The sequence below is a fragment of the Macrococcus equipercicus genome (assembly GCF_024205945.1).
GTDB classification, from domain to species: domain Bacteria; phylum Bacillota; class Bacilli; order Staphylococcales; family Staphylococcaceae; genus Macrococcus; species Macrococcus equipercicus.
In genome coordinates, this window is record NZ_CP073809.1 from 1610466 (window position 1) to 1665151 (window position 54686).

Genomic DNA, 54686 nt, shown 5'->3' on the forward strand with positions numbered 1-54686 from the left:
AAGTCCGGCTGACGTTTTTCCTTGAATGCATCGCGGCCTTCTTTCGCCTCGTCAGATGTGTAATAAAGAAGTGTTGCATCTCCTGCGAACTGCTGCAGACCTGCAAGACCATCTGTATCTGCGTTCATCGCAGCTTTTAAGAAGCGCAGCGCTGTCGGTGAATGCTGAAGAATCTCTTTACACCATTTCACTGTCTCATCTTCAATGTCAGCGAGTGGTACAACTGTGTTGACGAGTCCCATGTCCAGTGCTTCCTGCGCATTATATTGACGGCATAAGTACCAGATTTCACGTGCTTTCTTATGACCGACAATACGTGCCAGGTAGCCTGAGCCGTAACCTGCATCGAATGAGCCGACTTTCGGACCTGTCTGTCCGAAGCGCGCGTTATCAGCAGCAATCGTCAAGTCACAGACGACGTGCAGGACGTGGCCGCCACCGATTGCATAGCCGCGGACCATCGCGATGACCGGCTTAGGAATGACACGGATTAAACGTTGAAGATCCAGCACGTTCAGACGTGGAATATTATCGTCACCGACATAACCGCCGTGACCGCGGACTTTCTGGTCGCCTCCTGAACAGAATGCCATATCGCCTTCGCCTGTTAAGATGATAGCACCGATACGCTGGTCGTCACGGGCACGTGAGAAGGCATCGATCATCTCCATCACCGTGTTCGGTGTGAATGCATTACGAACATGTGGACGGTTGATTGTGATCTTACCGATCCCTTCAAAATATTCGTATTTTATTTCTTTATATTCTTTGACTGTTTCCCATACTCTAGACATGGTTAGCCTCCTTAATGAATTCTATTACTATTGTATCAAAAATCTCTGGATGTTCCACATGAATTGTATGCCCTGCAGGCAATTTAATATGCCGGCTGCAGGGCAGCAGACGATGCATCCGGCTGTTCAGCTGCTCGAATTTACTGTCTTTTGTCCCCGTCAGCAGCAGCACCGGCTGCGTGTAATCAGCAAGACGATGCCAGACAGACGGCTGTGACCCTGTGCCGTAATCGGTCAGTGCCTTATTCAGACCTGCTGGATGCTGACGTCTTCTCATCGCATCAAGCTGTGCCGCCGCTTCATCCGATAGCGGTTTATCGGTCTCAAAGAGCGGCAGTGCTGCCCAGTATGTCACAAAGCTGTCGAAGTCGTGCCTGATGCGCTTCCCGCGTTCAGCATCGATGATTCGTCTTTCTGCGCGGCGAGCGGCATTGTCAAGCCCCGGTGAAGCACTCTCAAGTATAAGACCGTCAACATGATGATTGAGTGCATAATAAAGGGCGATTCTGCCGCCCATCGAATAGCCGTACATCAACACGCGCTCATAGTGCAGCGTATCAACGATTGCTTTAATCTCAGAGATGATCCAGTCAAACGTCCATTCCTGGTCATCTCTGAGACTGCTGCCATGGCCCGGCAGATCAATCGCCACAACGTCGACTTCACTCATTCTGTTCACTGCTTCATCAAACGCCTGATGGTCTCCCATAAAGCCGTGCAGCATAATGACCAGTATCTTACTGTGCCGTGTTGTTAAGTGATAGTTCAGCATAGACTGCTTCCCTTACTCTCTCTGTCAGTTCTTCGTGAGCGATGACGTTGTCCTGTCTGTTCGTCATCACTTCTATAATATGCGCACCAAATGACGGCAGCTGGATCTTATCGTATATTTCATGGCGCTGATAATTAAAGCCGTATAATTTCGCCGTATGCTCAAAATCAAGGTCGAGCGGCGTGCCGTACAGCCGTTCAAAGAGCAGCTCTTCTTCTTTCTGCGGCAAGTAGCTGAATATACCACCGCCGTTGTTGTTCATGACAATGATGCGGATATCAATGTCTTCCAGCTTCCTCATAATCAGCCCGTTCATATCATGGAAGAATGAAATATCTCCGATGACAAGCGTGACTTTCTTATGGACCGCCATACCCATCGCCGTAGAGACGACACCGTCAATACCGTTAGCTCCGCGGTTGCAGTATGGTCTCGCAGCCCCGTCGATAAAGAATGTGTCACAGTCTCTGATCGGCATGCTGTTGCCGAGGAAAATCACGTCATCTTCTTTCAGCTGGCGGGCCAGACGGGCAAAGATTGTCCCTTCATCGTTGACGGAATGAATATGCTGACCGATGACATTGACTACTACTGCATTCAGATGGGCAAACAGTTCAAACCAGCCGCAGTTGATGACCGGGCTTTCTTCCGCCAGCTGTCTGAAGCAGTCATTCGCTGTCATCTCAAGATGAATGTCAGGCACGACTGGAAATGTATCAGGCTGCAGCGTGTTCTGCACAAGAATCTGCGGCGACTTGACCGCAGCCAGCCATTGGTTGACCGCTTTCGAGACAACCGGCTTACCGACACGGATGATATAGCCGGGGTTAAAGTTCTTGTAAACTTTGAACAGTGTATCCCCGGTTGATAAAATGTACGGCGAATCCTGGTGACGCAGATGGCTCAGTGGATCAGCGAACACAGGCAGCTGATGTATCGCTGCAAATAACAGCAGCTGCGATAAATCCACGTTCTGACAGTCGCCGACGATAATCATTCCGCTGCCGCGCTTCATCAGTTGTCTGACCGGTTCGAGGTCGACCGTCTTCTGATAAGTCAACGGACTTTTCGGTTCGACGGTGAGAAGTTCTGTCGCTGATAAATCCGGAACGAGCGGCTCACGAAACGGCATATTGAAATGCACCGGGCCGGATTCAGGACCGGAGAAGAAACGCGACGCCTGCAGCAGCACAGCATCCACAAAATTATGCGGTGACTGGAAGTCATCCGCGAGCGGGAAATCCACTTCATAGTTGACGAAATTCGTGAACATCCGCACTTGATTAATAGCTTGAGGTGCACCGACATTGCGCAGTTCATGCGGTCTGTCACTTGTTATGACGACAAGCGGCAGCCTGCTGATGAAAGCTTCTGACACTGCCGGCATGTAATTGCTCGCTGCTGTACCCGACGTACAGATGACAGCGACAGGTCTTTTCGTCGCTTTGATCAGGCCGAGCGCAAAAAAAGCTGCACTGCGTTCATCCGGATGAATATAAGTCGTCATCTTTGGGTGCACTTCACACGCCATTGCAAGCGGTGTCGAACGAGAGCCCGGTGAGATAACGACTTCATGCACGCCGTAATCATAGAGTCCTTTTATTGTTTTGAAAACTTGTTTTGTAAGCTGTTCATTTTTCACACTGACACCCCTAACAGTTGCAGCATAGGCTTAAATTTAATTTCTGTTTCATGCAGTTCTTCTTCCGGCCGGCTGTCCTGTACAATGCCGCATCCTGCATACAGCACTGCCTCATCGCCGTGCAGCACCATCGAGCGGATCGCTACGATGAACTCACCGTCCATATTCGCATCGATATACCCGAGCGGTGCGCCGTAAAATCCTCTGTTCCCTTCAGCCTGCTGAATGAAAGCAGCAGCAGCAGCCTTTGGAAAGCCGCCGAGAGCAGGTGTCGGATGCATCGCTTGAGTGAGTGTCAGTACATCACTCTCATCGATAGTGCCTGTGATCGGTGTATACAGATGATAGAAATAACGGTTGGCAAGTATACCGGGAGCAGCAGGAATGTTCAGTTCAGAAGAATAAGGCTCAAGGTCCTCTTCAATGCTGCTGACGACGATTTGATGCTCTTTTAAGTTTTTCTCATCTTGCAGCAGCAGCGACTCAGCGTTTTCAAGTCGACTGCTCATCGTCCCCGCGATGGCATTCGTGCTGAGTTTCTGAGCGGTCACTTTGACGAGCTGTTCCGGTGTCTTTGAGACGTAAGTACGGTCGTTGTTCTCCAGCAGCACAAAGTAGCTGAACTCCTGGTCATGAAAGCCGCGTCTGATTAATGCACTGTTATCAATTGCAGCGGCCAATCTGACTTTTTTGCGTCGTGACAGCACAACTTTTGTCAGCTGCCCCGCTGCCATCGCGTCCACTGCCTGACTGACATTGGCAAGAAATAGTTCAGCGTCTACATTTCGCTGGTCAATGACTTCCGGCAGTTCAGCAGCAGGAACGCTGTCATCCAGTTTCGCCAGGAATGCTGCTATTTCGTCTTCATCCATATTAGTGAACGACAAATAATAGCAGCCGGACTTAAACAGCACTTGAATCTTCGGCCAGATGAAATGACTGTGACCGAATCCTGCAAAGTCCTCATTAGTCCCTTCATCAAACTGAAAGCCGCCGAACAGCCGGATCAAGTTCGGCGTGATGCCCGTCACTGTGCATGTGCTGAGCATCTTCAAAAACACCTGATTGACATAGCTCGGCGAACGGTGATTGACGTTGATCAGTTTCTCTGCACCGAGACCAAGCAGCCATTCATCTTTTTCTTTCGTCATAAAGAAATAGCGGGAGCCCGCATATTCTTGATATATATTGAATAACTGGTGCGGCAGAAGCTCTTTGTCCCACTGCACCTGATATATGTTTCTTCTGGATGTATAATCCTCCATCATTCCACTTTCAGCTTCTTTCACTTCACTTTTATAGTCCTATATAGTTTACCACTTTTTCCGTAAAAGTGGACATCCTGGCTCTCGTACATTGACTACTATTTCAAATAAGAATAAAATACAATCTGTAAATGAACGAATAGGAGATTATACATGTCAGAACATTTAGCAACGCACACTGGATTTAAAAAATATTATCATCTCATGCGCCCGCACACACTGACTGCAGCATTTGTCCCTGTGCTTGTCGGGACAGCTGCTGCCCGCTACTTCGGACCTGTCCGTTTCGATCTGCTCATCGTCATGCTGATTGCATGTCTATTGATTCAAGCAGCAACGAATATGTTCAATGAATATTTTGATTACAAACGTGGTCTTGATGACCATACGTCTGTCGGTATCGGCGGTGCCATTGTCAGAAACGGCATGTCGCCGCAGTCCGTCTATAACTTAGCGGTAGCTTTCTACATCGTCGCAGCTATTCTCGGCCTTTATATATGTGCCAGCTCATCATGGTGGATACTGCTGGTCGGCATGGTCTGCATGGCAGTCGGCTACCTTTATACCGGCGGCCCGTTCCCGATTTCATGGACGCCGTTCGGTGAACTATTCGCCGGCTTCTTCATGGGATTTGTCATCATTATGATCACATTCTACATTCATACAGGGCATACACACTGGTATCCTGCGCTGATGAGCATCCCAGTATCGATCAATATCGGCATGATCAATATGGCTAATAACATCCGCGACCGTGTCAAAGATAAAGCAAGCGGCCGTAAAACGTTTGTCATTCTCGTCGGGAAACGCATTGCTATTATTACGATGGCGATATTGTACTTCATCAGCTTCGCTGTCATTCTTTACATCACTTTCGCAAAACCATACGGCTCGCTCTTCCTGCTGCTTGTGCTGCTGAGTGCCAACCTGCCGGTCAAAGCAGTCAACAGGTTCTTCAAAGGAGACAAGCCGCTTGAACTGATGCCGGCGATGAAAGTGACCGGACAGTTCAACACATTGTTCGGCTTCCTGCTCGCTATCGGCTTATATATATCTGCAGTGCTGGCCATCTAAAATCAAAAGAGTGATGGATTCCAGTCTTCGTTTGAAGATCGGAATCCATCACTCTTTTTTGCTGCCTCTATTTATTTAGACGTATTTAAAATATTCCTGTACGCGCGCTGCCACTTCTTCAGCATCTTCCGGCGTCACTTCTCCCGCTACACCTGAGCGGTTCAAGTCCACTGTATAAGAATGTGCATCATATGAAATGATGACTTGAGTGCCTTCTGCACGCACAGAGTTAGGTTTAATTTCCGCCACTTTATCATCTTCGTAATTCTCGCGGTAATCAGAACCGAACTGTCCTGCTTTCAGTTCCGCGTACTGTACTAGTTTGTCAATGTTTGCCATGATGATACCCCTTTGTCATTATAGTTTGTGTGATGACGTTTTCATTTTAATAAATTCGACGATTTCAGGCAAGTCTTCACGTTTCAGGCTTCTGATTGTATAATTTTTCAGCGCTAAGTTTTTACGCTTAACTTTCAGGAATAATGCACCGTACTGTTCATCTTTATTGTTCTTATCCTGACGATTGAAGTCGATTGCAGCTATTCTGCTGTATTTAATTCGGTTGAAATGCACAAGCTTTGTCTTTACCTTGCCATGGGCAAGAATAAGACGGTCATCAAGCAGAATAATGACGCCGCGCTGGTTTAAGTTCAATTCACTATATGACGCATAGTGAACAAGCTCTTTATTCTGAATTTCGGCGCAGTATACTTTCAATAGTTTAATGAAAAAACGTCGGTCAGACTTCTTTACATTTTTAAACAATTTAGAAAACTTTTTATACTTCACTGGATAACTCATTTCTTCCAGCGCTGCTCTGAAAGATGGTTTCTTCTTTGCCATACTAACCTCTTTTATCCGTTTTATTGAATGCTGATGCATTATTACTGCAAGTAACAAAATCGTACAAATTTTCTGAGGACTTTTCAATCCTTAAATGCAAAAAAAGACTGACCCAAAGTTTTATTATCCCTTTGAAAACAGTCTTCTTGATTAACGGGCAAGGGATTCAACGAAATTAAAACTAACGGCGTCCTTATGCGATTTTCCCTCTTTAAAAACGTCGATTTGTGGATAATTGTGGACGTTTTTTTCAGCTCAAAAATTCGTTTAAATAGGAGAATTTATTATACTTCGATTATACAGACGAAAGTTGCTCTCTATTGAGCAATCTTCGTCTTTTTTTATTAATCATAATATCTCATATATTATAATCTAATGGTAGATTTATTTATAAATATGTTTAAGGAGATTAATATGAAGCTAGTGATTGATATTGATAATGATGTGCTGAAACATCTGAATGACTACTGCATTATTCACGACACTGACATATCGACTTACCTAACCGATAAAGTTATCGAAGAAATGATTGATCCATATCTCAATATGCAAGAAATCAAAAAGAGTCAAGCCGCTTACGATTCGTTTGTTAATCTGTTGAATCTGCATATCCATCGTGAACTGGCACGATTAAGTGACAAGTATATGAATCATCCGGCAGACACGCAGGAACAGCTGGTAAACAGGCGTATGCTCGAAGTAATCAGACACATCTACATTGATGCATCAAATACCAGGATAAAAACCATGAAACTATATAATATATTCCGCGCTAAAAAGAATGCTAGATATAAACAGGAGAAAGCCACCTGATTAGGTGGCCTTCTTTTTATTGAGCATCAAATTTATAAGTGCTATCGTTAAAGTTTTCTTCGAGCAATGTCAGAACTTCATCTGTGTCATTCGCTTGCTCAACGTCCAGAATCAGGTCCTCGAAGTCCAGGTCGTAGTCAGTCGACATGTTATTGAGTATTTCAACTGTCCATTCAATAATGTCCTCTTTGTAGCCTGTCTTCGTTTCCTTGACGTCTCCTTCTTCAACAAAAGCGACAGTCGCTTCTTCCTCAAAAGTCTGATAGTAGGCTTCTGATGTGCTTTCTTCAATCGCCTCTTTATATTGATCTTCTGTCCAATTGCTGCGATCCGCGTTTTCGTACTGCTCATCAATGATGTTGCCATAGCCGTATTTTTCTTCGATGTTACTAAATAAATTGTAATAACCTTTTCCCTCCGCTGAAAAGTGTTTGCGCCCGTCTGTCGTTTTACCTGTCCATCTGATGTTTTTCATGTTTAATTCCTCCCAGTATTTTTGTAGTTTTTTACAAGTGTCAAATGTTAAGTTGCCGAGTTTTCTTTCACCTAATCTAATGCGCTGTATTGCTGAGGCGCTAACTCCTGTTTCAGTTGCGATTTTATTTGCGGCTATGTCACTATTGATTAACTGCTGTAGATCCTGTTCTGATACTTTAGTCATAACTTATTCCCCCTGATGCTTTCAGTATGTCTTGCTGTTGAATATAATATATCATGCCATATGTCATGGTGTCAATAATAATTATGCCATATGTCATGATAATTTAAAAATTATTTTAAGAGCCTTTGTGTATCAGTGTTTTCGAGCAAATAAAAAAGACCTGCGCAACTGCAGGTCTAAATTTTCTCATTCATCTTTAGCATTTCAATCATCAGTTCTGTTACTTTGATAGTCTGCACGCGCTCCTGGTTAACGTCTTTCATCTGATCCACATCATCAGTGTCATAAAAGTAATCGATGACAGGTGCATAGGATTTACGACCGACGATAATCGTTTCGCCGCGTTCCACTTTAATCTGGCCATCCGCATTAACCAATTCCTCTTTCACATCAGCATGCAGCTCATGTATTAAATCATTGTAGTCATAACTCAGTTTCATCCCATCACCCCTTTTACTATCTTATATATGTAAATATTTGATAATAGGAAAAAGTTTATGTATATAGATTACGCTATACTTATGTTAACTATTTTAATTAGAAAGTCGCAAACTGGTAGGATTATTTTTCATTGATTCTTGGTGTATCTTAAAACTTGATCCATAAATATTTAACCCGGTTGCATTAACAAAGTCACCATCGTTAGTAAATATGCTATTAATATCATTTTCCCTAGCTATAGCTATGTGTTTAGCATCTGGTCCTGTTACACCATCTTGAAGGGCAATTTTGACTCCTTCAGAATCAACATATGAATTTGAATAACTTAGTTTATCACCAATATTATTAATCACAGATGATTCAAAGTTGGATATTTCTTTATAAGCCATTGTATTTATTCTTATCATTTCACTTTTGGGAATTTCTTTAATACTATTTAGCCCTTGTGAGCCCTTGTAATTGTCTTGCATTTTCTGTGTTAAAACACTGTTAAACTCTTCTATACCGTGATGAGAATAAAATAATAATTTATCAGATTTTATTACTTGATTAATGAATCTATTAATATCATTATAATAATGAATTTTATCTTGTCCTAATACATTATTTGGTGTCACTTTTTTGTAAAGAGTCAATAGTATATTGGTGTCGAGATATATATAATCATCTATTAAGTTAAGAGGTATTCGAGAACGAGTTGAAATGAAATTTGAACTACTTATAGTCATCTTTTTCACTCTCCGTTCCGTATATATCTTTATAATCTAATTGAATTTTTCCTTCAAACCTGTTTAATAACTCCTCTAAATTGAAGTTTTTGTTATTTCTCTTTTTCTTCTTGATTTCTTTTAAGTGCTCTTCTCTTGTTTTGGGTTGCACGAACATCTTATCACCCTCAAAATTGTTTTAAATTATCGTCCAGTTTTACAAGTGTATTTAAAGCTTCGCTTAATTTGTTAGCAATATTTGTAGTATCTAAATCATCTTTAGTGAAACGTAAGTTATATTTTGAGTAATTATTAAATGGTAATGTTTTAATGTAATTCGGTTCTTTTATAATATCAATTTCAAAATCACTATCGTTATACTTTATCTTTTTGCCGACGCCAACAATGTTCGGATTTTTTTGTTTGAATATACTTAAGTCACTACTCCATTTCAGTGTGTTAGAATCAAAGTTTTCAAATAAAATTTCAAAACTATTGATTTTCTCTATGAAAATTGAATCGAGTAACTCATGAATTAGAATGAATATTTTTTTGCTGTTATAATTCTTAACGTCATTTTTATCTTTTTTTGATTCTAGTTTTAAAAGTAAATTTAAAGGATTAATTTCAAGATTAATAAAAAATTCGCTTTCAATGTCTGCTAACGCCTTATTGAACACTTGGCTTAAAGCTTCGCTTTTCTTCTGTCCAATATCACCATTATTGCTTAGTACATTTATTATTAACGTCATTGCCATTCCTCCTAATAAAGATTCTATAATCTTTACTATAATATAATTTATTGAAATTTAACAGAAAACAAAAAGATGCCTACCTGTTAAGATAGACGGATTAAAATATGTGCGAAGATATTCCCTAGACAGCTGTATTAAACATTATGTACTTTTATTTTTACTTCTAATGATTAAATTTTTTTTAAATATAATATAATTAAACAGTCCTTATTCGAAATAAACTGAAAGGAGGTGAAACAAATTTATGAAACAAGATATTCTATTAAATTATTATCAAGAACTTTACGCTCTCTCGAAAGAAATAATTCGAATATATGATTCTTTTATACCTGAATTAATTAGCAAACATGAAAATTCAGAAGAAGGAAAAGAATTTTTAGAAGTAAATCCAGAAGCTTTTCTGAAATTATCAGCAATTTTTGTACATAGCCACAATATTCGTAAACTCCTAATCCCGACCGCCAGAGGGAAGAAAGAATCAAAAAGATTATATGACTTTAGATGTGAGAGAGCATTAAATCTTCAACGACATATCCCAATTGACAATTTAAATGAGTTGTTAAATTCCAAGATCCGTAACACAATAGAACATTATGATGAAAGGCTAGATTCTGTAAATCTTAAGATAGATAATAAAACTTTGAAATCTAAATATAGTGCTGTATTTAGCAATATGATTATATCAAGCGAAAAAGTACCCGAAATGCTTTTTGAAGGGGACGTTTATTATCTGAAAACATTTGTTATTGAGTCAAGAAATTACCGAAATCTAGACTTTAGTTCAAACGTTGAAAAGTTATATGAAGAAGTAAAAATAATTAAAGATATAATTGAAGAAAATTTCGATTTGCCAACACTTGAGGGTGGTGGTATTTACGTTCTTTAGTAAAAGAGCCCCCACTGCTGTGGAGGTGTTGTTGTTTACCTGATGTTTTTCCTCTTAGATAAATTATAACATAAAAAAGCCGCCTATCCATATTGGACAGACGGCTTTGACTTTTTATTAGATTATTATTTAAACACTTTACTTACTTGCAATCTGCCTAACCAGATCCAGTCGTTGCTGCCTTGGCCACTTAAGTCTCCTGTGTAAATTCTGCCCCATCCGTCGTGAATCTCAAAGATATACACGACGTCTCCAAGATTAAGTGAGTAGCCGGCCTTTGAATCCCAGTTAAATCCTGTTGCTCTGCTGCCTTTACGCTTGCGTACCTCTGCGCCTAGACTATCAATAGTACCCATGACATAAGCCTCGTTTGACCGCCCTCGATTGATATTGGGTTTAAAGGTCGGCGGCAGTACTTTAGCCTTAACTTTTTGAGCTGCCTTTTTAACAGTCGCTGCTGCCTTTTTAACAACTGATTGACTGTATGATGGCCTGATAAACCACTGCGGATTATGGTAGGTATGCACGCGCTTTGTCGCTGTCTCCCATCCAGTACCGCCGCGCTTCGGACCCTCTGTCCAGCCACCATTGAGCCAGTTTTGCTCGACGACGACGATCTGATTAAAGTCAGCGCTTGAAACAACTGCTACGTGACCAAAGCCGTTACCCAGTTGGCTGCCCCAAACCACGATGTCTCCAGGTTCGGCGACAAAGTCAGCGTCATTTTTATAGACCGTCGCAAGACCTGTAAAGTCATTACTGAACGGGATGTCTTTTGCACCATCGCCATGCAGCGTGCCACCTGTTACATAGTTATAATAAGCATTGGCATAATCAAAGCATTGAAATCCGTAATAACCGTCAAAATCATACTTGCGCCCGATTGATTGAGTGATCCAGTCTAAAGCCTCTTGTTTAGTTTTCATTATTTAAGTCCCTCCATTTTTTAAATTAAAAAGACGACCTACTGGCCGCCTTATTTCAATCCTTTTTGCTTAAGTGTTTCTTCCTGTTTCTTCGCTCGATGAGTGAGTAGGTACTGGTTTTTGTAGATGCCGTAGCCTGCCAAAACAAACGGGATAAGTGTCGTCATTACATTGAGCCAAGGATTTACCTTATCAGCTGCCAACCATTCTGCTTCAATGCCCGCTGATTTAAGGGCCAGATATAATGCACCGAGGAAACCTCCGATGAGTCCAATCCACTGCTTTAATTTGTCTGCTGTCATTTAATCTCCTCCATTAAAAGAGGACCGCTTCAATACGGCCCTCTCTCTTCGTTTTTTATAGTTTTAACTTCTTGTTTGATTTCTTCGTTCTGCTTAAACAACGTCTTCAGCTGCTCTTCAACACGGATTAAGATGGCATAGTTATTTTCAACATTCTGCAGTCTGGCACTTAACTCATCATCTTTTTTCTTCATATAAACTAGGTCAGTTTCCATCGTCGATAATCTCTTCTCATTTGCCTTGAACATCGAGAACAACACTAATGCTACCCCCGCTACCGGCACTGCTACCTTAATGATCCAATTTAATACAACGTCCTCCACTAAATCACTCCTCTTAATTTTTTATAATAAAAACCCTCACTGAGTGAGAGGCTAGATGTATAAGTTCTTTTTTAAATATTAATTACTGATCTGTATCCAGTCAGCTGCTGAACTTGTTCCGACGGCAATCGCGATCTTCGTTCCACTTTGTCCAATCTGCCCTTTAAATAATGGTGTTGTTGTCGTAGATGGATAGAGTCCTACTTGTCCCGACACCTCAAACTTTGCGTGTGGGGATATATATTCCCAGTTGACTAAGTTGTCCGCAATTGTGCCAGAAGTATGCGACGGAGCAACGGTGCCGCTAGACCCCGAATTAGCCGCTCTATAAACATTACCATTTGCATTAACGATTGTGTCGATGGTATAAGACTTTTGTGCCTGCCACGGGTTATTATTTGCTGTACCAGAAGCAACACATCGCCAGCGGTCAGGCTGCCCCTGTCCAACCGATTTAGATACATTATCTATGATATCCCCTCTATTGTAAGTTCCAGATGTCGGTTCTGCCTCTGACTGTGAAGTTTTAGGAAGATCCCCACCCACGTTACCGTACATAGATAACGCTTTTCCTTGCGGCGATAAGAGGACGCCTTTATCAGTATCGTTATCCCGAACATCAACATTTTCGCAGGTTGACTGCACGTAGATAGAAGCTGTACCATAACCGCTTTTAATCACGTTATCTTTAATCTTTGAATCTTTAACATAGTTTAAAATGACGGCAAATGTTAACGTAGATAAACTATTTTTTATGCGGTTATCTTTAAACAGGACATTGGCGATCGGTTTAGTAGCTGTGCCAGCCATATACACAACGTGATTGACTTTAGATGTGGTACTATGTGTCAGCGTATTGCTGACTATATTTAAGTCTGTGACGCCTGGATAAATTTTTATTTCATAACCCTCGTTATTAGATATTATATTATCCGAAATATCGCCAAAGCCTCCGCCTGTTATCTGTATGCCATGTGCGGGCTTTCCAACAAGTTCGCCGTTATTAGTATTTCCAGATAGTATATTACCGAATACCACATAGTTTGTGCCTGAGAAACTCATGCCTGTAAACTTGTTGTTTCTTGAAATATTACCTGACACTGTTAATATGTCAGTAGCTGATTCAAACCCCGAAGAACCGTTAGATATAGAATAGTTATTTAAAAATCTTGCGTCTCTTGTGCCACCCATATAGTTAAAGCCATTTTCAAGGCATTTATAGGCGGAGGAATTAATCACTGAAAAATTTTCAGACCATCTATAGAATCCATCGACTGTTGACTGAGACATCGTTACATTGACTACATTTCCTAGGATATATTCGCCGTGACAATCATCGACATGACAATCAGTGACCCCGATAAATCCTATTGCTTTAGCTCGTGGTGACGCAAACCTGAAATCTCCTATGCCATCCCACTCACCTTTGAAACGAATTCCTTTGATCGACGACTTTACTGACCCCAAAAAAGAGAACACAGTAAATAAATCACGACCACTTGAACTTACGTCATCAATACTGTCAATATAGCTTTTTGACATGCCTTTCATTAATATTAGCGGCAGCCCGACTCCCACAATTTCAATGTTGTTACCCACAAGTATTCGATATGGGTTTTTAACCGTCGTACCACTTGGCGCAATAATTTCATAAGGCACGTTTGGGTTAGGCACAACTAGTTTACCGCCGCCTAAACTTTCCAAATAGTCAGCTGCCCGCTGAAATCTATTCCTGTCGTCAACTTCGCCGTCTAGCCGAGGGAAGTCTTTAACCGTGACACCTATGCCACCTGCTAACACATTTAAGCGTGCCGATAAGGAGGGCTGCCCTTTTCTCGCCAGGATCACTTCTCCATCCACTTGTTTATCTGCGCTGAGCAAATCAAATTTCCTGTCAACTGTGTCACCGATAAACTCATTGGTGATTTTCTGATAGGCTTCATCTTTAGTCATACTATTGATGATGTTGATTTCTGCTTCATCAAGCGAATTTGTTACATGCACTGTAAAGTTACCATCTGACGGAAACTTACGTCCGCTGGCGGTAGTGACTTCTATATAATGGTCGTTAGCCTTTAAATCCGTCGCCACTACAAAGCTGAGTTCTCCATTTTTAATACCAGAATTTGATTTCTGCCTGATTTCTCCATCTATCTGATCCAACAAAGTAATGGTGCAGCTTTCATTCAGTGTTGAAAGCAGGCTGCCGTCTGGACCGCAGAGCAATAATTCAATAGGCGATGTATTGTCTGCCTGTTTTATGGTTACGTAGTTATGGTAATAACTTTTAGTCTTGATACTGTTAATGTCCATTCATACCCTCCTTCTTATTTCACTATTATTTCATTCAATGTTTCAAGAGGCGTCAATTCGACGCCGTCCTTGACTCTAATCTCGCCATTGACAATCTCCAGCTTGTCAATCTGTCTTGCATGCTGCTCATCTGTAATGATGGTCGCTGAGTAATTGTCATCCACCATCATGTTCAGGCCGCCTTTGACAATAACCGGCTGACCGTCAATCTCCTTGATCAATAATGCCCACATAGCAATCCTCCTATAGATTAGTATTAGTAGTGCCGACAAACATCTCGCGCGCATAGATTGTCGCTCCAGGTGTCGCAGAATTAAATCGCAGGTAGAAGTCCAGACGCTCGCTCGTAATCTGCTGAAGGTCGACTGTCAGTGTCACCTGCTGCTGATTGCCGGACCCAACTGACGTGATGGTCGCTGATTGATAAAACTTGGTCTCTGCCCCTCTAAAGTTGATAACTTCCACTATCCCAGTTGCACCCGGCGTATCTATATAGCACGATAGGATAATCTTTAAATAGCTTTGTTGCGGCACAATCTGATAGGCATCAAACACAGATGGTTCTGTGTTTTGCGTGTCGAAAAATACACTATCCTCCGGTTGATTGACCCCGGCCACTTTAAACTGCGGATGATACCGCCAGACTGCCAGATTAAACTGTGTTACACCATTTTTAATAGGTTGATAACCGTTGGCGTCAGTAACCGTCAGTACACCTCGGACTTTACCGGTAATAACTTCCTGATGGTAATTGACTTCTTTCTTAATATCGTTGGTTGTTGAGGTCAATCGTCTTTCCATCAGTCGACTCTTTTCCGCTGCTTGCTGTGCCTGTACTTCCGCAGACGTCAACGGCCGCTCACCTATCCGGATAGACTTGTTCTGCGGGTTCATGATGTCCTCTGTCGTAGCCACAATCCTTAACACTTCGCCGTTAATACCAAGCTCGTCCACATAGCACCTATGTTTGTTTCCACGCTGTATCTCGTCAGGCTCCAGGTCTATGGTCGAAAGGTCCAGAACATTGACGTCAATCTGAACATTAGCCACCTGCTTTTTAATCTCTGCGACCTTTGCTTGTCCGGCCTGCAGCACGAGTTCCGGCGAATCCTTATCATCAAATACTTCTGTGCCCGTCTGAATGCCATAGAGTTTAATGAGTGCCGGGATATCAATGTAGGATTTGCCGCCGTTGACTGAATCGATTGTTATACGTGCCTGCTGGTTATACTGATTCGTTTCTGCTGAGCCTAAAGGTATTAGTCTTGTGATGACCTCCAGTGGATCAATCGTCTTCTTAATGGATTTGATGTTACGTCCGATTCTAAAAGGTGTTGTCTTTACGACAGTCGTTTCATCGAGCCAGTCAATATACGTACCGTCCGATTCATATCGCGCATAAATCTCACCACCCCACCGATTAACGCCATCATCACGTATGTGATCCATCGTGGACTTTTCAGGTGTCGTATAGGCATAGCGCGTGGTGTCATATGACGGGTCCGACGACGTCTCCGCCTTTTTAGTGAACGTAACATTCCCCAGCTTGAGCTGCTTATAAGGCTCGACTGCCGCATTGTGCTTTAATAATAGCGCCGATAAATATTGCCTTGGCGTATAGTCGGTATACGTTGCATAAGATGGATAGCTGTCGTGCAGATAAGCCATCGCACCTTCAGCTGTGTAATCGGAGTCATACAGGCCATCCTCACTCATCTGGTTTGACGGCAATAAAATACGCCCGCGAAACACAATCTCGTTGTTTTTGAGATTCTGTATTTCAATGAGCGTTTTTAATGAGCCGATATATAAGTTGTGATGGATCATATCGAATTTAAATTCATCAATCGCATCCACTGCTTTCTCCAGGGTTCCAGACTTCAACAAATTATCGTTTGATAAATAATTGAAGATAGTGGAACGAGGTCCGCCATCTTCATAGATATCTACCTTATACAATTAGAGGACCTCGCTTCCATCAATAATATTCACCGCATAAGGCTTAGCCTCAAACTTAAAGTCAACGTTCAGATGTCCTTTTGCGATGTCATGTTCAAAGTTTAAACTAGTACATTTAGCGACGTAGTAGTAATCCTTCTCATAATCCAGCACAAGCTGCAGCCATCCTTTGTTCAGCAGCCACGCTGTCAGTTCCCGCTTCGTCTGAAACTGACTCGTGTTGCGTCCCATCTGGATATAACCTTTGACTGTTATCTCACGGTTGTTATACCGCTGTCGTCCGGATATTGCAGAGAAATCATAATCACCGTCCATGTGCGGCACTTTATCCCGTATCTCAATGGCCTCCGGATTAGGAGTGGCCAGCTCCGTAATCCTCAGCTCATAGGTCAGTGAATGCCGGCCATTATAAGTAAATCCTGTAGACCTTATTCTCATGATGACGTCTTCCTCCTTGCTGATGTCTTCGCGTTTGTAGCCTGATGTTTATCGACCTGCTTTGATACTTTGTAGCCGTCCATCAAGATGTTCGGATTCTTATCAAGGATCTTGGCCATCAAGTCAATAATTTTGTCGAAGTTCTTGCTCTGTTTGCCCAGTTCTTTTTGCAGATCAGCAATCACTTTGTCGTTCGATTTGTTTCTGTCGTTCTTAATTTGCTCAATCTTACGGTCTAACTGCTGAGCATAGACATCATTCTTACCAACGACATTCAGACGTTTGGCAGTGGCCACGATAGCCTTAGTCGCATTGTTTGCTACCTGCTTCTTTTTCGCTGTCGGCAGAGGTATCACCTTTTTAGTGCCTGTCATGTACTTTTTACTGCTTGCAGCTAAGCCGGTCTTTTGATTGTTTAAATTCTTAATTTGCTTGGCCTGACTGATGATTGACGGGTCATAGATGATACCTGACTCTGACTTACCGGAATCGCTCGCCAGTTTGTTAATCTTGCGCTGCATGTTATTGATAGATGCAATACCTGACTTGCCACCACGAAGCAATACTTTCACCTTACCGTAGGAGTTCTCAACACCGCCTTCAATCAGTTCGCGTAGAATCTGTGGATCCAGTCCAAGCTTACGCAGTCTGACTAAATCGTTATGGAACTCAAGCATACGCTTGTAACGATAGTTCATCACTGAGATAAAGTCTTTTGTTGAGTTACCTGATGCAGCACCAAAGCCGCCGTAATTCTTATAAGCATCGCGAACAGATGTATTAAGAGAGGCCTTTTCTTCAAGTGTGGTTTTGTACTTACCCTGTTTAGCAGCAAGCTGTGTACTGATGGCAGAACGCTTCTTGACGATGTTCTCAATCACATTGCTCTTAAGCACTTCGTTACGCTTGACGGCATTCAGGTAATCAATCTGAGACTGAATCGCTTTATTCTCAGCACGGACATCAGCAATGACTTTCTTATTGCCTTTACTTTTACGGGCCTTGGCATAGTTGGCAGCTATTTTCGCCTGGTCTGCCTTGATGATGCTATTGACTTTCGCTCTAACAGCCTGAATGTTCTTAAGCATCGTCTCAGGGCTATCTTTATAGATGTTCTTCAAGCCGGCACTCATAAGCGAGCCGATGTCACTATAACTCTTAACAAGACCGGAGTAATTGGTTGTACGGCTTCTGCGCATGAGATTGTTAGAGATGCCGCGCAGTATACCTGCCCTGTTAGTGACTCGTGTAGTCTGCGGCCGTTTAACAGCTGATGACTTGGATGTAGACTTGACAGCTGACTTGACCGGCACTAGAAGTTTGCGTCCGGCATAAATCATGTCAGACGTCAGGCCATTGACACGCTTAAGCTCCTTGACGGTCGTACCGAATGTACGGGCCAAGTCCCAAAGCGTGTCACCCCAAACAATATTGTGAGTACGAGTGGACTTTGCTTTCGTTGTTCCGGATGATAACTTGATAAACTTATCATCATTAACAATGTTATTGGCCTGTGCAAGTAACGGCCGCGCTCTATGCTTCTTACGTGGGTCGAGCGGAATAATCATCTCTGGATATTCTTCGCCTGCGATCACGGTTTCATTTTGAATGATGCCGCCGTTTGCAAAACGTCGCATACCTGAAGGACCCCAACCAGAACGACCGCCCGGATTATCACGACGCCAGTTACTGTTATTGAAGAAGGCAAGTAACTGATGATAACCATTATTAATATTGTCATATCCCTTAACCGCATAATTAGCAAATGTCGACGGGACATATTGCAGAAGTCCACGTGCTTTATTTGCACCATAATTTCCATCACGCAAGCTAGAAGATTGAACAATTGATTCTCGTCCACCAGATTCGCGATTGATTTGTGCAACAATGGCACTGACATCAGAGTCAGTTACCGTTTGTTTCATCTGTGCGGCTGCCTGACGAATCTTGCTCGCCCAGTTACCGCTACCTGAACCACCGCTGCCTTTCGCATACTTACGCGCCCAAACTTCCGGGTCGATAGAGTCTTCGTTGTAGAGGTATCCGCGTCCTTTATTGACCTGCCAGTGCAAGTGATCGCCGAAAGAGTTACCAGTGTTACCGACTTTACCGACAATCTGACCTGCAGTAACACGATCCCCCTTCTGAACTTTACGGCTGCCTTCCAGCATGTGCATCAGAATATGTGTAAAACCATCAGCATAAATCTGTATCTCGTTACCACCTGAAGGTTTATTTGGTGAGAACCATGACTGAATAACTTCACCGGTGATAGGTGACGGGATAGGCGTGCCGGCAGGCATCGCATAGTCAATACCAGCGTGACCGCCAGGTGCCCAGCCACGTCCAGGTGTCTTAGTCCACGCAGCATATGGATTGTAACCACCACCTGCAGATTCGAACCATTCCTTGATTTTTCCTTGTAGCATAATCTTCAGTTTGCTGTAAGCCAGCTTTGCCATTGTACCCGTCATTCCCAGACCGCCGAAGTCAATACCCATGCTGCCCATTACTTTATCAAGCAAGGCCTTTGGATTTTTAATGTAATCCATAACATCTCCGATAATATCTCCGGCTTTAGCCTTGACTGCACCTACAGTTTCCTTAAATTTTTTGCCAAGAGTTCCGATACCGTCCATCGCATTACCTGCCATGCCACGAATATCAAATTGCTTTGCGTTGGTCCAGAAATCATCTTTATCTGTGCCTTTATCGAAGTGTGGCAGACGGCTCATATATGCATGTGTTTTACGTCCACTGTGTACTTTATCGCCTTTATCGAGTCTGACCAGCGTATCCTTTGCAGGCGTAAGGTACTTAGTGCCATTTGCTTTTTCGATGATTTCGCGACGGTACCCGCCAGGGCCATTACCAGAACCTTTATCACCTACAATAGCTAATGTAGGTCGTGCGATTGCACCGTTTCTAACAATTGCAGAAGAAGCACGCGTTCCAGTGTGAAGTTCTGGAATCTTATCCATAAGATCCTTCTTGGTGATGGCTTTAGAAATCGTATTGATTCCGCCAATCATTTTATTTAGTCCGCTGATTGCTCCGTTGGCTACGGATTTGCCGAGGGATGAGGCTTTATTTTTTAAGCCAGTAACAGAGCCGGAAATAAATGTGCCGATATTGTCAATCCACTTTTTAGCCCCGTTGTACATGTCTTCAAATTTTCCAACTACTTTGCCACGTGCCGTTTCAAAAATTCTGATGCCATCGTCTCTTAGATTGCCGAACCAGCCAGTAACACCCTTCCACATATCTTTAGATTTACCGACTGCATATATGGAAGCTAAACGGAAGTTCTCTTTTGTGGATCCATAAATTTTCTCAGCTTTTGATTTGACGTTTTTACGAGTGTCCTCATACCAGCCTGAGACGCCCTTCCAGAGCGACTTAGAGTTTGCAACTGCTGAATTGCGTGCATCTTTGAATTTGTCACGGGTCTTAATGTAAAAATCTCCTACTGCTTTTGAGCCGTCAGTCTTAGTTTTAGATAACCAGCCAGTGGCACCCTTCCACATACCTTTAGCACTTGAAATCGCAGAGTCTTTTGAATCAATAAACTTATCTTTAGTGCTTGTGTAAAGATCACCGACAGATTTCATGCCGTCTTTCTTCGTCTCGTTGAACCATCCGGTGACACCCTTCCACATACCTTTAGCATTTGAAATCGCAGAGTCTTTTGAATCAATAAACTTATCTTTAGTGCTTGTGTAAAGATCACCGACAGATTTCATGCCGTCTTTCTTCGTCTCGTTGAACCATCCGGTGACACCCTTCCACATGGACTGTGCGCTCTTGGATGCTGGAGACACGAGTTCCTTAAACTTACGTGGCACCCATTCGAAGAATTTTTTAAGTGGTCCGCCAAGCAATGAATCCTCTACAGATGTATTCATACCTTTGGCCATGCGCTTGATGATTTCACGACCTGTTGCGAGTAATGCAACTGCTGCAAATCCAAGTGCATACCCCACGCCATCAACAATCATTTTACCGAGTTTGTCACTAAAATCTTTTTTATTCTCTTTGCTGCTAAACGGTTTAGTAATTGCTGACTTAGCTTTTGAACCAAACTTAGCCGAGGCCGCATCCATATCCCTTTGTGAAGGATTGAAGATACCTGATATTGTCTTAGAGACATTACCTTTAATGGTATCAAATGATGACTGAATACGACCAGGCAGACCAGTGAACCAGTTTTTGATGCGTTTGCCCCATGAAGACATTCCTTTTCCTTCACCTGTTATGCCTTGCCCGGCATTGACAAAGAAATTGCTGACAGCCGTCTTAGCTGCTTGCTTCTTCTGATCAAGTAGCTTCGGTATATTACTCAACCACTTACCTAAACCAGATGTCCAAGACTTCAACGGACCTCCGCCTTCTTTATTCCCAGCAAATGCACCGCTGAAGAAATTATTGGCAGCCGTCTTAGCTGCTTGCTTCTTCTGATCAAGTAGCTTCGGTATATTACTCAACCACTTACCTAAACCAGATGTCCAAGACTTCAACGGACCTCCGCCTTCTTTATTCCCAGCAAATGCACCGCTGAAGAAATTATTGGCAGCCGTCTTAGCCGTTGTCTTCTTCTGACCGAATAGCGTTGGAATATTACTCAACCACTTACCTACGCCAGATGTCCAAGACTTCAATGGACCCCCGTCTTCTTTATTACCGGCGAATACACCACTGAAGAAGTTGCTCATATTATTCTTAAAGCTCTCTTTATACGCATTGATCTTAGAAGGAAAATTCTTGATATCATCAATTATTCCTTTAAGGATAGGCATGTAGAATTTAGCATTCTCTTTGCTTTGGGTCTCTGCCCACTGTGTCACAGCGTTCTTAGCGTTAGTGTAAGCTGTCTTAATCTGATCTGGTAACTTGGCACCCCAGTCTGTAATACTTTTTTTAGAAGTAGACAGCCAGCCGCCAATTTTACTACCCGTGTCTTCAGCCCACTGCTTAATCGTTTTCTTGCCCGATTCCATGCCGGATGCAATTCTACCGCTCGTTTCCTGACCCCATTTCGCGATGGATGCCTTGGAGCTGGATAGCCATGTCTGGAACTTCGGTCCGAAGTCCTCCGCCCATTTCTTCACCTTGCTTTGACCGGTCTGCAGTCCTGCACTGATCTTGCCTGCAGTGTCCTGACCCCATTTCGCGATGGATGCCTTGGAGCTGGATAGCCATGTATGGAACTTCGGTCCGAAGTCCTCCGCCCATTTCTTCACCTTGCTTTGACCGGTCTGCAGTCCTGCACTGATCTTGCCTGCAGTGTCCTGACCCCATTTCGCGATGGATGCCTTGGAGCTGGATAGCCATGTCTGGAACTTCGGTCCGAAATTCTGAGCCCAGGTCTTAACAGCTTCTTGACCTTTAGCAAGTCCTTCTTGCATCTTTTGGCCAGTATCACTCAGCCATTCTTTAGATCCCTGAACAGCGTTGTTAAAACCGGTTTTAATATCTTCAAGTGTATTGACAGCCCACTCTTTACTCGCATTAGCAAAGTTAGTTTTAAACTGACTCCAATTGCCATCAGATTTTTTAACGATATTGTTAAACCAGGTGAATCCTTCTTCAAGACCATCCCACCATAGTTTAAACGGAGCTGCTAGAACATTTTTAAATTTATCGAAGCCTTCTTTTGCATAGTCAGCTGCGACACCGAGTCCTTCAACAACCTTTTTAACAGGGCCCCAATTAGATACAGTCCCTGCAATCATTTTGGTGCCTCTGACCCATTCGCCAGCAAGATTCTTTAAGACCCATCCAGTATTGTCTATGCCTTTCTTAAACCAGCTAACGTGATCATAAGCATACTTAAATCCGATACCAATCGCAGTGAGTGCTGCTGTAACTGCAATCCCTACAGGTCCTCCGATCAGGCCGAGACCTCGTGATAGTAGACCTCCTGCACGAGATAAAGTACTAGCAGATCTCCCAGCAGTTATGGCACGTTTACTAAATGTTAAAAATCCACCCGATGATGCATTAAGACCTTTATTTAATTTACCGCCCGTATCTAACGATTTACCAGCTGCCAAGTTTGCAGCCGCATTTGCTTCTGCTGCTACTGTATTGACAGCATACTTACCAGATAGACGGGCTAAGCCATCAGCCGCTGAACCAGCAACCTTTGCAACTAATCCAACACTAACAATCACAGGTGCTGTAGCAGCCGCTAATACACCGATTCCGACTGCTACTTTTCTGCCCCAATCTGGTAATTCACTAAACTTATTAGCTAGAGACTGCGCTCCATTCGCAAGTTCTCTGATATATGGTGTCATATCCTGTCCGATTTGAATGCCAACAGTCTCAAAGGCGCCGCCCATTTCCTCTACTGCACCCTTAAGATTGTTCATCATAGCTTTAGAGGCTTTCTGTGATGCGCCGTCTGACTCTTCGAGTGACTTTGTCATCTTGCCGATTTTATCAGGACCTTGCTCCATCATAACGAGCATACCTGATACTGCCTCTTTACCAACCAACTGCGATAAGTTAGCTGCTTTCTGTGTATCAGTCATACCTTCCATTGAGCTTTCCAGATTGCGAACCAGTTGCTCCATACCGACGAAATTACCCGATGCATCTGAAACCTCCACGCCCATCTTATTCATGAGCTTAGCGTTCTTTTCCGATGGATCCAGAAGGCCCAGTAATGCGCCACGTAAAGTGGTACCAGCTTGTTCACCCTTCAGACCTGAATCAACCATCATACCGATAGAAGCAGACGTTTCTTCAAGGCTCATACCGAGTGACTTTGCAGGAGCCGCGGCGTATTTTAGTGCATACTCCATATCAGTGATATCAGCAGCTGATTGATTGGCAGTTTGAGCGAGTACGTCAGCTACATGAGATGACTTACCAGCTTCGATACCAAAGGCATTCATTGCACTGGCCATAACATTCGCAGTCTGAGTCATATCGCTCCCGGATGCTTCTGCTGCTGATATAATACCAGGCATCGCTGCCATAATCTGATTCGCATCATAACCTTTGGCAGCCATCTCTTCCATACCTTTGGCCACTTCAGACGCTGACTTAGTTGTGGATGCGCCGAGTTCCATTGCGACACGTTTCATTTCTTCAAACTTCGCACCTGTCGTGTCTGAGATTGCGCCGACACGTGACATCTGTGCATCAAAGTCCATCGCTGTCTTGACACCCATCGCACCAATACCAGCGAGTGGTGCAGTAACGGCTAAAGACATTGACTGCCCGGTAGACGTCCATTTATCTCCAACGGACTTCAATTTAGAAGAATAGGATTCCAGTTCCTTCTGGCGTTGTGTAAATGGTGAGTTCTTAATGGCCTCAGCTTTATTAAAGTCTTGTAATTCTTTTGTTGTCGCTGCAATATCACCTTTAAGCTCATTCATGATTCTTGTCTGGTTCTTAAGCTCAGTGTTTGCTTTGACTGCCTTCTCACTGTTCTCACCGTACTCTTTAGTGAGCTTTCGTACTTCTGCAGCTTGAGCATAGACTGCTTTCTTCTGAAGCTCCATCTTATCGTTGAGTGACTTGATCTTACCTTCAAGTTGGCCATATTGATTACCGGCCAGTTTCATCTTGGACAAGTTATTCTGCCACTCTGCATCAACGAGTTTCATCTTATCCTGGAGTGTCGCCTTGCTACGGGCCATCTCCTGTTCCTGCTTCAGTAACTTCGCCTGCTGTCCTTCAACTTTCTTCTGTTCAACGGATGACTGCTTCATCTCATCAGTCATCTCACTGATAGACCTCTTCAAGTTACCGTATACACCTTGCTGTTTAACCAGCTCCGCATTCGCTTTGATGACCTTTGTATGGTTCGCACCATATTCAGCAGTAAGTTTTGATACTTTCTCCTGATGTGCATCGACTATCTTGGACTGTATCTCCAGCTTTTTGTTCATACCTTCGACGCTAGTCGCTAGTTTTTCGATACTACGATCTGACTGCTTAAAAGTAGAAAGTGATGACTTCCATGTATTATCAGCAAGTTTCATCTGAGCGTTCAAATTCGTGAGGCCTTGCTTCAGCTGTGTATCATCAAGACCAACTGTAACGACCGTTTTACCTACCGGCTCTGTTCCTAATGGCATATGATTCCTCCTTTCCTAAAAAAATAAAGCCTATTAGAAACCTTCATCAGAAGGCATCAAATAGGCTTTCAACTCTTTTAGTCTTTTTAGTTTTAGTTGTTTCTACTTCATCTTCTACAGATAGATTGTACTGATGCATATAGAAGTGAAAATCTCCGTCCATTATTTCAGCTGGACTGATATTGAAGTACTTTGCTATTAGTGCAATATTCTTATCCAGTGTTTTTAGCATTTCCTGTTCAGATAACTCTTCAGAGCTATCATCTGATTCATCTACTTCTTCACTGGTACTGTAGGGTTTCCCATTGCGCTGTAATACGCATGATTCAAAGTTTCTTGGTATTTACGTGCGTCTAATCCTTCACGTAATTCTTCGACTGTGAACTGATTGTTGAAGTATTCTACAAAGAAGTTTTCGTACAAATCTAACAGTTCCAGTTCTGCTTCTTCAGTCGGTTCGTTTGGAATGAATCTACCTTCTTCATCACGTTCGTACTTACCTTCTCCGTCATTTTTATACATGAGTTTACGCTCTTTATAACCAAGAGAGATGGCCTTACGATAGACGCGACCTGGTACAGTGCGTGGTGCTGTAATTGTTCTCTCAGCACCATGTGCATTCTCCAGGGTTACTTCTTTCAAGAATTCAAACTCAGGTGCTTTAACTTCTTCTTTTACTTCTACTTCGTTGTTTACTACTTCTGTCATTTCGGATTCCTGCTTTCATTTATAGTTTTTTATTTTGCGCAAAATAAAAAGGGGAGCGAACCCCTTTTATTATTTTTCTTCTACTTCTTTAATATACGATTTACCGTTTGGATGGCTAAGCAGCTCTTGAATACGTTCTTCGCTCACTTTTTTGTTTGCTGGATTAGGATAAATATTATTGACCTTGTATTCTTTTTTATTGTCCTGAGCATCTGCAAATGCACGGATTACAATATATTTCTTGTCAGTTACTGCAGTTTCCACCACATCTTCAGCTGCTGTAGTTTTAGTAGTTGTTTTTTTAGCTTCTGCCATTATTTATTCCTCCTTAAACGATTTCCGGACGTGGCTTCCAACCTTTAGGTTGAGCAGTCACGGGTGCTGGTTTATTGAATACTTCATTAAAAAACTTATCAAGTGTCGCGTAATCATCTTTTTTGATGTAACGACGACGTTCTTTGATATTGTCTGAATGACGTTGAGAGAATTCACCGTTCATTGATGCATTGCCAAACTGAATTTTTTCTTCAGCTGTCTTACCTTCATCACCGCCAACTACATAAGTACCACGTGTAAATCCAATCGTTTCAATATCTTTGTTAGCGCGTTCTTTGTAGAAGATTGTTCCTACTTTAGGTGGATTCAGAACACCACCGTACTGAGTAACCAGACCGTCCTCAGAGACTTCAAGACCTGCTAACCATGCTCGTAAATCTAATGGAATCGCGAATGCCTGCATATCTACTTTAGTGTCACCTTGAGAGACAGCTTCTTCCTGTTTCTCACCGTCACCCCAGTTAGCCACGTTCTCCTGATCCTTATCAACTTTGATATCTTGTGCACCACGGACGTGTTGAATATCTCCGTAAGTAGCAGCTTGTCCAACTTCGTCAGTCAATAACTCTGCAATGTGAAATCCACTGATGTTAACTGTAGATCCTAATGTTTCAGTAATTTTTACTAATGGCATATTATTGCCTCCTTATATTTAATATATTTCGTTTTCTTTTAGTTCATATGCATAAAAATAACGTCTTGCGTCCCTATAGACCATAACGTTATCAGCAACTTTTTCGGTGTGCGGTTCTAAGCTATCTACAAATCTAATATCGTTCTGTTTGAGTAACTTCTTAATATTATTACCAAGGGTCAAAAGGCCATTCGTCTGCCAGATATCAATCTGATAATAAACGCCGGCTGCTCTGATATCGCCATCTCCAAATTCAAGATCTGGCGTATCTAACACAGTGAGACGAATGTATGGCGTCTTGGCTTTCATCGTTTCCGGGATATCAAGTATTCTGATATTACCAGGTGGAATTAAGTTAACCACCCCAGCATCATTAATGAGTAAATCCCGAATAAATTTATACGGATCATCCATGCAGACCATACTCCTTTCTCATCACGTCAATCATCGCCTTGCGTTTAGCGTTCTCTGATTGTTTGACTGCCCTTGTAATCTTCAGCTGTGGTTTAATATGGACAGTACCCCACTCCACGAAGTGAGCACGATATTCAACGCCGCTTCCTTTCGGCCAACCTATCTTTATGACAAGTTCACCATTCTCACGATGTGGCTCACCGATAGACAGCCTGTCTCGCGCTGTCCCTTCATCCACGAAGATATCTTTCTTGATTTGATCGTACTGGACTTCTGCTCCTGCCATAAGAATCTTGTCACTTGAACCGTTGACTCTCTTCAGCAACTGCTTAATTCCACTGTCGTCAAACTTACTGATGTCAAGACTCATAATGTTTTCCTCTCGATCACTAAGTACATATATTTCTGACGTTCATCTGCTTCGAGTATATTCTTGATGTCGTATGCCTCACCTTTATATCTGACGCTCATATCAGTTGTAATGCCCGACTTGTACCTGATACGGAACTGCAGGAGATTGTTAGTACCAGTCTGAATAGTCGCATTATAATCAACTGAACGATTATCAATTAACTCTGCCCAGACTTTTCCGACTTCAGTCTCACTTGTGTTTGACCATCCATCGTCTGATATATCATCCGTGGTATACAACGTCAGACGTTTATCCAGCTGGCCAACTTTCTCGGAAGTATACTGACGCTTCTTAAATCGCGGCATAATCAAAACCTCCATACTCAATCTGCAGATGGATGATCATCGAATTCAGGGACATTGCAATCAGTTCACCAGAACCAACCGGCTCCCTGTTCTCATACCAGTGCAGACATAGCATTTTCAGCGCAAGAAGTGCCTGAGCATTTTCCATGGGCTTACCTTCTAAATCTTTGAAATAATCAAATCGATAGTTTGTCTTGGAGTAGATGAAAGGCTTGGCAGCCATCACGAGTGACTTAACAGTGACGTTCTCCTCATCACCGTCAATCTTCATAAACTCTTTAACATCATCCAGCAATTCAGTTTCCGCCACTATCCATCACCCCTTACACTACATCAGGTGCAGCAACTGTGAAGTTCTTATCGATTTCAGCGTATACAACCGCTTCTTTGTCAACGAACTTAACATCTTCGCGTTCGATGAATCGCATGTCAGTAGAATTACGTGTGAACGCTTTGCCACCAATATTCGTTGTCAAGATGGATTGCTGCTGACGGTCAAACAATGTAATCGCTTCTTTCAAGTCCCCGATGATAATAGGCGCTTTACCTGCGTTTGACGGCAGTACCTTATTACTAAACATAATGACATCTTTACCTTCAATCTGTTTCTTTGTCGGGTCAATAGGATTAGGTTGCATCACGTATTTTCCATCTTCGTATTTAAGAAGATCCAACACATTGAATCCATCCTGATTTGTGATAATAACTGCACCGCCATGAAATACTGGGTCCAGTGTCACATTAATAGCTGTCTTGATACCATCAACAGAATTGATAGCTTGTACTGGCAGCTGTTTAATCAAACTGAGAATCAGTGAGTTACGAGTGACAACAGATTTACGAGCGCCCCATCGCGCAGCATAGGCTACTACATTTTCATCACTATCTTGGATTAAGTCGTTGGACATCGGCAGGATACCTGCGTAGTTCTTTACCATGAAGTTAATACGTTCAAATCCTGGTCCTTCGATTTCAGGAATCTCAGTCATTTCTTCAACAGCGACTAACGGTGTCATTGTTGAAAGTTTTTCATAAAGACGAGATCCTTTCGGTCGAGACACAGGCTCTACATTGACATAGTCTTCAAGCGATACATACTCGCGTTTGTATTCATTGATCTTGAATGAGATATCTTCCGGAACAAGAAGCCCACCATCTTCATCAACCTTTTCAACCATAGCGTCAGAGATAAGTCCCGTGCGCATGAAGTTAACGAAACTTTTAACTTCTGTCTGTTTGTCTTGGATGACAGGATCTTTTGGCATTTGATTGAAGTCAAGTACCTGGTTTACTTTCTCTGCTTCCTGAATTTCACTATACGCTTCAATCTGTGCATTGATTTTGTCAATCTCTGCTTTGTGTTCCTTGTATTTGTCCATATCGCCGGCATCAATTGAGTCGTGCGCTGCATCTACTGCTTGTGCTTTTAAAGCCTGCAAATCTTTAAATTTCATGCATATTTCCTCCTGTTTTTTTAGTTTTTGCATAAAAAATAGACATCACCATTTGGTATGTCTTTGACTGTATTTTTTCTGGTGTTCAGCTTCACCAAGATATATGATCACCTCCGGCTACCGGGCTATACTGATAATCAGATCCTTGTATGCCTGAGCCTTTTCAGATTGCAGATCATCTTGCTGCGTTAACTTCTTAGGAGTGTTCTTATATTTCGCTGCATATTCACGGTCAATACTTGCTGCGACTTTAACCGCTTCAGTCACTTCATCAATGAAGCCGTAAGCTTTAGCATCGTCAGCTGATAGCCAGGTCTCTTCCTGCATCATCGTTCGGATGTTTTCTTCTGTTGTCTGATCGTTCGTCTTGTTTAGATACGTATTGACGATAGATTCATTGATCTTATCTAGGTCGTCAGCAACTTTACGCATTTCACGCGAATTGCCGATTGCGAACGTCCAAGGGTCGTGAATCATCAGCATCGCGTTATTCGGCATTACAATCTTGTCGCCGGCCATTGCAATCACAGACGCTATGGAGGCAGCCAGTCCGTCAATATATACAGTAACGTAAGCCTTATGTCGATTAAGCATTGAATAGATTGCTTGTCCTTCAAATACGTCACCACCTGGTGAATTGATATAAACATTCATCTTGCTCACATCACCCAAAGACTTTAGTTCATCATTGAACTGCTGAGCGCTACTTTCAGAGAACCATCCTTCAGATTCAATCGCTCCGTAGATATGGACTTCTGCAGTAGATTCATTAAGAACTTTCATTGAGTAAAATTTGTTCTTATTCTTCGGCATTATCATTCTCACCTCCTTTATCTGATGATTTACCTCTTGCTTTCGACAACTGATAATCTCGCATAATGTCAATCGGCACAAGGTTCAGGTTACCGAATCGCATATTGCCGATATCATCATCCAGTAATTCCATATCCTCAAAACCAAGAATATCGTTGATACTATATGATCCAATCTTCTGCATCGTCTCGTAGAACTTTGCACGGCTCTCAGAATCACCACGCAATTCCGCTTCAAGATTGAACTTGCAATAACGACCGGCTTGTTCATCTACTATATTCAGAAGTTTAGTATTCAGCTCTTCTTCAAAATTGGTGACGAGTGGCTGAATAGTGTTGATGACATATTGTAGCGATTGCTGCTCAATATTAGAGAACGTCGCTCTGTCCAGCTCACCTACTTTGTGAGGAGGCACTTTAAATATGCTGGCAATCTGTAGTTTATTGAACTTCATGGATTCGATGAACTGTGCATCCTTCTGTGGAATCGTGATTGTCTGGAACTCTAGCGCACCGTCTACCACTGCTATGTCTTCATCATTGTTGACTTCATACCAGGCTTCTCGTAATTTATCTTTATTCTCCTTATTGATAAGCTCAGTAGATTTCAAGATACCACGAGGAATGGCACTTTTCCGGTAGAAGCTCGACTGATGTTTGTTACCGCCGATGTTCGTAGACAAGTTATGCCTGATGACTTGGATCGGTGACAATCCAACATGACCATCAAGACTTAGACCCATGAAATGAAGGACATCATCCGAACTAATTACATAACTCTTATTATTGAGCTGTGTAACGTACATATATTCCTTCTTGTCCATGTCATACCGTTTGGCAGTAGTCAGCGGGTTTAGCGGCAGCACTTCAGTCGCCTGTCCCCTTGTATTGCGAGTGATATAACAGTATGCATTGCCATAGAGCATCATATGCGTGACCATCAATCGCTTCCAGACAAAGGCTGTCATATACTCATTCGGATTTTTCTTCAATAGATGATAGACCGGATGATCCGTCTCACGTTCAATCTTTTTATCCTTCTTGGCCAGCAACGATATCGGATACTTGGCCATGTCATCGGCCAGAACTGTGACACATGCATACACTTCGCTGGTCCTGATGGCAGTTTCCTCATCAATGCGACCAGCCGTATCTGTATTAAACATAGTGTTAAACCAGTTCAGATTACCTGTATACGTCTCATTCCGTGGCCGTGATGCCTTTTTACTTAATAACATTTACTCACCTCCTTCCTGCTAGTATGGCCAGCAGGACGAAGCAAATACCCAGCATCAGCAATCCTACTTCAAAATCAAATCTAAATGCTGCTATACAGATAAAAATCATACCGACTACCAGAAGAATGTCATCTATGAATAGCCATAATAAGGCCATTAGCTTTTCTATCGTCATCACCACCTTAGAAAGTGAAATCCTGACTTGCGATATGATCATTGATTGATGGTCCTTCATCAATCATCGCCCTTACAAAGGCGAATATCACAGACGCGGCAGGGTCAATACGATCCTTAGATTTTTGTTTGTCCAGCATAATATTACCTTGGGCATCCTGTCTTTCAATGGCATTTGACATCGCCCAAGTGAGTACTGGATTATTGTCGTGCCTGATTTTCCCTTTAAAAACGCATTCACGGAAGTAAGAAGTTGGTTCACTTAATGTCTTCATACTCTGTGAAATTTCGACCGTTTTGAAACCCTTATACTGCATATTGGTTGCAAACTGTGTCGCATTATATGGGTCATAACAAATCTCTCTGACCTTCCAACCTCGTTCCGCTGCATAGACTGCGACATACTCTTCAATGAAGTTGTAGTCGACTACTTCTCCAGGTGTATCTGTCAGATAGCCTTCATCCACCCACATAGAGTACGGAACTCTGTCAGTGTTCTCACGTTCTTTCAACGCTTCTTCCGGAAGAAATGAGTGCGATCTGATATCGAACGTTCCATCAGAATTAGGAAAAACAAAGCTAAGTGAGGTTAAGTCAATTTTCTTAGATAAATCGGCACCGACATAACATTCACGACCTTCAAGTGACGGCGCTTCATCAGAACCACATGCATGCCATTTATCCATTTTCATATAGCCATTGTCTTTTGCATCGACCCAGATATTCATATTTTTAGTGAGAAATGTCTTCATGTACGATGGGATATCAAGTGCCCGCTTCATCATCTTACGTAGATATTCAATACCTTCTTCGTGAGATGCTGCTATCGGATTAGCTTTGAACCAGTTCCGCTCATCTTTGATATCATCGTCTTTATCCAGTTCATTGATCATCACAAAGTAGTTATCGTTATCAATAGGTATATTGGGATCCAATATCTTTGTTACATAATCATATTCAACTGTATAACAAGGTTTATTAAGATCACTGCCGGCTGTTGTGATGATAAACATTAAAGGCTGCGACCGGGCCCCCATACCTGTCAGAAGGACATCATATACCTCGGTCGTATCATGCAAGTGATACTCATCAATCAGTCCACATTGTGGATTGAAACCATCACCCTTTTTGTTATCTTCTTTAGATAATGATTTGATAACTGATGCTGTTTTTTTGTGCATAATCTTTCCATACTTCGGTTCAAATTTTTCCTGAAACTCAGACTGTTTAATCTGTGCTGCCATTTCGTTATATATGATGTCAGCTTGTTCTTTTTTTGTTGCACCGATATATACCTCAGACATACCTTCACCAAGTGCACTTGCTTCGTAACTACCGACACATGATAGCGACTGTGACTTAGCGTTCTTACGACCGACTTGCCAGTAAGCAAGACTGAATCTTCTGTACCTGGTCTGATAGTGAACCCAGCCGTAGATGTTTGAGAAGATGAAAATCTGAATGGGTGCCGGAACAATCGGCGTTCCTCTAAGAGGACCTTTAGTGTGGTTAAACTTAGTCATCCATTTCAAGAATCTCAATGCTTTCTTTTCATCAAACACATAAGGAAACTGTTTATGCTTTTCACGTTCGATGTCATTTAAAAAACGAAGACATGCCCACTTGTGTTTTTCACAAGCAACAATATCTCCGCTCAATACGTCGTTAGAATATTTGATTAAGTAATCTTTAAGTTCAGCCATTATACATCACCAAAATCTTCATCTTCCCCTTCTTCCATTGATTTCGCCTGTGCGAGCGCCATCTTAGCCCGGGCAGACGGCGTGAATCCAAACTGAGTTCCGAGCTGTCTGACCTGATCGTAGAATTGTTTCTTGCGCAGTATCGACTCTTTATCCATCTGATTCATATAAATGTTCTTACCGGTCTCCTGGTCAACATCTATGAGTACTCTTCGGATAAGTCCGTTCTCATTAATCGCTTTTGTGACTTCTACATAATTCGAATAGGCATCACAATACATGGCCAGCGCATGAACGTCTAAGTTGTTCAGCACATCCAGTTCAGCCATCTCACTAACGATATATTTAAATTCTTTTTTCGCACCTTTATCGAGCCAGGGCGGCGGCTTTAATTTGTCTTTTGCAGCCTGTAATGCTGCTTCTGCTTTTTGCCTCCGTTCGATTTCATCCTTGGTACGACGGTTTTTGTTACCGTGTATTAGTTGCAGACCGATGGGTATCGCCTGATTGCCCACAGCATCACCTCCTTATCGATTTTTGCCCAATATGAATTTTTTTTGAGCGAATTTTGTGTGCGCTGAGCTGGGGCGCCGTTGTTTTCGTTTGGTTTTCCAGAGATTTAGATAGGGGGGTATCATCCGAGAAAAATTATTTCTGCATTTTTTGGAACGCCGTGAAAGTTTCGACGGTGACTCTGTCTCTAATTTTTTCGATGTTCATTTCAATTTGCGTGAAAACATTCGGCGCTATCGTTTGTCCCGTGTCTCTCACGTGCCTCTCACAGACGAAGCGGTTTCGGTCCATACAAATGAACCTGGCACCGATTGTCTTTAACTTACTGGCCTGTGCCGGTGTAATAGCAGTACGTCTAATCCATACCGACTTGAAGTTGTACTTATCCAGGACAATGTTATCAATGACTGCATCAACCATGTCGTTTGCCATACTGACAGCGTCATAGGCGCTATGCTGACGGTCGTGAAGCGGCCTGCCTGTCATAGCGGAAATGAGTTTGTCTATATCAATCACGATGTCTCTGCCCTCGTCCTTGTTAAGGTCAATAAACGTGCTTTTGCCACTTCCAGGTAGTCCCATGACCACATAGACATGCTTCTGAGTGCTTGTGCCTAGTCCCTTCTTAACCTTGACATGCTCCTTGTTGTGACATGCAGTACACACTGTCTCAAGGTTAGTCATATCAAGTCGCTTGTCCCAGTCATCCTTCAGTTCGACAATGTGATGCACTGTGTTGGCCACAGTCGTAATGCCTTGAGCCTTACACTGCTGACATAAGTAGAAGTCACGCTGCAAGACAGCAACTCTCACACTCTTCCACTCACTCGTGTTATAGAATGCCACTTCATCTACATCAACACGCTCGTTGTTATACGTCTTATGCACTGACTTGATGACATCACTATGCTGATCACAGTAGCTGTTAGCTGTCAGTCTACTGCAACCAGGATGACTACATATGCTCTCAGACTTACTGGCCATCGCATCCACCCCAAACAAAAAGACAGACAAAGCATGACCGCTTCATCTGTCTATATATTAATCTACACTAATAGTATATCAGCTATTAGCCAATGATTTGTCCGCAGATTGTCCGTTTATTGTTCGCTAAAAGTTCGCGTTATTACATACGATTTAATACCATCTCATAATGTTTAATGACTTCTTGTTCTAAATTAAACCCTTCATCATCAGGTAAATCAACATTCCCATTTTCTTTGAGGTGGTATTCTATCTGTTCTACTTCGTCTGATCCGAGTTTAGTTACAGTAACATATAATGTACCTGCTGTTTCACTAGATGTCGATACACTATAGGAAAGTTTAACGGGATCAAAACCGATGTTATAATTTTTAGAAACTGCCAGGCTTGGATTATCCGTCATTGATCCGTCTGTTGTGGAATAGCCCAATGCTTTAATACTTGTCGCCATCTTTCCAATATAACTTCTAAATTCATTCAACAATTTTATCTCTGCTTTTTTTAAATTAGCGATCCTCTCCTTCTCTGTGGCTAAAGCTTTCGATTCTTCTTCTTTTCTCATCTTAAATCTTCTGTTTGAATCATCAAAAATATTCATTAATAACCATCCCTTATTTTTTATTATGGACAAATATCCACAATGCAATTATACAATTATATTCTGATTAAATAAAAAGGACCCGGCATATACCGGGTCTATCAGTTAACCGCTTCAGTTGTTTCATCATGGTACACTTCCACTCCCAAGAAGAAGCCGAGTCTAATGATGGCATCATTCTTAATCGTATAATACTTAGTCTTTCCTACACCTAAGTCTGTATATATTTCATAGTCGCTACCTAAATCATCTTGAAGATACTTATGTACAATGATATATCTTTCTTCCGGTTTAAGATTGTCGATAGCAGCATGCATGCGATTTAATAGATCTTTGCGTTCATCCAGTAACTTCTGTCTCAATATATTCTTCTCTGCAGCCGCTTCAATGCCGTTCAATGTCATCGTCGTTGCCGGTGGGATGAAGCTGAATGACTGTGTGACTGACGGCATAGATCTGACAGGCGCAATCCTTAATAGCTTATTATAGCGTCTGAATAAGTTATATACATTCGTACGCGTCTGTTTAAAGTCCAAGTGCTGCATATCCAATACTAAATTTGTCATATAGCCCTCCCGCTTCCGTGTTATAATATAGGTGTCGAATATATTTACCAGGAGCCGAGAAGGCTCTTTTTTTATTTGATGTTATATTGTTCTTTCATCTGCTGAATGTCAGCCTTCACTTCTTCCAGCACTTTCTTTTCCTGATTTAAATCCTCATCACTTGCTCCAGGTCTTTTGATATAATGTTCCAGTGCATGTTTTATAATATGCTGCTTCTTATACGGCTTCACATTAGATATCCTCCCTGTTAATACTGTCTGCCTGACTGAATCCTTCGGGGTACCGCTTCTTCAATTTATTGATATTCAACTCCGCTACTTCTGCCAGCTCTATACCATTGACTGCAGCAAGGTTAGCAATGTACCATAACACGTCTCCTAGCTCCTTCTTCAGCTCGTCACGGTCCAGCTGATGGCCATGAAACACATGCTTCTTAATCTGGTCTGCTACTTCCCCTGCTTCGCCTGTAAGTCCGAGTGCATAGTTAGTTAATGATTCTGTCTGCGTTAATGATTTGTTGTGTGTACGTCCTGCAAGTTCCTGATATGTGTTTAGATTCATTCTATTTCCCCCTGATCGTGTTTTCTGTTCGTTCCTTTTGTTCCACAATCCTGACAATAAAGTATAGGACTATTTATATCCTGAAAAGAGTAAACAAAGGTGTTATAGCGCGTGATGTTATAGCTTTCACATACGCTGCACTGATGATAAGTTTTATGTGGTTTTTCACTTAAATCGTGATACTGATGAAACACTGGAAGCGGCTTGACTTCTTCTACTTCTGGCACGATAGTTAGCTGCTTCTCGGACGTTGCCATCTCACGTCTATATTTCTCATCCTCCTCTTTTACTTTTTTGATCAACCGCTTTGTTTTATAGCGCTCATAAATCATCCAACAGACAATCGTTATCAGCATCAACAATATTGCAATATACTCCATAGTCAGTTCTCCTCCTTATACTTCTTCAACTGTCATCAATATCTTAGGCTCTCGTACATACCGCTTCTCAGTCACCATTGATACGATTTGACCATCATCTATCCATATATGTTTGTTAGCAGCATCCAGCACGGTCTTAACCAGATTATCAATATCAGGCTTTTTACTATGATATGTACCAAACAATGCCTCTTTAATGAATACCTTTATTATTGTTACTAGCGAACGTTATGCTATGGATGTTGTTTTCAAATGCCCACTTAATCAGTTCCCACAAGTTCATCTCCACCGTACGTTTAATCTTAATCATCTACTCCACCCCACTTTCAAATAATTTTCAGCTCTATACAATGTCACATCTATAAAAGAGTGTTTATAAGGGACCCTTTTATTAACATATTCAATCGTAAATCCTTCACCTAAACGGTTCTGTAATTTCTCCTTGAAGAGCGGATGACTAAAAAGCAAATTTAACTGTGTTCGTTTATCACTATGAACAATGTCGATAACATAACCGTTATATCCTTTTGACGCGGATTCCTTAACTTGTTTTTCGAGATTCTCTTTTTTGTACCAGTCTTCAAAGTGTCATTTAATCCACCTTGCCTTTCTCTTCACGAATGCTTTCGCGTTCAACCGGGTACATAAGGCCCGCTTCCACTCTAATATAGTGCCTGCCGTTTACCACAGTGTGCCTGCCATATACTCTGATGTTCGCTTTCTTGTAGATCCCGCTATACACTTTATGTGTCATGCCTTTTTCCACCCTTCACGTATTATGGTGTAGTCATCATGGAATACTGGTTTAGGTATTGCCCCGGAAATCTGAGGGCCTCTGATGCTCTGATAATAGACGTAGTGCTTGCTGAGTGATGTGATCTTAAATTCTTCAAATGACTTCTTGTCTTCGATGACAGCTCCCACTGATAGACGATTGATGACTGCTGTTTTCATGATTCATCCCTCATTTCAGAAATCTTGGTCTCAAATGATTCTCGCTCACGTAATCTTTCGGGCCATCGACTGCGTCAGCCTTCGTGCAGGTGATGTAATAGTTGGCCATTGCCTTGCCCGCTTCCCATCCTGCGATAGTCAGGACTGTCTCAGTTAAGATACGTCCTAGTGTCTTTCTCTTCCGTTTTTTATTATTAATCAGACGGTCCAATCGGTAATGTGACATAGAGCTGCGGTTCAAATCATATTCATGGTTCATTGCTGTTCCCCCTTATTCCTTGCTGCTATCTTTGCAGCGGATTGTTTGACTATGAGATTAAACTGGTGCATGTAATTCAGGCTTTTAATGGTACTGGCCATTAATATCATTCCATCTCTCTTTAGGTCTGTGTTTCCGTCTGAAAAGCCCGTCGTTCATAATGGCGTTCAGCTGATAAGCCACTTCATTCCAGCTGATTCCTCTGATATGCTTGGGCCCGCCTGTAATATTAAATATGGTCAGCCGCTTTGTATTTTCGTTTAAAAACTCGTAATCACATCCGGTCATGCGTCTATATCTCTGTAATATTTGACTGGCATAGGTCTCTAAATTCAATTCTTTAAATGGCAATGGTTTCAATGTCTGCCCTCCTTATCAAGTGTGATGCATCATAAAGTCAAAAATACTTGGCTGCTTCAAATCATGCTCTGTCATGAGATTATTTAATTCCTTCAGCTGCTCAAACTCTTCAGGTGTAAATGAGTAGCCGTTTGCACGGCCGCTGGAACTGCCAGGCTTCGGCAGTCCCTCCAGTTTGACGCTGTGCGGCAGAATCATAAAAATAGCATTGGTTCTTGTATGTGAGTAATGAGCAATAAATTTTTCATTGCGGTCAAATAGTTTCATGTTCGTCTCCTTTTAACAACGCAGGATTTTCATAGATGTTGCCGATGATTTCATAATTCATGCTTGTAGAAGTAGCAATCGGATTGAATATGTTCCATCCAAGTGTCTTTTCATTCCATTTCACAACTTGCGTTCTTTCATGCTCGCCATATTGATTCGACCATCTCTCTTTTACGATGTGTGACTCATAAATCTCCACGCCATTTACATCTTTCAGTCCAGTAGATTGCATGATGATCAAGTTATCCAGTGAGTTTGTGTAACCATCGATCAGTCCCGCAACATTCTCGACAAAGCTGATGACATTAACCGTTCTCATTACTTTGCGATTTTTATCCCACGCTCTAAATTTCAGTCTCATTCTTTCTCCTCCTAGAACGGCATATCATCATCACTGATGTCTATTGGCCCTGTATGATTTGCGAATGGATTGTTGCCTGCTCCTGGTGCTAGATTTGAGCTGGCAGCGGAAGCGGCTGTGTTTGTTCCCTGTGCCTCTCCGCCTGTATATTCGTTGTAGATATCCTCCACTTGCTTCTCTCTGCTGCCCTTCGGCTCGAGAAACTGCACTGAGTCACAGACGACTTCAGTCACATATACTTTGCGGCCCTCCTGATTATCATAGGACCGTGACTGCAGACGGCCGTCCACTCCTGCCAGATTGCCTTTGCTGAGGTAAGCGTTGACGTTCTCAGCCTGTTTGCGGAAGATGATGCAGTTCAGAAAGTCTGCCTGCCGCTCGCCCTGCGCGTTAGTAAAGTTGCGGTTGACTGCCAGTGTGAACGTGGCCACTGCCACGCCTGATGGTGTGACTCTGTATTCAGGGTCTTTAGTTAGACGTCCGACTAATACCACTCTATTTATCATCTGATTTACTCCAATCCATCTTAAGTTGGATATCATGATACTCACTCTGGTGCGTGTCATACATCACTACTACATCGTCTCCGTAGTTCTCATTAATCATTTGGGCCATAATTTTGATGTTCCCAACCATAAAAGCCGTGATGCAATCAGGCGTACCAGGCATGTGCGAACGGTATTCCAAGTAAGTTCTTCCCTTAGCGCCAGCCTTGAGAATGTCCTTATCAAGCTGTTTCAATACTTTTTCTTTATTATTCTCAATCCATTCATTCTTCATGGAGAGAGATTTTTTGATAGTTTCATTCATGATTTATAGCCCCTTCCTTTCGACTTCGGTATATTTAATTAAGTTTTGTAAATATCTCAGCTGCAGCTGTACATAATGTTCATCCTGACTACATAGCAGGCGGTAATGTATATCTTCGACTACGCTTAACGGGAAGTTATATTCACTGACCAGCTGATTGATTTGCTCGGTAGCAGTTAACTGCTTATTTATAGTCATCACTCCTTAGTAGCCACTGGCCATATCTCGATTAAAGAAAAGGTTCACGTCATTTTCATCAACGTCGATTGTTATATCCTCTTCGGAAAAAATGACATTGCTATGAAATACTTTTACGAATGATGAGAAGAGATAAGCTTCCAGTGATCTAATCGATTCGCCCGAAGATTTACGTTTGACGTTCACCCTTTTTAGTAACTGGATTAAATCCGTTTCAACGTCCTCAATCGTCAGTCGTTCGTCAACCTCGACTTGACTATAAAACTTAGCTTTAGATTTAAGTAGTGTTGATTTGATAGATCTTATTTCGTCTATATCAAAATTCATGAGATATGATGCTAGCACTGGAGGTAGATTTTGTGTCATGACCTCTTTTTCATCTTCAGTGAAATCATGTTGCTTAGCAGGCAGATGATTCGTATGATTTGAATGATTTGTAATTTCGACATTCTCTTTATCATTCATATCATTCAAGTCATTATTAGTACTGTTATTATTATTTAAGTTATTATTATTACTTTTATTATTATTAGTGTCGGGTTTTCCTATGTAGGTTTTTCCGTTGTTGGATTCTCCTACATTGGTTTTTCCTACATTGGTTTTTCCGCTCTGGACTGGTGTTTCGTATACGTCATAGTCATAGCCGCCTAACCTGCCTTTATCGTCTCTCTGTCGATTCCGGACAATGTAACCTGCTTTCACTAATTCATCGATACCGCTTCTCACGCTGTCTCTTCCGTCCTTACAGTTCTTTACTATCTCAGTCTCATAGAACTGCCAGTTATCAGCTTTGCTCATCATGTAGGCGTGAAGACCTTTTGCTTTCAAGCTGAGGTTCGGGTCTTCCACTGCCGTTTTGTCGAGGATCATATACTTTCCTGATTCTTTATTTGTACGATATGTCGTCATTACTTCCACTCTCCAGTTTATTCAGTTCAATTAATCGTTCGTACTTTGCAATCAACAGCTCCAGTGCCGTGTAAGTTTTGATAAAGACGTTCTGCAGGCAATCCTGCGCGTTATTCAATCTCATGACCGTCAGCGTCCAGCCTTTGCTGTCGAACTTGATGAAGAATCTAAAGTCTTGAATTTCCTTCTCGTATTCGAGCAGCACGCCTTTCCGCTCCTTAAATCCTAATTCTTCAACGCGTTTCATGTCTCCGTGCCTCACTTCAATCATTGCGCCACCTCTTCCGCTTCCATCTGTCTCAATTGATACTGTGTAGCAGATGACGGCTCCCATGTGTTAATAAATTCAAGTACCGGGTCAAAGTCTTTCTGTCTCAGCTGCGATCTTGTTGAGACATTCGCGATGCGTTTGATGTCGCCATTTAGATTCTTCAGCAGCTTACTTCGTACTTTAGAAGTGTTAGAATAGCTAAACTTTTTAATCGTCTCTGTCACGCGCTCCTGGACGCGTTTGCCGATGTAACCATATTCACCTGCATCCAGTCTCACGTTTTCTTTAAGCTCGATGACCTGTCCTTTGATGGCTTCTACCTGCTGTTTTGTTTCGCCCTGTGCTTCGAACATCAGCTTCAGCGCTTCCATAGGCGTCGAAGGGATCTGCAGCTGGTTTTGTTTGATGACCTGTTCCATTTCATTAAATCGATTGATGTACGCCATCTTGAAGTCGTTATGGCCTTGAATGTTGAACATGTATAACGTAAATCCATCTTTGGTGAGCAGGTATTCTTTTCTCATTTTTCCTTGTGCGTCCTTGTACTGACTTTCAATAATCAGCGAGCCGTAATCTCGTTTGGCTACAATGCTGTTCAATCCATCTAGAATATGGCTGTGTCTTCTGCCTAATTCTTCAGCTACAGTTCTACTTGAGACAACAGGACCAAGTTCTTTATCGTTATTGATTTTTATTAATTCGTTCATGTTATAACCTCCATGTGTTATAATTACGTTGTTAATTAAATTAATTGTTGCGGACACCTGGTTGCTCTCCAGGTGTCTTTTTTATTGGTATAATCTCCTTAAGGAAGGAGGTGTAATAATGCCCAAAAAATATAATCTAGGTAATAAACGGGATATGGATAAATTTTTCAAAGAACTTGAGAAAGATGTCAAAAAGCAAGCTGAGAAAAATATCAGAAATTCAACCCTTGAAATTCCTTGTCCTAATTGCGGTGAAAAAGTTAAAGTGAGTTTTCGACAAGGTAAGGGAAAATGTCCGAAATGTGGGGTCTCAATTACTCAAGATCAAAAATGGGTTTAACATCAGTTGGCAACTGATGATTACCATTTTCCATCGTTTTCTCAATTGCTTCTATTAGCTCATTTAAGTTGTTCACTCTAAGATTCACAGCAAGTTTCACTTTCCTAGCTCTCTTAATCTCCTCCGCCAAGATGATGATTAAGAGAGCTGTTTTGATTGCCAGCATGTAATTAACCTTCATGTTTCTCACCTCCTTTAAAGTAATTAACTACTAGCCACATCATGATGGGTAATCCAAGTGCGTTTGCCAGAATAACCGCTCCTGGAATCATCACGGGATTGACCAGGATAAAGTAACTCGCAATGTACAAGATGATGATCGCTGCAGTGCTTAATGCGATGCTCAGTGTGACTAACCCTCTACCTCTCAGCTGTGTATGCATCAGCTCTCCGCCCTTTCTTTTATTTCTTCAAAATGTTCGTCCAAAAATCTAGACATTTTTTTAGCATTGAATTTATAAGGGCCATTCTTTCCTTTAGGGAATATCGAAAACGACTCTATAAGATCTCGAAGTTCGGGATTGTTCACTATATTCTTCATCACCCAATATTTAGAACTGCAAGTCTTCGTCATTAAGTCCTCAAGTTCCCAGAACTTAACTTCATCATTTTCTACTAATCTGTCGTATTCTATTTTTTTGATAACGACATATTCAGGTGGGATAGTGATTACTGCGTTGAAAGATGTTGTTTTATTATTCATTCTGCATCCTCCTAACTTGAAGGTTCTCTTATGTCAACTTTAAGTTGACTTGGATTTAAAAAAATAATGTTATCTTTCGGCATTTGGTAAATCTCACTAAAATAATCTGCTTCAATATGTGTTATATCTCCGGGGGATTTTTCATACTGTCCAATCCGTTGCCGTGAATAAACTGTCGCGAAGCGTTTCGAAAATAGTTTCGCGACTTCTGAGAGACTTAAACCAGCGTTTATTCGTGCTGCCTTAAGAGTAATCTTAATATTTTCCATAATTATAGTCGCCTCCTTCTTACACATTATAGAATAACTTTCAGTTGACTGTCAATAACTTTGAGTTTACTTAACCTAACAAATAGTAAGTTTTATATAACTTAATGTTTATTTATTGCATATTTTAGGTTATATTAAATATATAAATTAATGGATTGGAGAAATTATTATGGTTGCGCCAAATAAAATTGCTGAACAGATCATTGAATTGAGGAACTCTATGGGCTGGACTCAACAACAACTTGCAGACAAACTGAAAGTTTCAAAGCAATCCGTCTCAAATTGGGAAACTGGTGAAAAAACACCACGCATGGGGAAAATTGAAGATATCGCTAATCTGTTTAATGTTACTGTCAGTTATATTATTGATGGCCATTCAGATCATGATAAAAGAAATATAAATATTGTTGAAGAGCTTGAAAGCAAAGGGATCATCATCAATTTTTCTGATTACGAAGGATTTGATAAATTATCCGATGAAGAAAAAATTGAGTTTCAAAAAAAGATAGAAGATGCAGTGAGGTTTGAATTATTTAAACGTAAAAATAAGTAAGGGGAAGCGCCATGAATACAGAAAGCTTATACATAAGTCATGGAATCACTAATGTAGACCATATGAATATCGAAAATATTGCTGATACATTTAATATTATTCTGCTTAAAGACTTCCCTTTTGACGTCAGAGTTTCCTTTGATGACATAGATATTATTATGCTTAAATCCAATAACATCTATTCAATGACAGAGACTTTTTTTCATGAACTAGCTCATGTCTTCCAGCACGGCCATACTCATATAAATAATGAGTATAGAAAATACTGCGAAGGACAAGCCAATAAACTAATGTATGAACTTGCAGTACCTGAATTTATGCTACCTACTAATATGTATGATTACGCTTATATTCAATACAATTTTAATGTCTCGAAAAAGTTTGCTTTAAGAAGAGTGGAACAATTAAAAAATGAGTATATCAAACGGTCAAACTAACTTTTAGAATTGTAGAGGTATTTATGGGCTATCGAATTTCATTCGATCCATTAAATATAATAAAAATATAAAGGGGTAATCCAGTGAGCGATTTATACTTTGGTTTGTTTTTAATCACACTTTTAGCAATACCAGTACTTCTCATCATAGGAATCGTTAGATTATTTAAGAAAAGAACCTCAAAAAAATATTTTTGGGCTGCATTAGGCAGCTTCCTCGCTATGATTATATTTGGTTTTCTTTTAGCATCCGTTACACCACCTGCCAAAAAGGAGAAGCCAGTGAAAACTGTAGCTGAACAGTCGACTACTGAGAAACCAACAACTGAAAAACCGACGACCGAGAAACCAACAACTGAAAAACCAACAACTGAAAAACCAACAACTGAAAAACCAACAACTGAAAAACCAACAACTGAAAAACCAACAACTGAAAAACCAACAACTGAAAAACCAACAACTGAAAAACCGACTACTGAGACACCGACAACTGAAAAACCAACAACTGAAAAACCGACTACTGAGACACCGACTACTGAGAAGCCTGCACAGAAAAAAGTGGCGACGGCTGGTCCTAATCATGTCTATGGCCCCATCAAAGTTAAAAATATAAAGGATAATGGAGTCTTTTATGTTGATGAAAAAACACATAAGACTTATTTAGGAGATAAGAAAGAGATCTTCCAAGCCGAAAAAGAGATAGACGAAAATCTTGGTGTTACTGTAGCTACTGATATGAGTTTTCTTTCACAGCATGCCTTCGACTTCATGGAAGATGATGCTACGCAGATTCAGAAGATAAGCGATAAAGAGTTTGTCTATGAAAGCAAGAAACTAGGAAAAAAGTATGACGTGATTTACTCTGCACCTGATGGAAAAACAGTTACAAGAATTATTGTCAGCCAACATCAGGATTAATAACTTCATAATAAGATAATAAGTTGACCTTGTTATCTTATTATTTTTACCCAATAACAGAACACCAGTTCTATAATTCATTGAAAGGAGGTGAGAAAATGAAAGTGAATCAACGTGGCAGTTCTTATGAGTATTACTTCCGACACGAAGGCCAGCGCTTTAGGAAAGGTGGATTTAAAACTTCAGCAGAAGCGAAGAAGGCCATGAAAGAAAAAGTGGCAGAACTTGCTGGCGGATTTAACGTTGATGAGAAGACACCTTTTGTAGTTTATATGAAAGAATGGATCCGCATCAACAAGAAAGACGAGTTAGCACCAAGAGCCTTACAAACATATTATAATGCTCTTGCTGTATTCGAAGAGAAGTTTGGTAGGATATCGATAGGCAAAATAACGCAAATGCGATACCGTGAGCTGCTTAAAGAGTATGGGGAAGGTAAATACCTCAAAGAACCAAAAGACGGCCGTACAACGGATTCTGTGAAGAAATTAAACATGTGTTTGCGTGCCTGCTTCAATGATGCAGTCAATGAAGGTCTTATCGTCAAGAATCCAGCCTATGGTGCAAAACCGTCAGGGAAAAAAGACTCGAAGCCTGAAGACGATAAGTTTATCCAAAAAGACATGTTCATCAAATTAAGTGATGCGATGACAAAGAAAAATGAATACTCGTATCTCTTTATCTATATCCTTTGCATAACAGGCGCACGATTTGGCGAAGTCCAGAATTTAAAGTACGATCACTTCAACTATAAAGACAATACGCTTCATCTGCCTGGAACAAAAACCGAATCAGCTGCACGTACTATTCCGCTTCTGCCGTCTGAAATGAAACACATTAAAAAGACTTTAATGGCTATGCCGAAAAATATGAACGGATTTATATTTTATACTGGCAGTAACTTAATTACTCATAATTCAGTCACAAAAGTATTTAAAAATTTCTGCCTGGAAAATAAACTGGGCAACCGTACGCTGCACTCGCTCCGTCATACGCATGCTTCCGTCCTTTTATCAGAAGGCGTGTCTATCACCTATATCTCCAAACGGCTCGGTCATAAGGATATCAACATCACCCTTAAGGTTTATAGCCACTTGCTGGACGAACATGATGAACAGGAACGTCAGCTGATGATTGAAAAAATGACTAAGCTGAAAAGTGTTGTGGACAAATAGCGTGGACAAACACACTTTAGATATGTCATTTTGTGGACACTTGTGGACATTATTCTTTTAACCAACACGAACCAACACGAACGAAATAAACAAAAAAGTTGATTTCATAGGGTTTTGATAAACCAAATGAAACCAACTTAAACGGATTAACGGAGGGCAAGGGATTCGAACCCTCGAAACGCTTGTGACGTTTACACACTTTCCAGGCGTGCTCCTTCGGCCAGCTCGGACAACCCTCCATATTAAAAAATCAGAAGCGATATTTCACCTCTGATTGTATGACCCCTACGGGATTCGAACCCGTGTTACCGCCGTGAAAGGGCGGTGTCTTAACCGCTTGACCAAGGGGCCTGGCTCCACAGGTAGGACTCGAACCTACGACCGATCGGTTAACAGCCGATAGCTCTACCACTGAGCTACTGTGGAACAACAATGGAGCGGGTGATCGGAATCGAACCGACGACATCAGCTTGGAAGGCTGAGGTTATACCATTTAACTACACCCGCACAGGGGCGACTGATGGGAATCGAACCCACGAATGCCGGAACCACAATCCGGTGCGTTAACCACTTCGCCACAATCGCCATAGAAAAAGATGGCTCAGGACGGAATCGAACCGCCGACACATGGATTTTCAATCCATTGCTCTACCGACTGAGCTACTGAGCCAAAAAAAAAGCGGTCCCGACCGGGATCGAACCGGCGATCTCCTGCGTGACAGGCAGGCATGTTAACCGCTACACCACGGGACCTTAGTTGCGGGAGGCGGATTTGAACCACCGACCTTCGGGTTATGAGCCCGACGAGCTACCAGACTGCTCCATCCCGCGTCAATAAAAAGTACTTTTCAAATATATCATTTGTAAATGCAATGAGTCAATAAGTAAAAAGTGTAAATGGTGACCCCTACGGGATTCGAACCCGTGTTACCGCCGTGAAAGGGCGGTGTCTTAACCGCTTGACCAAGGGGCCTCATTTAAGGACTTTTTTAGTATATAAATAATCTGTAAAGACGTCAACACCTTATTTACAATCATTTTCACTTTTATCATGCTGTTGTTCACTGCCTTAAGTTATCACACCATCCTCGTCAGCTGTGCCGGTCAGCATTAGAGATCAATCTGCTAGTTAAAAGTATAATGCACAGTGTCCTGTTGTACTGTTAACCTAAAAAAAACCATCACATAAGTGATGGTTTTCGTTACGGAGATGGAGAGATTTGAACTCTCGCGCCGGTTACCCGACCTACACCCTTAGCAGGGGCGCCTCTTCAGCCACTTGAGTACATCTCCAATGGCTCCACAGGTAGGACTCGAACCTACGACCGATCGGTTAACAGCCGATAGCTCTACCACTGAGCTACTGTGGATTAGTTTTAATGAACAAATATTATTATATCAACTCCACTTAATATTACAAGGTTTTTCAGTAAATTTTTTTATGGAAGATTTACACCTGCCGTTCCAGCAGTGCATACATGGCTAATAATTCATATATATTTGTGTACGTCTGCCTCATTTCGGCTTCCCGCCGCATCATTTCTACTTTCTTCTGCGCTTTCGTTCTCAAACAATATTCAAGTTTAACGGCATGCAGAAACTGGGTATTGATAATATAGTAGCTGGTCGGCACTGCTATCACACTGCCATCATCAAAGCATATCTCAGTATCATTATATTTACCTTTACGGTAATACTTGATCATATCGAGGTTGAACCAGTGCATTTCTTTTACGCGGTCGCTGTGACTCGGAAAAAAATACGTCCCTGTCTCAGGCTTGAGCACAATCGGAGGCTTCTGACAGATGTCCGCCACGATTCTCGTCTTTTCTTTGCGTGCACTATAAGTGGTGTTATAGAAATAGCATGACTGTTCAATCAGTTCCAGCGGTTGATGATTGATGATAAATACAGGTTGTTCATATTCTTTCACTTCAGAATAAATACAGTCGTCAATGATTACCGGCCGGATATACATCGTCGTTTCATGAATAATATAACGGGCGCCTGTCATACAGTCCTCCATCAAATAGTAAGTTGTTATATGATGTTAATTATAATATATTCGGCTATATTCTAGTTAACATTTCGTTTAGTTTTACAATTTTTACATCATTTTAAAACATCAGTATAAAATAACAACATATTATTATCAAATATTCTGAATATTCATTGTTTTTTGGGTATAGTTAATTTATACTTAGACAAATCATATCTAGGAGGGATTTCCAATGAACCATTATTCACAAGTTAAACAAAATGGTCTTGAGACTTTTGTCAGCAATTTGAACAATCTATATATCGACTTACTGATCGATGATGTCCTTAAAACACATCAGAAAGCTGAGTACAGCCAGCTCATCGACCAAGCACTGCTCGACCACGATGAAACCGCCTTTCTTACTTATACAAATGCTCTAAAACAGCTGGAGGACAATTAAATTGACCTGCTATCATCATTACCAATAAAAAAGATGTTATTCACTTCAACTTTGAAATGACTAACATCTTTTTATTATGACAATAAACTTAAAAACTCTTCTTTCGTGACACGGCCGAAGTAATGCGCAAAGTCAATATCTTGCAGTTTGTCCGCAACGGCCTGCTTCTGATGCGGCACACCAATCAGCCGCTGTTCTATGTCTGTGATCTCTCCGACACCGAAGAAATCCCCGAAAATTCTGATCTCGTCAATCATTCCTTTTCTGACGTTCATCTTCAGCTCGAGCAGACCCCCTGGAAACTTCTGACGGACTTCATAGTTGTACTGCGGGTTCTTACCGTAGTTCCATTCGAACGTCTGATATTTCTTCCGGCTTAACTGATGGATAGCTTCCCAGTCTTCATCTGTCAATTTATATTCTTCGACATGACCTTCAAATATATGATCAAGCAGGCGCACTTTGAAATCTTCAATCGTAATCGGCTCGTCTAGAAACTCACTGATGTTGGCTACACGTGACCGGATGGAACGGATACCTTTAGTGATCAGCTTCTCCTCATTCACTGTCAGACTGCGGACGACTTCTTCCACATCACTGTTCAGCATGAGCGTCCCGTGTGAAAACATTCTATTCTTAGACTGGAACATCGCATTGCCGGAAATTTTGCGCTCGCCGACCTGCAGGTCATTACGACCGGACAGTTCAGCTGCGACACCCATCTCATTCAGCGCTTCGACAATCGGCATCGTAAAGCGCTTGAAGTTGTGAAAGCTGTCCTCGTCTGCCTGCGTGACAAAACTGAAGTTTAAGTTGCCGAGGTCATGATAAACGGCCCCACCTCCGGAAATACGACGGATGACATGGATATGATGTTCATCGACATAGGCCTGATTGACTTCAGCATATGTGTTCTGGTTTTTGCCGATAATGATGGAAGGCTCATTAATATAGAACAGAAAATATGAATCATCCATTAAATTCGTCAGCACGTACTCTTCCATCGCCAGGTTAATGGCCGGGTCTGTAATATTATTATTGCTAATGAACTTCATAGTCATCCTCCTTTAAATCGTAAATCATTCAATATGAATAAAGATTTATAGTGTAGTATATAGTTATTATATCGCTGTTATATAATGGATATCAACGAAAACAATCGCCCTGGCTGCAAACCACCAGGGCGAAAGAAAAAACCATCTATTTGTTCAAGTCGGCAGCCAGCGCTACTGCCGCTTCTTTCCCCTGCTTGACACAGTCAGGAAGTCCTACCGCTTCAAATGAAGCGCCTATCAATAAGAGCCCTGGATACTGAGCTTTCATATACTGCTGCACGGCTCTTACGCGATCAATGTGCCCTACTTCGTACTGCGGCATACTTTCCATAAGCCGCGTCACAATCGTGAACTCAGGCACTCCTTTGAGCTCCATCATTTTATCGAGATCGTGTCTTGCAAGTGCTACCAGTTCTTCATCGCTGTTATTTTTAACAACATCATCACCCGGTCTGCCGACATACGCCCGCAGCAGTACTTTGCCCGGCGGTGCGGCATGCGGCCATTTCTTATCCGTCCATGTGCAGGCGGTAATGACAGTATCTGAATTACGTGCAATGACAAATCCGGTGCCGTTCTCTTCATTGTTGACCTGGTCTTCATCAAACGCCATGACGACAGTCGCAACACTTGTCGCCCCCATATGTCTGAAGTAGCGGAGCGGCGCATCTTCAAACCACTTGCTGAAGACGGTATGAGGCACCGCGATGATAACACCGTCATAGTGCTGTTGTTCACCGTTAATTGTCAGAGCATACTTGTTATTGCGGGATTCCACGGCAGTCACCGCACTGTTATAGCGAATCACCGCACCATTCTCTGCCACTGTTTCTGCCAGCTTATCGATGAAGCTCTGCAGACCATGACGAAACTGACGGAACTGCCCTTTCGGTGTGCCCGCAGGTTTCGGTGCACTGCTTTTCTGGATACGCATTCCTTTGATCAGGCTGCCATGCTTCTCTTCCTGTTCTTTGAAGTTCGGGAATGTGGATTTCAGACTCAGCTTATCGATATCCGCTCCGTAAATACCTGACAACAGCGGTTCAATCAAGTTTTCCAGTGCTTCATTGCCGAGGCGTCTCCTGAAAAATGCACCGACAGAGACATCAGTCGTCATCTTCTTCGGCTTGATGAAGTAATCCATACCGGCTCTCAGTTTGCCCGCCGGTGACAGCAGCCCTGTCTTAATAAACGGCTTCAGCTCTGTCGGGATGCCCATAATAGAACCCCCAGGCATCGGAAACAGCTGATTGCGCGCATAAATATAAGATTGTCCTGTGTTATTCGTCACCAGGTCATCTTTCATGCCGAGCTCATCAGCAAGCTCAGTCATAATTGTCTTGCGAGCTAAATAAGACTCCGGACCAAGTTCAATCGTATAGCCGTCACGCTGATAAGTTTTGATTTTACCGCCGGGACGGTCCGACTGTTCGATGATGTCAATTTGAGCGTCACTTTGCTGCTGCAAATAGTAGGCGGCTGATAGACCGGTAATACCTGCACCAATGACTGCTACTTTTGTCATGATACTTCACTTCATTTCTTATGAATTTAATACTGAATGGATTTCGTCGGCCATCGCTTCAATAAACAGCTGGTGTGTGTCAGGCATCGCAGGACGATGATAGACCGCACCGACTTCGCGGCAGACCGTCTGGCATTCGACGTCGTTGTCATACAGTACTTCCAGGTGTTCACAGACGAAGCCGACCGGTGTATAGATGAAATGTTTGTAGCCGTGCTGTTGATACAGTTCACGCGTTAAATCCTGGACATCCGGTCCAAGCCACGGATCCGGTGTGTTCCCTTCAGACTGCCAGCCGATGGCAACGTTTCTTATTTGAGAGGCATCGCTGATCAACTGCGCTGTATGTGCCAGCTGGTCTGGATACGGATCGCCTTTCTCCTTGATTTTTTCCGGCAGACTATGCGCGCTGACGACAAGCACAGTATCAGCTAATTCATTATCCGGAATGGACTTCAATGTATCATCGACCTGGTTGCGCCAGAATGTGATGAATTTCTGCTGACGATAGAAATCTTTGACATGTGTCAGTTTGATGCCGTATTTAGCTGCTTCTTCAGCGGCACGGTCGTTATAAGAAGCGACAGAGAATGTTGAATAATGCGGCGCCAGTACAATCGTCACTGCTTCTTCAATACCGTCATCATGCATCTGTTTCACAGCATCTTCAATGAACGGCGCAATATGTTTCAAGCCGATATAAAGAACATATTCAACGTCTTTATCTTTGTTAAGTTCGTCACGCAGTGCTACTGCCTGACGTTCTGTTGTTCCGGCAAGCGGTGAAATGCCGCCGATCGCTTTGTAGCGGTCCTTTAAATCCTGCAGGCTTTCTTCAGAAGGTTTTCTGCCGTGTCTAATATGCGTGTAGTATGGTTCGATATCTTCTTCTTTATAAGGCGTACCGTACGCCATAACAAGTAATCCTCTTTTTTTCATTGCGCTGAACTCCTTAATGTTTCGATTTATAATCTGCTGAATACGTATGAACAAATTCTGAGACGCGTCTTAACGTTTCAGGCTTCACTTCAGGAAATACGCCGTGGCCTAAATTAAAGATATAACTGTCTGACTGCAGCCCCTGCTCTAAAATACGCGTCAGGCGCTCTTCAATCACTGCCCAGGGTGCAAGCAGAATAGCAGGATCCAAGTTGCCCTGCAATGTTTTAGTGATGCCTTTTTGGCGTGCTTCATCGATCTGCAGACGCCAGTCAAGACCTACTACATCGACCGGCAGTGCATTCCATTCTTCGACTAAATGACTTGCGCCGACGCCGAACGTTGTCACAGGTACATTCTTCTCTTTAATACCGCTGAAGATGCGCTGCATATGTGGTGCAATAAACATCCGGTAGTCCTCACGGTTCAATGCACCGACCCATGAATCAAACACTTGAATCATCTTGCAGCCCGCATCAATCTGCGCGTGCGTGTAAGTGATGCACATATCAGCCAGCTTCTCCATCAAGAGGTGCCAGCTTTCAGGCTGTTCATACATAAATGCCTTAGTTTTATTATAGTTCTTTGAAGGTCCGCCTTCTATCATATAGCTCGCCAGCGTGAACGGCGCACCTGTGAATCCAATCAATGGTACATTCAGCTGTTCAGTCGTCAGCAGTTTAATCGTATCAAGAATATAAGGGACATCCTGCTCCGGATGGATTTCACCGAGTTTCTGAACGTCACTGATATGACGGATCGGGTTGCCGATGACCGGGCCGATGCCTGACTTGATCTCTACATCGACACCAAGCGCACCGAGCGGCGACATAATATCTTTGTATAAAATAGCTGCATCAGTGTTGTACTGGTCGACCGGTAATTTCGTGACATAAGCACACAGCTCAGGGTCATGTGTGATCTCAAATAAAGAATGTGTTTCCTTGATCTTTCTGTACTCAGGCTGACTGCGGCCTGCTTGACGCATGAACCAGACCGGTGTATGTGTCGTTTTCTCACCATATGCGGCCTTTAAAATTGTATCGTTGAACGGCTTCAAAGCTATTCCTCCTACTTAATAATGATTATAAATTATTTTAACACAACCATTGATATGCCGCTGTTGAATATGGATTTGTCATAAAACTGACATAATACAAAATAATTGGGTAAAATATTAAAAAAGGAGTGATAACATGTTCACCTATTTAACGCACGGCTCAGAATATTATATGCAGCGACTGATCGATAAACATAAAGACCGGACATTTCTGAAATTTGCCGGTCCGGAAGATATAGTGCTCTATGAAGAAAGCACCGCCAAATCCGTGTTCAGTTCTCCGGAAGCATTTGAAGTCGTCGAAGCAGACGGAACGATGACGTCAGATGTTCCGGTCTTGCTGCGCTACTTCCAGGTCAGTGACGAACGCCGCAAAGTGGCCGAAAGCAGCTTGTCCCGTCCGGCAAACTTCAGTGATTATGAGGGTTACCAGGCTTACCGGCTGCTCAGACCACTGCGCGGACAGACGTACTGCGTCGTGCTGCAGTTCAGCGACGAGAGCACGTTAAGTGATTTCAAGAAAAGTTCAGTATACCGTGAGCGTTACGAGGACAGCGTATTGAAGCAGTATCAGACTGCTGACTTTATCTCGAACATTCATTTCACAAAAACTTTGCTGCCTGTTACTGACTGACGTTTTATACGGTATTTAAAAAAGCGGACGCCTTATAAAGGTGTCCGCTTTTACATATTATGATAAAACACCTAATCTTTCAGCAGTGTCATCTTCTTCTTCAGCTTGCCCATTACCTGCTGATTCGTCCACCACATGATGACAAAGAACAAGACCGCATAGTAGAAATGACCTGGATAACAAGCGATATAAAGCAATGCGATTAAGAGCGCCGCACTTAGTGACAGCTGCCATAAAAACTTGCGGAAGCCGTCCATCACCAGCTGTTCTCTCACCGGCCACACTTGCGGCCATAACTGATACGCCTGCTGCTTGTAAAACTGGGAGGACTGCAGCACGACAATATAGACGATGAAAATACCGATGATTACAGCTATAACGGGCTGTCTGACGAGCCAGATCACTATCCCGCCGATGACAACCAGTCTGATAATGATCCAGAACGCATCTTTACTGCGGGCAAAGTTGCGTTTGAACAAATACAGGAACATCCCTTCATGATTATAATCTGCAGCCGGCTGCTTCAGCAGTCCGTCTAAAAATCTGCGGCGTCTGACATTGTCTTTCAGTCCTTTGACGTCAGTGAACATATTGATTGTCTTATACTGGCGCTGTGTCAGCTCCTGCTCATAATCAATAATGTCATCCCACTTAAACACATAGTTCTTCGCTATGCTGTTCATTAAATACAGCAGACCTCCGAGAAACAGGAGTTCTGTCAGTGCTGTAAAATACACACC

General features: G+C 42.1%; 70 protein-coding genes and 11 tRNA genes (2 of these 81 cut by a window edge). 10 read left to right on the top strand and 71 right to left on the bottom strand.

Annotated features, from left to right (window positions below; genetic code table 11):
• The 4 genes in view from menB to KFV11_RS08355 are tightly spaced (each overlapping or abutting the next) and all read right to left on the bottom strand, a layout consistent with a single transcriptional unit that may run on beyond the window.
• Window positions 1-794: the 5' portion of a 1,4-dihydroxy-2-naphthoyl-CoA synthase gene (gene menB, locus KFV11_RS08340; protein ID WP_149459353.1), read on the bottom strand. Its footprint begins 25 nt before the window's first position; only the first 794 of its 819 coding nucleotides appear in the window; the start codon lies at window positions 792-794; its stop codon lies beyond the left edge, outside the window.
• Window positions 787-1566, bottom strand: coding sequence for a 2-succinyl-6-hydroxy-2,4-cyclohexadiene-1-carboxylate synthase (gene menH, locus KFV11_RS08345; protein WP_254249692.1), 780 nt, complete (start codon window positions 1564-1566; stop codon window positions 787-789). Before menH ends, menB begins: the two co-directional genes overlap by 8 nt.
• Window positions 1532-3208 carry a 2-succinyl-5-enolpyruvyl-6-hydroxy-3-cyclohexene-1-carboxylic-acid synthase gene (gene menD / locus KFV11_RS08350; protein WP_254249693.1) on the bottom strand — a complete coding sequence of 559 codons (1677 nt, stop codon included), beginning with the start codon at window positions 3206-3208 and terminating at the stop codon, window positions 1532-1534. Before menD ends, menH begins: the two co-directional genes overlap by 35 nt.
• On the bottom strand, window positions 3205-4476 hold the full coding sequence (locus tag KFV11_RS08355; RefSeq protein WP_496113306.1) for an isochorismate synthase: 1272 nt from the start codon (window positions 4474-4476) through the stop codon (window positions 3205-3207). The genes menD and KFV11_RS08355 overlap by 4 nt, the downstream gene beginning before the upstream one ends.
• A gap of 150 nt (window positions 4477-4626) precedes the next feature.
• On the opposite strand from KFV11_RS08355, the gene KFV11_RS08360 reads away from it, so the two are divergent.
• Window positions 4627-5547, top strand: coding sequence for a 1,4-dihydroxy-2-naphthoate polyprenyltransferase (locus tag KFV11_RS08360; RefSeq protein ID WP_254249695.1), 921 nt, complete (start codon window positions 4627-4629; stop codon window positions 5545-5547).
• Between the two features lie 75 nt (window positions 5548-5622).
• Here the strand turns inward: KFV11_RS08360 and KFV11_RS08365 are convergent, their stop codons facing one another.
• Complete coding sequence (locus tag KFV11_RS08365; protein WP_149459358.1) at window positions 5623-5886, bottom strand: hypothetical protein; 264 nt, start codon at window positions 5884-5886, stop codon at window positions 5623-5625.
• Between the two features lie 18 nt (window positions 5887-5904).
• A complete protein-coding gene (locus KFV11_RS08370) occupies window positions 5905-6390 on the bottom strand; it encodes a PH domain-containing protein (RefSeq protein WP_170234581.1) in 486 nt (161 codons plus the stop codon).
• Between the two features lie 414 nt (window positions 6391-6804).
• On the opposite strand from KFV11_RS08370, the gene KFV11_RS08375 reads away from it, so the two are divergent.
• A complete protein-coding gene (locus tag KFV11_RS08375) occupies window positions 6805-7203 on the top strand; it encodes a hypothetical protein (protein WP_254249696.1) in 399 nt (132 codons plus the stop codon).
• A 16-nt stretch (window positions 7204-7219) separates the two neighbouring features.
• Here the strand turns inward: KFV11_RS08375 and KFV11_RS08380 are convergent, their stop codons facing one another.
• The 4 genes from KFV11_RS08380 to KFV11_RS08395 form a co-directional block, all read right to left on the bottom strand.
• Entirely contained in the window at window positions 7220-7864 is a 645-nt protein-coding gene (locus KFV11_RS08380; protein ID WP_254249697.1) for a hypothetical protein, read from the bottom strand.
• A 176-nt stretch (window positions 7865-8040) separates the two neighbouring features.
• Window positions 8041-8304: a hypothetical protein gene (locus tag KFV11_RS08385; protein WP_254249698.1), complete on the bottom strand. Its 264-nt coding sequence runs from the start codon at window positions 8302-8304 to the stop codon at window positions 8041-8043.
• 93 nt (window positions 8305-8397) lie between these two features.
• Window positions 8398-9033 (bottom strand): type II toxin-antitoxin system VapC family toxin, encoded by a 636-nt coding sequence (locus KFV11_RS08390; protein WP_254249699.1) that lies wholly within the window; start codon window positions 9031-9033, stop codon window positions 8398-8400.
• A 167-nt stretch (window positions 9034-9200) separates the two neighbouring features.
• Window positions 9201-9764 (bottom strand): hypothetical protein, encoded by a 564-nt coding sequence (locus tag KFV11_RS08395; RefSeq protein ID WP_254249700.1) that lies wholly within the window; start codon window positions 9762-9764, stop codon window positions 9201-9203.
• 247 nt (window positions 9765-10011) lie between these two features.
• Here KFV11_RS08395 and KFV11_RS08400 point away from each other — a divergent pair, with 247 nt between their 5' ends.
• Entirely contained in the window at window positions 10012-10653 is a 642-nt protein-coding gene (locus tag KFV11_RS08400; protein ID WP_254249701.1) for a hypothetical protein, read from the top strand.
• A 125-nt stretch (window positions 10654-10778) separates the two neighbouring features.
• On the opposite strand, the gene KFV11_RS08405 is transcribed toward KFV11_RS08400, so the two are convergent.
• The 40 genes from KFV11_RS08405 to KFV11_RS08600 all read right to left on the bottom strand — a co-directional run bounded on the left by KFV11_RS08405 (window position 10779) and on the right by KFV11_RS08600 (window position 41898).
• Window positions 10779-11579 (bottom strand): CHAP domain-containing protein, encoded by an 801-nt coding sequence (locus tag KFV11_RS08405; RefSeq protein WP_254249702.1) that lies wholly within the window; start codon window positions 11577-11579, stop codon window positions 10779-10781.
• 50 nt (window positions 11580-11629) lie between these two features.
• Window positions 11630-11881 carry a phage holin gene (locus KFV11_RS08410; RefSeq protein WP_254249703.1) on the bottom strand — a complete coding sequence of 84 codons (252 nt, stop codon included), beginning with the start codon at window positions 11879-11881 and terminating at the stop codon, window positions 11630-11632.
• 29 nt (window positions 11882-11910) lie between these two features.
• A complete protein-coding gene (locus KFV11_RS08415; RefSeq protein WP_254249704.1) occupies window positions 11911-12204 on the bottom strand; it encodes a DUF7365 family protein in 294 nt (97 codons plus the stop codon).
• A gap of 78 nt (window positions 12205-12282) precedes the next feature.
• Window positions 12283-14517, bottom strand: a complete 2235-nt coding sequence (locus KFV11_RS08420; RefSeq protein ID WP_254249705.1) for a hypothetical protein — start codon at window positions 14515-14517, stop codon at window positions 12283-12285.
• Between the two features lie 14 nt (window positions 14518-14531).
• Window positions 14532-14750: a hypothetical protein gene (locus tag KFV11_RS08425; protein ID WP_254249706.1), complete on the bottom strand. Its 219-nt coding sequence runs from the start codon at window positions 14748-14750 to the stop codon at window positions 14532-14534.
• Between the two features lie 10 nt (window positions 14751-14760).
• Complete coding sequence (locus KFV11_RS08430) at window positions 14761-16476, bottom strand: phage tail spike protein (protein WP_254249707.1); 1716 nt, start codon at window positions 16474-16476, stop codon at window positions 14761-14763.
• Window positions 16477-16914, bottom strand: coding sequence for a hypothetical protein (locus KFV11_RS08435; protein ID WP_254249708.1), 438 nt, complete (start codon window positions 16912-16914; stop codon window positions 16477-16479). It abuts the gene before it with no gap.
• The gene (locus KFV11_RS08440) at window positions 16911-25010 is read right to left on the bottom strand and encodes a phage tail tape measure protein (RefSeq protein ID WP_254249709.1); all 8100 of its coding nucleotides are present in this window, start codon (window positions 25008-25010) and stop codon (window positions 16911-16913) included. The genes KFV11_RS08435 and KFV11_RS08440 overlap by 4 nt, the downstream gene beginning before the upstream one ends.
• A 46-nt stretch (window positions 25011-25056) precedes the next feature.
• Window positions 25057-25242 (bottom strand): hypothetical protein, encoded by a 186-nt coding sequence (locus tag KFV11_RS08445; protein ID WP_254249710.1) that lies wholly within the window; start codon window positions 25240-25242, stop codon window positions 25057-25059.
• Between the two features lie 41 nt (window positions 25243-25283).
• A complete protein-coding gene (gene gpG / locus KFV11_RS08450; protein WP_254249711.1) occupies window positions 25284-25718 on the bottom strand; it encodes a phage tail assembly chaperone G in 435 nt (144 codons plus the stop codon).
• Between the two features lie 69 nt (window positions 25719-25787).
• A complete protein-coding gene (locus tag KFV11_RS08455) occupies window positions 25788-26033 on the bottom strand; it encodes a hypothetical protein (protein WP_254249712.1) in 246 nt (81 codons plus the stop codon).
• Window positions 26034-26046: 13 nt separating this feature from the next.
• Window positions 26047-26688: a major tail protein gene (locus KFV11_RS08460; protein WP_254249713.1), complete on the bottom strand. Its 642-nt coding sequence runs from the start codon at window positions 26686-26688 to the stop codon at window positions 26047-26049.
• A gap of 18 nt (window positions 26689-26706) precedes the next feature.
• Window positions 26707-27102 (bottom strand): gp17 family tail completion protein, encoded by a 396-nt coding sequence (locus KFV11_RS08465; protein ID WP_254249714.1) that lies wholly within the window; start codon window positions 27100-27102, stop codon window positions 26707-26709.
• Window positions 27095-27472, bottom strand: a complete 378-nt coding sequence (locus KFV11_RS08470; RefSeq protein ID WP_254249715.1) for an HK97-gp10 family putative phage morphogenesis protein — start codon at window positions 27470-27472, stop codon at window positions 27095-27097. The genes KFV11_RS08465 and KFV11_RS08470 overlap by 8 nt, the downstream gene beginning before the upstream one ends.
• Complete coding sequence (locus KFV11_RS08475; RefSeq protein WP_254249716.1) at window positions 27469-27819, bottom strand: phage head closure protein; 351 nt, start codon at window positions 27817-27819, stop codon at window positions 27469-27471. The genes KFV11_RS08470 and KFV11_RS08475 overlap by 4 nt, the downstream gene beginning before the upstream one ends.
• Window positions 27806-28129 carry a head-tail connector protein gene (locus KFV11_RS08480; protein WP_254249717.1) on the bottom strand — a complete coding sequence of 108 codons (324 nt, stop codon included), beginning with the start codon at window positions 28127-28129 and terminating at the stop codon, window positions 27806-27808. Before KFV11_RS08480 ends, KFV11_RS08475 begins: the two co-directional genes overlap by 14 nt.
• A 13-nt stretch (window positions 28130-28142) precedes the next feature.
• Entirely contained in the window at window positions 28143-29273 is a 1131-nt protein-coding gene (locus KFV11_RS08485; protein WP_254249718.1) for a phage major capsid protein, read from the bottom strand.
• 117 nt (window positions 29274-29390) lie between these two features.
• A complete protein-coding gene (locus tag KFV11_RS08490; RefSeq protein ID WP_254249719.1) occupies window positions 29391-30092 on the bottom strand; it encodes a head maturation protease, ClpP-related in 702 nt (233 codons plus the stop codon).
• Window positions 30073-31323, bottom strand: coding sequence for a phage portal protein (locus KFV11_RS08495; RefSeq protein WP_254249720.1), 1251 nt, complete (start codon window positions 31321-31323; stop codon window positions 30073-30075). Before KFV11_RS08495 ends, KFV11_RS08490 begins: the two co-directional genes overlap by 20 nt.
• A 182-nt stretch (window positions 31324-31505) precedes the next feature.
• On the bottom strand, window positions 31506-33200 hold the full coding sequence (locus KFV11_RS08500) for a terminase large subunit (RefSeq protein ID WP_254249721.1): 1695 nt from the start codon (window positions 33198-33200) through the stop codon (window positions 31506-31508).
• Complete coding sequence (locus tag KFV11_RS08505; protein ID WP_254249722.1) at window positions 33200-33715, bottom strand: phage terminase small subunit P27 family; 516 nt, start codon at window positions 33713-33715, stop codon at window positions 33200-33202. The genes KFV11_RS08500 and KFV11_RS08505 overlap by 1 nt, the downstream gene beginning before the upstream one ends.
• A 133-nt stretch (window positions 33716-33848) precedes the next feature.
• Complete coding sequence (locus KFV11_RS08510; RefSeq protein ID WP_254249723.1) at window positions 33849-34697, bottom strand: HNH endonuclease; 849 nt, start codon at window positions 34695-34697, stop codon at window positions 33849-33851.
• 142 nt (window positions 34698-34839) lie between these two features.
• On the bottom strand, window positions 34840-35295 hold the full coding sequence (locus tag KFV11_RS08515) for a hypothetical protein (RefSeq protein ID WP_254249724.1): 456 nt from the start codon (window positions 35293-35295) through the stop codon (window positions 34840-34842).
• Between the two features lie 101 nt (window positions 35296-35396).
• Complete coding sequence (locus tag KFV11_RS08520) at window positions 35397-35861, bottom strand: ArpU family phage packaging/lysis transcriptional regulator (RefSeq protein WP_254249725.1); 465 nt, start codon at window positions 35859-35861, stop codon at window positions 35397-35399.
• Window positions 35862-35932: 71 nt separating this feature from the next.
• Window positions 35933-36091 carry a hypothetical protein gene (locus KFV11_RS08525; protein ID WP_254249726.1) on the bottom strand — a complete coding sequence of 53 codons (159 nt, stop codon included), beginning with the start codon at window positions 36089-36091 and terminating at the stop codon, window positions 35933-35935.
• A gap of 1 nt (window position 36092) precedes the next feature.
• The gene (locus KFV11_RS08530; RefSeq protein ID WP_254249727.1) at window positions 36093-36422 is read right to left on the bottom strand and encodes a nucleoside triphosphate pyrophosphohydrolase family protein; all 330 of its coding nucleotides are present in this window, start codon (window positions 36420-36422) and stop codon (window positions 36093-36095) included.
• Window positions 36419-36802: a hypothetical protein gene (locus KFV11_RS08535; RefSeq protein WP_254249728.1), complete on the bottom strand. Its 384-nt coding sequence runs from the start codon at window positions 36800-36802 to the stop codon at window positions 36419-36421. The genes KFV11_RS08530 and KFV11_RS08535 overlap by 4 nt, the downstream gene beginning before the upstream one ends.
• A gap of 15 nt (window positions 36803-36817) precedes the next feature.
• On the bottom strand, window positions 36818-36988 hold the full coding sequence (locus KFV11_RS08540; protein WP_436970199.1) for a RusA family crossover junction endodeoxyribonuclease: 171 nt from the start codon (window positions 36986-36988) through the stop codon (window positions 36818-36820).
• A gap of 406 nt (window positions 36989-37394) precedes the next feature.
• Complete coding sequence (locus KFV11_RS08545; RefSeq protein ID WP_254249729.1) at window positions 37395-37556, bottom strand: hypothetical protein; 162 nt, start codon at window positions 37554-37556, stop codon at window positions 37395-37397.
• Window positions 37553-37756 (bottom strand): hypothetical protein, encoded by a 204-nt coding sequence (locus KFV11_RS08550; protein WP_149459397.1) that lies wholly within the window; start codon window positions 37754-37756, stop codon window positions 37553-37555. The genes KFV11_RS08545 and KFV11_RS08550 overlap by 4 nt, the downstream gene beginning before the upstream one ends.
• Window positions 37757-37766: 10 nt before the next feature.
• Entirely contained in the window at window positions 37767-38015 is a 249-nt protein-coding gene (locus KFV11_RS08555; protein WP_254249730.1) for a hypothetical protein, read from the bottom strand.
• A gap of 84 nt (window positions 38016-38099) precedes the next feature.
• Window positions 38100-38375 carry a hypothetical protein gene (locus KFV11_RS08560; protein WP_254249731.1) on the bottom strand — a complete coding sequence of 92 codons (276 nt, stop codon included), beginning with the start codon at window positions 38373-38375 and terminating at the stop codon, window positions 38100-38102.
• Between the two features lie 15 nt (window positions 38376-38390).
• Window positions 38391-38642: a hypothetical protein gene (locus KFV11_RS08565; RefSeq protein WP_254249732.1), complete on the bottom strand. Its 252-nt coding sequence runs from the start codon at window positions 38640-38642 to the stop codon at window positions 38391-38393.
• Complete coding sequence (locus KFV11_RS08570; RefSeq protein WP_254249733.1) at window positions 38629-39003, bottom strand: YopX family protein; 375 nt, start codon at window positions 39001-39003, stop codon at window positions 38629-38631. The genes KFV11_RS08565 and KFV11_RS08570 overlap by 14 nt, the downstream gene beginning before the upstream one ends.
• 11 nt (window positions 39004-39014) lie before the next feature.
• Entirely contained in the window at window positions 39015-39509 is a 495-nt protein-coding gene (gene ssb, locus KFV11_RS08575) for a single-stranded DNA-binding protein (RefSeq protein ID WP_254249734.1), read from the bottom strand.
• Entirely contained in the window at window positions 39499-39813 is a 315-nt protein-coding gene (locus tag KFV11_RS08580) for a hypothetical protein (protein ID WP_149459403.1), read from the bottom strand. The genes ssb and KFV11_RS08580 overlap by 11 nt, the downstream gene beginning before the upstream one ends.
• Window positions 39814-39816: 3 nt before the next feature.
• On the bottom strand, window positions 39817-40011 hold the full coding sequence (locus KFV11_RS08585; RefSeq protein ID WP_367305192.1) for a DUF6877 family protein: 195 nt from the start codon (window positions 40009-40011) through the stop codon (window positions 39817-39819).
• A 6-nt stretch (window positions 40012-40017) separates the two neighbouring features.
• On the bottom strand, window positions 40018-40920 hold the full coding sequence (locus KFV11_RS08590) for a helix-turn-helix domain-containing protein (RefSeq protein WP_254249736.1): 903 nt from the start codon (window positions 40918-40920) through the stop codon (window positions 40018-40020).
• Window positions 40898-41191: a hypothetical protein gene (locus KFV11_RS08595; RefSeq protein WP_254249737.1), complete on the bottom strand. Its 294-nt coding sequence runs from the start codon at window positions 41189-41191 to the stop codon at window positions 40898-40900. The genes KFV11_RS08590 and KFV11_RS08595 overlap by 23 nt, the downstream gene beginning before the upstream one ends.
• Entirely contained in the window at window positions 41188-41898 is a 711-nt protein-coding gene (locus KFV11_RS08600; RefSeq protein WP_254249738.1) for a Rha family transcriptional regulator, read from the bottom strand. Before KFV11_RS08600 ends, KFV11_RS08595 begins: the two co-directional genes overlap by 4 nt.
• A 118-nt stretch (window positions 41899-42016) precedes the next feature.
• On the opposite strand from KFV11_RS08600, the gene KFV11_RS08605 reads away from it, so the two are divergent.
• Window positions 42017-42238: a hypothetical protein gene (locus tag KFV11_RS08605; protein ID WP_254249739.1), complete on the top strand. Its 222-nt coding sequence runs from the start codon at window positions 42017-42019 to the stop codon at window positions 42236-42238.
• Here KFV11_RS08605 and KFV11_RS08610 read toward each other — a convergent pair.
• The 4 genes from KFV11_RS08610 to KFV11_RS08625 are packed head-to-tail and all read right to left on the bottom strand — an operon-like array spanning window position 42213 to window position 43210.
• The gene (locus tag KFV11_RS08610) at window positions 42213-42419 is read right to left on the bottom strand and encodes a hypothetical protein (RefSeq protein ID WP_254249740.1); all 207 of its coding nucleotides are present in this window, start codon (window positions 42417-42419) and stop codon (window positions 42213-42215) included. The genes KFV11_RS08605 and KFV11_RS08610 overlap by 26 nt on opposite strands.
• Window positions 42409-42621 carry a hypothetical protein gene (locus KFV11_RS08615; RefSeq protein WP_254249741.1) on the bottom strand — a complete coding sequence of 71 codons (213 nt, stop codon included), beginning with the start codon at window positions 42619-42621 and terminating at the stop codon, window positions 42409-42411. The genes KFV11_RS08610 and KFV11_RS08615 overlap by 11 nt, the downstream gene beginning before the upstream one ends.
• Window positions 42621-42941, bottom strand: coding sequence for a DUF771 domain-containing protein (locus KFV11_RS08620; RefSeq protein ID WP_254249742.1), 321 nt, complete (start codon window positions 42939-42941; stop codon window positions 42621-42623). Before KFV11_RS08620 ends, KFV11_RS08615 begins: the two co-directional genes overlap by 1 nt.
• An 11-nt stretch (window positions 42942-42952) precedes the next feature.
• A complete protein-coding gene (locus KFV11_RS08625; protein WP_254249743.1) occupies window positions 42953-43210 on the bottom strand; it encodes a hypothetical protein in 258 nt (85 codons plus the stop codon).
• A gap of 169 nt (window positions 43211-43379) precedes the next feature.
• On the opposite strand from KFV11_RS08625, the gene KFV11_RS08630 reads away from it, so the two are divergent.
• The 4 genes from KFV11_RS08630 to KFV11_RS08645 all read left to right on the top strand — a co-directional run bounded on the left by KFV11_RS08630 (window position 43380) and on the right by KFV11_RS08645 (window position 46292).
• On the top strand, window positions 43380-43763 hold the full coding sequence (locus KFV11_RS08630; RefSeq protein ID WP_254249744.1) for a helix-turn-helix domain-containing protein: 384 nt from the start codon (window positions 43380-43382) through the stop codon (window positions 43761-43763).
• A gap of 11 nt (window positions 43764-43774) precedes the next feature.
• Window positions 43775-44200 carry an ImmA/IrrE family metallo-endopeptidase gene (locus tag KFV11_RS08635; protein WP_254249745.1) on the top strand — a complete coding sequence of 142 codons (426 nt, stop codon included), beginning with the start codon at window positions 43775-43777 and terminating at the stop codon, window positions 44198-44200.
• An 83-nt stretch (window positions 44201-44283) separates the two neighbouring features.
• The gene (locus KFV11_RS08640) at window positions 44284-45117 is read left to right on the top strand and encodes a hypothetical protein (protein WP_254249746.1); all 834 of its coding nucleotides are present in this window, start codon (window positions 44284-44286) and stop codon (window positions 45115-45117) included.
• A 98-nt stretch (window positions 45118-45215) separates the two neighbouring features.
• On the top strand, window positions 45216-46292 hold the full coding sequence (locus KFV11_RS08645) for a tyrosine-type recombinase/integrase (protein WP_254249747.1): 1077 nt from the start codon (window positions 45216-45218) through the stop codon (window positions 46290-46292).
• 150 nt (window positions 46293-46442) lie between these two features.
• Here the strand turns inward: KFV11_RS08645 and KFV11_RS08650 are convergent.
• The 12 genes from KFV11_RS08650 to KFV11_RS08705 all read right to left on the bottom strand — a co-directional run bounded on the left by KFV11_RS08650 (window position 46443) and on the right by KFV11_RS08705 (window position 48318).
• Window positions 46443-46531 (bottom strand) — tRNA-Ser (locus KFV11_RS08650).
• Window positions 46532-46571: 40 nt separating this feature from the next.
• A tRNA-Glu gene (locus tag KFV11_RS08655) sits at window positions 46572-46643 on the bottom strand.
• Window positions 46644-46718, bottom strand: a tRNA-Asn gene (locus KFV11_RS08660).
• 7 nt (window positions 46719-46725) lie between these two features.
• Window positions 46726-46799, bottom strand: a tRNA-Gly gene (locus KFV11_RS08665).
• Window positions 46800-46804: 5 nt separating this feature from the next.
• Window positions 46805-46877, bottom strand: a tRNA-His gene (locus KFV11_RS08670).
• A 12-nt stretch (window positions 46878-46889) separates the two neighbouring features.
• A tRNA-Phe gene (locus KFV11_RS08675) sits at window positions 46890-46962 on the bottom strand.
• 10 nt (window positions 46963-46972) lie between these two features.
• A tRNA-Asp gene (locus KFV11_RS08680) sits at window positions 46973-47045 on the bottom strand.
• 4 nt (window positions 47046-47049) lie between these two features.
• A tRNA-Met gene (locus KFV11_RS08685) sits at window positions 47050-47123 on the bottom strand.
• 67 nt (window positions 47124-47190) lie between these two features.
• Window positions 47191-47265: transfer RNA gene (locus KFV11_RS08690), tRNA-Glu, on the bottom strand.
• Window positions 47266-47497: 232 nt separating this feature from the next.
• A tRNA-Ser gene (locus tag KFV11_RS08695) sits at window positions 47498-47585 on the bottom strand.
• 2 nt (window positions 47586-47587) lie between these two features.
• Window positions 47588-47662, bottom strand: a tRNA-Asn gene (locus KFV11_RS08700).
• Window positions 47663-47742: 80 nt separating this feature from the next.
• On the bottom strand, window positions 47743-48318 hold the full coding sequence (locus tag KFV11_RS08705) for a competence protein ComK (RefSeq protein ID WP_149459413.1): 576 nt from the start codon (window positions 48316-48318) through the stop codon (window positions 47743-47745).
• Between the two features lie 205 nt (window positions 48319-48523).
• Here KFV11_RS08705 and KFV11_RS08710 point away from each other — a divergent pair, with 205 nt between their 5' ends.
• Window positions 48524-48733: an IDEAL domain-containing protein gene (locus KFV11_RS08710; protein WP_149459414.1), complete on the top strand. Its 210-nt coding sequence runs from the start codon at window positions 48524-48526 to the stop codon at window positions 48731-48733.
• Window positions 48734-48807: 74 nt separating this feature from the next.
• Here KFV11_RS08710 and lplA read toward each other — a convergent pair whose 3' ends face one another.
• From lplA to hemE, 4 genes are all read right to left on the bottom strand, one after another.
• Window positions 48808-49788 (bottom strand): lipoate--protein ligase, encoded by a 981-nt coding sequence (gene lplA, locus KFV11_RS08715; protein ID WP_149459415.1) that lies wholly within the window; start codon window positions 49786-49788, stop codon window positions 48808-48810.
• 145 nt (window positions 49789-49933) lie between these two features.
• Entirely contained in the window at window positions 49934-51313 is a 1380-nt protein-coding gene (gene hemY / locus KFV11_RS08720; protein WP_254249748.1) for a protoporphyrinogen oxidase, read from the bottom strand.
• A gap of 18 nt (window positions 51314-51331) precedes the next feature.
• Window positions 51332-52252, bottom strand: coding sequence for a ferrochelatase (gene hemH / locus KFV11_RS08725; protein WP_254249749.1), 921 nt, complete (start codon window positions 52250-52252; stop codon window positions 51332-51334).
• Window positions 52253-52265: 13 nt separating this feature from the next.
• Window positions 52266-53312 (bottom strand): uroporphyrinogen decarboxylase, encoded by a 1047-nt coding sequence (hemE, locus tag KFV11_RS08730; protein WP_425463265.1) that lies wholly within the window; start codon window positions 53310-53312, stop codon window positions 52266-52268.
• 136 nt (window positions 53313-53448) lie between these two features.
• On the opposite strand from hemE, the gene KFV11_RS08735 reads away from it, so the two are divergent.
• On the top strand, window positions 53449-53946 hold the full coding sequence (locus KFV11_RS08735) for a hypothetical protein (RefSeq protein ID WP_254249750.1): 498 nt from the start codon (window positions 53449-53451) through the stop codon (window positions 53944-53946).
• Between the two features lie 71 nt (window positions 53947-54017).
• Here KFV11_RS08735 and KFV11_RS08740 read toward each other — a convergent pair whose 3' ends face one another.
• On the bottom strand, window positions 54018-54686 hold the 3' portion of the coding sequence (locus tag KFV11_RS08740) for an ABC transporter permease (protein WP_254249751.1). Its footprint extends 549 nt past the window's final position; the window shows 669 of its 1218 coding nt (coding positions 550-1218); its start codon lies off the right edge, out of view; the stop codon is at window positions 54018-54020.

Excerpts from the sequence above, each read along its gene's own strand:
- menH (WP_254249692.1), bottom strand. The coding sequence starts at position 1,566 with ATGCTGAACTATCACTTAACAACACGGCACAGTAAGATACTGGTCATT.
- KFV11_RS08355 (WP_496113306.1), bottom strand. The coding sequence starts at position 4,476 with ATGATGGAGGATTATACATCCAGAAGAAACATATATCAGGTGCAGTGG.
- KFV11_RS08360 (WP_254249695.1), top strand. The coding sequence starts at position 4,627 with ATGTCAGAACATTTAGCAACGCACACTGGATTTAAAAAATATTATCAT.
- KFV11_RS08365 (WP_149459358.1), bottom strand. The coding sequence starts at position 5,886 with ATGGCAAACATTGACAAACTAGTACAGTACGCGGAACTGAAAGCAGGA.
- KFV11_RS08370 (WP_170234581.1), bottom strand. The coding sequence starts at position 6,390 with ATGGCAAAGAAGAAACCATCTTTCAGAGCAGCGCTGGAAGAAATGAGT.
- KFV11_RS08375 (WP_254249696.1), top strand. The coding sequence starts at position 6,805 with ATGAAGCTAGTGATTGATATTGATAATGATGTGCTGAAACATCTGAAT.
- KFV11_RS08380 (WP_254249697.1), bottom strand. The coding sequence starts at position 7,864 with ATGACTAAAGTATCAGAACAGGATCTACAGCAGTTAATCAATAGTGAC.
- KFV11_RS08385 (WP_254249698.1), bottom strand. The coding sequence starts at position 8,304 with ATGAAACTGAGTTATGACTACAATGATTTAATACATGAGCTGCATGCT.
- KFV11_RS08390 (WP_254249699.1), bottom strand. The coding sequence starts at position 9,033 with ATGACTATAAGTAGTTCAAATTTCATTTCAACTCGTTCTCGAATACCT.
- KFV11_RS08395 (WP_254249700.1), bottom strand. The coding sequence starts at position 9,764 with ATGACGTTAATAATAAATGTACTAAGCAATAATGGTGATATTGGACAG.
- KFV11_RS08400 (WP_254249701.1), top strand. The coding sequence starts at position 10,012 with ATGAAACAAGATATTCTATTAAATTATTATCAAGAACTTTACGCTCTC.
- KFV11_RS08405 (WP_254249702.1), bottom strand. The coding sequence starts at position 11,579 with ATGAAAACTAAACAAGAGGCTTTAGACTGGATCACTCAATCAATCGGG.
- KFV11_RS08410 (WP_254249703.1), bottom strand. The coding sequence starts at position 11,881 with ATGACAGCAGACAAATTAAAGCAGTGGATTGGACTCATCGGAGGTTTC.
- KFV11_RS08420 (WP_254249705.1), bottom strand. The coding sequence starts at position 14,517 with ATGGACATTAACAGTATCAAGACTAAAAGTTATTACCATAACTACGTA.
- KFV11_RS08425 (WP_254249706.1), bottom strand. The coding sequence starts at position 14,750 with ATGTGGGCATTATTGATCAAGGAGATTGACGGTCAGCCGGTTATTGTC.
- KFV11_RS08435 (WP_254249708.1), bottom strand. The coding sequence starts at position 16,914 with ATGAGAATAAGGTCTACAGGATTTACTTATAATGGCCGGCATTCACTG.
- KFV11_RS08440 (WP_254249709.1), bottom strand. The coding sequence starts at position 25,010 with ATGCCATTAGGAACAGAGCCGGTAGGTAAAACGGTCGTTACAGTTGGT.
- KFV11_RS08445 (WP_254249710.1), bottom strand. The coding sequence starts at position 25,242 with ATGCTAAAAACACTGGATAAGAATATTGCACTAATAGCAAAGTACTTC.
- gpG (WP_254249711.1), bottom strand. The coding sequence starts at position 25,718 with ATGACAGAAGTAGTAAACAACGAAGTAGAAGTAAAAGAAGAAGTTAAA.
- KFV11_RS08455 (WP_254249712.1), bottom strand. The coding sequence starts at position 26,033 with ATGGCAGAAGCTAAAAAAACAACTACTAAAACTACAGCAGCTGAAGAT.
- KFV11_RS08460 (WP_254249713.1), bottom strand. The coding sequence starts at position 26,688 with ATGCCATTAGTAAAAATTACTGAAACATTAGGATCTACAGTTAACATC.
- KFV11_RS08465 (WP_254249714.1), bottom strand. The coding sequence starts at position 27,102 with ATGGATGATCCGTATAAATTTATTCGGGATTTACTCATTAATGATGCT.
- KFV11_RS08470 (WP_254249715.1), bottom strand. The coding sequence starts at position 27,472 with ATGAGTCTTGACATCAGTAAGTTTGACGACAGTGGAATTAAGCAGTTG.
- KFV11_RS08475 (WP_254249716.1), bottom strand. The coding sequence starts at position 27,819 with ATGCCGCGATTTAAGAAGCGTCAGTATACTTCCGAGAAAGTTGGCCAG.
- KFV11_RS08485 (WP_254249718.1), bottom strand. The coding sequence starts at position 29,273 with ATGAAATTTAAAGATTTGCAGGCTTTAAAAGCACAAGCAGTAGATGCA.
- KFV11_RS08490 (WP_254249719.1), bottom strand. The coding sequence starts at position 30,092 with ATGATAATGCCGAAGAATAAGAACAAATTTTACTCAATGAAAGTTCTT.
- KFV11_RS08495 (WP_254249720.1), bottom strand. The coding sequence starts at position 31,323 with ATGTTATTAAGTAAAAAGGCATCACGGCCACGGAATGAGACGTATACA.
- KFV11_RS08500 (WP_254249721.1), bottom strand. The coding sequence starts at position 33,200 with ATGGCTGAACTTAAAGATTACTTAATCAAATATTCTAACGACGTATTG.
- KFV11_RS08510 (WP_254249723.1), bottom strand. The coding sequence starts at position 34,697 with ATGGCCAGTAAGTCTGAGAGCATATGTAGTCATCCTGGTTGCAGTAGA.
- KFV11_RS08515 (WP_254249724.1), bottom strand. The coding sequence starts at position 35,295 with ATGAATATTTTTGATGATTCAAACAGAAGATTTAAGATGAGAAAAGAA.
- KFV11_RS08520 (WP_254249725.1), bottom strand. The coding sequence starts at position 35,861 with ATGACAAATTTAGTATTGGATATGCAGCACTTGGACTTTAAACAGACG.
- KFV11_RS08530 (WP_254249727.1), bottom strand. The coding sequence starts at position 36,422 with ATGAATCTAAACACATATCAGGAACTTGCAGGACGTACACACAACAAA.
- KFV11_RS08535 (WP_254249728.1), bottom strand. The coding sequence starts at position 36,802 with ATGGAGTATATTGCAATATTGTTGATGCTGATAACGATTGTCTGTTGG.
- KFV11_RS08545 (WP_254249729.1), bottom strand. The coding sequence starts at position 37,556 with ATGACACATAAAGTGTATAGCGGGATCTACAAGAAAGCGAACATCAGA.
- KFV11_RS08550 (WP_149459397.1), bottom strand. The coding sequence starts at position 37,756 with ATGAAAACAGCAGTCATCAATCGTCTATCAGTGGGAGCTGTCATCGAA.
- KFV11_RS08555 (WP_254249730.1), bottom strand. The coding sequence starts at position 38,015 with ATGAACCATGAATATGATTTGAACCGCAGCTCTATGTCACATTACCGA.
- KFV11_RS08565 (WP_254249732.1), bottom strand. The coding sequence starts at position 38,642 with ATGAAACTATTTGACCGCAATGAAAAATTTATTGCTCATTACTCACAT.
- KFV11_RS08570 (WP_254249733.1), bottom strand. The coding sequence starts at position 39,003 with ATGAGACTGAAATTTAGAGCGTGGGATAAAAATCGCAAAGTAATGAGA.
- ssb (WP_254249734.1), bottom strand. The coding sequence starts at position 39,509 with ATGATAAATAGAGTGGTATTAGTCGGACGTCTAACTAAAGACCCTGAA.
- KFV11_RS08580 (WP_149459403.1), bottom strand. The coding sequence starts at position 39,813 with ATGAATGAAACTATCAAAAAATCTCTCTCCATGAAGAATGAATGGATT.
- KFV11_RS08585 (WP_367305192.1), bottom strand. The coding sequence starts at position 40,011 with ATGACTATAAATAAGCAGTTAACTGCTACCGAGCAAATCAATCAGCTG.
- KFV11_RS08590 (WP_254249736.1), bottom strand. The coding sequence starts at position 40,920 with ATGACGACATATCGTACAAATAAAGAATCAGGAAAGTATATGATCCTC.
- KFV11_RS08595 (WP_254249737.1), bottom strand. The coding sequence starts at position 41,191 with ATGATTGAAGTGAGGCACGGAGACATGAAACGCGTTGAAGAATTAGGA.
- KFV11_RS08600 (WP_254249738.1), bottom strand. The coding sequence starts at position 41,898 with ATGAACGAATTAATAAAAATCAATAACGATAAAGAACTTGGTCCTGTT.
- KFV11_RS08605 (WP_254249739.1), top strand. The coding sequence starts at position 42,017 with ATGCCCAAAAAATATAATCTAGGTAATAAACGGGATATGGATAAATTT.
- KFV11_RS08610 (WP_254249740.1), bottom strand. The coding sequence starts at position 42,419 with ATGAAGGTTAATTACATGCTGGCAATCAAAACAGCTCTCTTAATCATC.
- KFV11_RS08615 (WP_254249741.1), bottom strand. The coding sequence starts at position 42,621 with ATGCATACACAGCTGAGAGGTAGAGGGTTAGTCACACTGAGCATCGCA.
- KFV11_RS08620 (WP_254249742.1), bottom strand. The coding sequence starts at position 42,941 with ATGAATAATAAAACAACATCTTTCAACGCAGTAATCACTATCCCACCT.
- KFV11_RS08625 (WP_254249743.1), bottom strand. The coding sequence starts at position 43,210 with ATGGAAAATATTAAGATTACTCTTAAGGCAGCACGAATAAACGCTGGT.
- KFV11_RS08630 (WP_254249744.1), top strand. The coding sequence starts at position 43,380 with ATGGTTGCGCCAAATAAAATTGCTGAACAGATCATTGAATTGAGGAAC.
- KFV11_RS08635 (WP_254249745.1), top strand. The coding sequence starts at position 43,775 with ATGAATACAGAAAGCTTATACATAAGTCATGGAATCACTAATGTAGAC.
- KFV11_RS08645 (WP_254249747.1), top strand. The coding sequence starts at position 45,216 with ATGAAAGTGAATCAACGTGGCAGTTCTTATGAGTATTACTTCCGACAC.
- KFV11_RS08705 (WP_149459413.1), bottom strand. The coding sequence starts at position 48,318 with ATGGAGGACTGTATGACAGGCGCCCGTTATATTATTCATGAAACGACG.
- KFV11_RS08710 (WP_149459414.1), top strand. The coding sequence starts at position 48,524 with ATGAACCATTATTCACAAGTTAAACAAAATGGTCTTGAGACTTTTGTC.
- lplA (WP_149459415.1), bottom strand. The coding sequence starts at position 49,788 with ATGAAGTTCATTAGCAATAATAATATTACAGACCCGGCCATTAACCTG.
- hemY (WP_254249748.1), bottom strand. The coding sequence starts at position 51,313 with ATGACAAAAGTAGCAGTCATTGGTGCAGGTATTACCGGTCTATCAGCC.
- hemH (WP_254249749.1), bottom strand. The coding sequence starts at position 52,252 with ATGAAAAAAAGAGGATTACTTGTTATGGCGTACGGTACGCCTTATAAA.
- KFV11_RS08735 (WP_254249750.1), top strand. The coding sequence starts at position 53,449 with ATGTTCACCTATTTAACGCACGGCTCAGAATATTATATGCAGCGACTG.